Here is a 57671-nt window from a genome sequence, read left to right as displayed (position 1 = left end):
CGTGGCAATAGCAGGAAGCTATTTATTTGTTCTTTATGACTTATTTATCACTTGAGATAAAAATTATACGGGGCTTGGAACGTGAATCAAAAAATAATCATGGCCATGGCAGTACTACTCATCTTAATTGGTGGAATAGGTATTTTTATTTTTTCCGGCGGTAAAAATGATGAGCAGGTTAGCAACGTCAGTTCTCAAGTAGAAAAAAAACCAGCAATAGAGCAAGTTTCTGTCAACTTCGCGGTTGCTAAAATTGGACTGAAGGCAGGCTCTATTATTACCGAACAAGATATAAAGATAGAAACCGTCTTACTGGAGCCAGGGCATTGGTTGGTGGAAGAACAAGAGGCTGGTCAGCTGTTTATGGTCGGTTATGTCACGTTAGATAATATCAATGCGAATAGCCGCATACGTTCCAGTCAAGTTGCTATGCCAGGTTCTCCTGCCTATTTATCGCAAATGGTGACACCAGGGTATCGCGTTTATTCATTCAACTTGAGTGAACAACAAATCTCACAATTAGCGACAACTAAGGCAGGCGAATATGTCGATGTTTACTTTCGCTACAACATGATTATCTCGGGATATAAAACACAAATTTTACAGCGCGTTGAACCTGAAATCCGTCGTATCGGGAATTTTAATGGAACGAAAGTACTGCCGATATTAAGCGCCAAAAAATTATTGTATATGGACCAAACCGGCAGTAATGGCGTGGTATCTGATATTAATAAAATGATAAAGAAAGATACCAAGACAGAGAACAGTAACGTCGCTAAACCCAGACCTGAAAGCAGTGCAAAACTGTATGTGGAATTAAGTGATCATGATATTAAGCGATTATATACCCTTGATCCTTATGGTGATTTCATCATATTCCCGGCCAGTTTTGCTAAGAATAAAGCAAGCTCTACAGATGAAACGCTGCCGGAGAATATTCGTCAATTAAAAGGGAAAAAAGGTTAATTTATGGCAAATAACTTCCGGCGATATCTGAATCATTTCAGATATTTACCCACACGAATTCTGACCGTTTTGACGGTAATAATACTGATGACAGGGGCTGCTTTTGCCCAAGATATCTATATGGAGAAAGGCGAAGCCCGAACCCTAAAAGTGAATGCGGCTGTAGATACGGTTTTTATATCTAATCCTGATGTTGCCGACTATGAAGTCATTGATGAGAAGCAAGTCGTCATATTTGCCAGAGAAAATGGCCGAGCCAGTCTTGAGATATACGGTGGAGAGAACAATGCCACGCTCATGACAATGAATATTGTCGTCGATCCTCTGTTAGGCAACATTAAAAAAGAGATGGCGGAAGAATATCCCGGCAGTGATATTGATATCAAAAAGTACGGTGAAGGCTATGTGTTAACCGGCACCGTGCCGGATGAAGATGCCAGAGAAGGCATCTATATGACGATTGGTCAGGCTCTTGGACTCAAAAGGAAAGAAACTGATCTCAAAATAAAACCGGGTTCAGTCAGTTCAATCGGCGGGGACAGTGGCGGTGATACGTCGATCGATTTTATGCAAAAAGTTGTTTTTGAAGGCTTGGTCAACCGCCTGAAATTACCGGCAACAAATCAGGTCAACGTCAAATTAACTGTCGTCGAAGTGACAAAAACCTTTATGGATAATGTTGGCGTTGATTGGAGCAATGCCGGATTGGGGGCAGGTCAATTTAGCCTGACCAAATTCAGATTTGATGCCAATTCATTGAATAGCCTAATTTATGCCATTAAAAATGATTCTATTGCCCGCATCTTAGCAGAACCAAACTTATCGGTACTCTCGGGTGAGACCGCTGACTTTTTAGTCGGTGGTGAGATCCCTATTGTCACAACCTCAATGGCAGGTTCTACCATTACTTATAAAGAGTTTGGTGTGAAGCTAGTGATTGCCGCCAAGGTAGAAAGTAATAACAAAATAAAACTTAACCTCAGTGAAGAGATCAGTAGTTTGGATGGACAATATGCTTTAGGCGATCTCAACATCCCTAAATTACGCTCCCGTAAGGCCAGAACGACGGTTGAACTGGGGGATGGGGATAGCTTTGTGCTCGGAGGCTTATTAAATGAAAATGAAAAAGAATCGCTCTCTGGCATTCCATTTATTAGTGATATTCCGATTCTTGGCGCGCTATTCCGACGCACGGGTGCCGAACGCGAGCGCACTGAATTAGTCGTCGTAGCAACGGTTAATCTGGTTAAACCCATCTCTTTCAACAAAGTGGTTTTACCTAATTTTGTACGCAGTAATCTCGCAGAACGCTTCTTCAATATCAGCGCTATCCGCGAATCTAAATCCCGTAAGCAAGTGACAGAGTTCCTTGATAAGGGAGGGTTTGCACAATGACAACTAGCCGGCGGTTAACGACGAGCTTACTGCTTCTAGTATTAGGGATAACGAGTTTCTCAGCCCCGACGCTATCAGCAGAAAATCCATCGCAATTGATGAGCCGGGTGTCTGACCATACTCTTTATGCCAACACCGTGATAGACCGAGAAATCTTGGTCGGAGAAGTGCTGCAAAATTACCGGAAATTGAGCCATGCTGTGATATTGATTAGCGGGTATCAGCCTGCTTTTAATCAATTGGCTTATGATATAAGAGCTCAGCTCATATCAGCCAATATTCCGCCAACGTCTATTTATCTGCAACCGAGTTCGACGGGGTATGATATGCGGAATCGTGGACTAATAACGCTATCATTAGAACAATATCGCGTTGCGCAATATACCTGTAACTATCATAGACAAGATTATCAATACCGCGACAGAGACAAAGTAGGTTGTAGCGTCGATAACCTACGTAATTTAAGCATTATCAATAGAAAATGATTTTCTCTATTTGTCATCATTAACAGGTATCTTAGAATGCTATTATTCTCTAATAACGATAAATCAGAGACATCCACCGACAAAGAGGCTATCGTTCTTATTTCAGCACGAACTTCATGGATGGATGAAGTCAGTAGTCAATTAGTATTGAAGAACGTTATCCATATTCAAAGGATTACTGAAAATTTTCTTAAAATAGAGTCATTGGATTTATCTTCGACCATCCACACTGTGATTATTGATATTGAAAATGCCACAGACACACAAAAAATAATCAATAAAATCAATACAATTCTGGTAAACACCGCAAGTTGCCTAGTCGTCGGTGACAGTGACTCAATCATTTTATCGCAACAGTTTGTGCAATCTGGTGTGCATTATCTTCATTATCCATCGCAACTCACTGATATTGTTGCACAGGTCAAAAGTGCACGGTTAGAATTTAGCAATAAGCGCTCCGCGATAAAAATCAGTATTTTGGGATGTAAGGGGGGGATAGGAACATCGACGATCAGTTATCATCTTGCACAATATATTGCCATTAATAATCGTGTGCCTGTGCTACTCGTCCAAGGGCATGGTGGTTCTCAGGATATGGACATTATTTCGGATCATATCCTCGATCATGACGTCACCGAAGTGACAGATTATCTTTCAATTAAGAAAAATGGCGGTGAGATAACACCAAACCTCCATGACCCATTATTAGAACGCTACAATTTTTCTATTTTTGATTATCCAGTTTTTAATCTGGACAAAGAGAAAATTGAACATATTTTGAATTTCTCTGATTGCGTGATTTTTATTATCAGCCATGATTTAGCCTCCCTGCGTGTCGCTAAATTATCACAAGAAGTAAACCGCTTTTTACAAACGGTAGGAAATGGTGTTAAACGCGAATTTACCTGTTTGAATCAGACAAAATCCACTGGGGGGACTGCACTATCCCTGAGTGACTTAACGGCATTACTCAGTAATGAGATATCTACGCAAATCATTTATCAGCGACCGCCCAACGATCCCTCTAAGCCACTTAGATTACAGGGAAAATCGGCAGAATCCTTAAATGTTCTGGCGCAAAAAGTGTTAGGCCAAAATCCGATGTCACGTAAAAGTATCGGCAATTTGTCTGGTCTCATACAACATTATTTTAAAAAGTAGGTGGGATAAGGTCGTATGGAGCGCAGTGACGAACTGAAAGAGACACAACGTATTATCCGCCAACAAGTATTGGATACGATAGATGTCGACCGCATAGATACGCTGATCACTAATCGGATGGCATTGTTGCGTGAAATTATCGCCATTGTGCAAAGGATCAGTCAGGCGACGAACCGTTATCTATCAAAGGAAGATACTGAAAAACTCAGCCATGCTATCACAGATGAAATTCTTGGCTTTGGCCCTATGCGTGAACTATTAGAAGATGAAACCGTTAACGATATATTGGTCAATGGCCCAGACAATATCTTTGTAGAACGGCGAGGAAAGTTAGAGAAAACTAAATTAACTTTTCTAGACAATGAGCAGCTCACCGATATCGCGAAACGTTTAGTCGCCCGAGTCGGACGCCGTATTGATGAATCACAGCCATTAGTCGATGCTCGCTTGCATGATGGTAGCCGTTTGAATGTGGTGATCAACCCCATCGCATTAGATGGCACCTCAATTTCAATCCGTAAATTCAGCAAGATCTCTAAAACATTCAAAGACCTGATTAACTACGGCACCCTCGATGAAAAACTGGCCAATCTATTAATTGTGGCCGCGAAGTGCCGGATTAATATTGTTATCTCCGGCGGGACGGGGTCCGGTAAGACAACGTTAATGAATGCCTTATCCCAACATATTTCATTAGATGAACGCATTATTACTTTGGAGGATGCCGCTGAGTTACGGCTATTACAGCCCCATGTCGTTCGGTTGGAAACCAAAATGGCCAGTATCGAAAATACCGGCAAAGTGACAATGCGTAACTTGGTCATTAACGCCTTACGTATGCGTCCTGACCGGATAATCATTGGTGAGTGCCGGGGTGAAGAAACATTTGAAATGCTACAGGCAATGAATACGGGTCATGATGGTTCTATGACCACCTTGCACGCTAACACTCCTCGCGATGCCATTGCCCGTCTGGAAAACATGGTCATGATGGCAGGATTAAGTCTGCCGGTTGAGGTTATTCGCAGAAATATAGCCTCTGCCGTCAATATGATTATCCAAGTCTCACGGATGAATGATGGCAGTAGAAAAATCATGGCCGTTTCTGAAGTCATGGGTATCGAAGGTGAAATGGTGGTTATCCAAGACATCTTCCGTTTTGTGACAGAAAATGCCCGTGACCAGCAAGGTAATATCGTCGGCAAATTTGTCTGTTACGGCCTTTCTCAACGCTCCGTTTTATACACACATGCTCGTCTGATGAATCTGGAACATGTGCTTAAAATGATTTTTGAGGGGACATAATGACTAAGTTGTATGTGTTAATTATGTGCTTTGGCGTACTGATGCTTTATTTAATTGTCAAACGCTGGCAAGCCATGCAAAAAAGTACCTCAATCAATGACGCCAATAGCATGATTAAAGTTATGCTTAAAACGAACCCACAGCAGCAACGTCGGCGTCAATTTGTGCTGGGTGCTCGTGGTTTTATACTCAATTACGTCGATTTATTCCGTCATCGCCAAAGCCGAGTATTAGGCCGTAATATTTTGTTGATGCTAGCAACTGTCGCCATTTGCTTTGCTTTAAACCATTACGTTTTTCACCAAGCCATTTTGGTGGTCCTTCCTGTTAGCATGCTTATTGGGCTGCTTGTGGTCGATAAAGTTGAGAAGACTATTTTACGCAAATCTTTTCAACAAATATTCCCAGAAGCACTGACGGTGATTAATGGCGCGATCAGTTCAGGAAATAGTATCGTACAAGCATTAGCTGATTGTTCACTCATTATGCCAGAGCCATTGGGAGAAGAACTGGGGCGAGTGAGCCGCCGTCTTAATGTAGGGGAGTCTCCTGAAAGGATATTTAAATCCTCCTACCGCCGTTTGCCTTATAAAGAGTACTACTTTTTTACCATTGCTATTCTCGTCAATATGAAAAGTGGGGCAAAACTACGAGAGGTTTTATTACGTTTAGGCAAAACCGTCGCGAATGCCCGTGCTATGGAGAACAAAAAATTAGCCATGACCGCTGAAGCACGTATGTCTTCTAAAATAACAGCGATTATTCCTTTTATTTTTCTCTTTAGCTTGCAGTTTTTAAGCCCAATTAATTATGACTTTATTATGAATGATCCTGAGGGGATAAAAATCCTCTACTATTTTCTCGGTAGCGAGTTTATTGGCATGATGATTGTGCTCTTTTTGATGAGGAAGATATAGCCATGATGATGTCTTTTAGCCTCTTAATGTTATTCGGTATCTGCATCTTTATTTTTCAGCTCATGAAACGTCAACAGCTGACAAGAGCAAAAAATAAAATGGTGGTTTCCATACAAGAAGATAGCACTGACATCCCTGATAATTATCAGAAAATTAATACTAGGACAGAGTCAATCATTGCATCAGGAAATCGTTTTTTATTTTTAGTCCGTGTTTTTGATGAGAAAGGTTTAGGCAAAGTTCTTTTCTCCCTATTTTTAATTGTGCTTGCCATGATGGCTGACGAGTTCCTGAAATTAGAACTTACCAGCAAGGATTTGATGGTCACGTGCTTAATCATTATTATTGCTGTGATTATCATCCCTGGAATCGCACGAAAATATATTGTTAACAGTCGCATAGCCAAGATTGAACAGGATATGCCACTGTTTGTTGACCTCTTGGCTATCTGCGTACAATCCGGTTTAACCATCGAAAGTTCATTAAAATTCTTAGCTGAAAATGTCGGTGATATTAATGATAACTTCGTGCCATTTCTGGATCGTCTCGTCAAGAAAATTGAGGTCAATGGCCTTGAAGCCGGATTAATACACTTACAAAAAGAGTTACCGAGTCGAGAAGTCAGTATGTTGTGTGTCACTTTGCAGCAAAGTCTGCGCTATGGCTCATCAATATATGAATATTTAATGGAGCTTTCTTCCGAAATGCGGGAATTACAACTGCTTAAAACGGAAGAAATCATCGGTAAACTTTCTGCGAAAATGAGTATTCCACTCGTTCTCTTCTTTATGTTCCCGGTCGTTATTATTATTGCCGCGCCGGGAGTTATGCGTGTTATGTCTCAGGGGTAATTTATGTCTTTATTCACACGGATAGTTTTGCTTTCATCTATTGTCTTATTGGCCGCCTGTCAGTCACATTCACCTTCCTATAAATTTGCAGGCAATAGTGATTATCAAGCCAAAGATAGTGCTGAGAAAGAGTATGTTTTACAACAGTCTAAAAATTATAGTGGGCTAATCGAAGTCTACAAAACACGCCTTAAAAACAGCGAGGATAGAAACACACGATTTAGGCTCGCTGAATATTACTATCAAGTGAATGACTATAACTCTTCGGTGCATTACTTATCGCCACTGTTACAAAATGCTCCAGATGAACACGTTTACCTATTACAAGCTAAAAATCTGGCAGCCCAGCGTCAATATAAATCAGCCATTAATTTTATCAATATGGCTATCAATAAGAACCCGAAATCAGGAGAAAGCTATAATACAAAAGGTATTATTATGGCGGAAAATGGGCAGTTAGTCGAAGCAACTAGAGCCTTTGAATCTGCACGTAATCTCTATGTCAAAGATGAAATAATTAATAATAACCTCGCAATGGTTGAAATTTTCTCTCAACGATACGAGTCTGCCGTACGCTATTTACTTCCGCTCTATTTACGCGGTTATAAAGAACAAAATTTAACGCATAATTTAGTCTTTGCATTGCTTAAAAGTGGTGATTATCGCTACGCCAAAGAAATTATCGAGATGGAGAATATGGCTCCTTATCCAGATACCTTGGTCGAAGCACTGGCTGACGTCACCGTTCAGCCTTATTCGCCTAGCACCAGCAATGATAAAGTCGTTGCTATCAATAGCGCAAAAACGACTTCAGCTTCGTTTGTTCCGGCTACACCGACTTTAATGAATACTGGGTCAACGAGCAAAAAACAGTAATTCATTATTTGGCAGGCCCCCACCTGCCATCTCATTTTTGGCAAATTGGTATAATATTTCTCACAGGTAAGCAATGATATGACCTATTTTAAGCTATTTTTTTCATTCATTATCATGGGAATACCTATCCTCGGTTTCACGCAACCCAACCAGGTATTGCTGTTTATTGACTCAAAGAGCATTGGCCAGAACGAACTGGTTGAAAACATTAATCGAGAACTGCAATTTAGCCCGACGTTGAACACAGGTATAGATGTTCAAATCATTGATATTCAAGGTGGGATAGTGCCTCGCTTTAATGCGTTGCGCTACAGAGTTGATACCGATGGGGAATGGGTAGTGAGATACAAACCCCGTAGTTTGCCTTGGTTGATTTGTTCTGCACAAAAGAAATCGTCACAGGGGTTTTCAATATCAAGCCATGATGCTATTCGACGCTGTTTAACTTATTAATTCAAAACTCATAATTCATCATCCTTAACGTTAAAAAATACACGATTAATACTCAATGCGAGATGGTCATCTCTTATCACTAGGTCAGGGTATTGATATATTAATAATATGGCGACAAAATGGTACCTGCCTCACAAATTAGTAAAGTACATGCCTAACTTCTTTTATCTTTGCATCAGCAATGATATTGTCTTTCATGTGACATTATTAGGATTGTAACTGTTCATCAGGCAAAACCTAAGTTTCTGTTTATTAGGCATCAAGCTAAATAGGCGGGTACTTAGGTTTTTTTTTGTTTGTCATTTATGTCACAAGAATGATCGAATGGATATTAATAAGACAACACCGAGGATCTTTACCATGAAAAAAACAATCATTTCCACTATGTTACTGCTGTCCCTATCAGGGGGAGTTCTGGCTGCGGATGACCACTATTTAACCTATGAAAAAACACCGGATAGCTTAAAGTTATTACCGCCGCCACCCTCATTTCTAAGTGTCGATTTTTTGAGAGATAAGGCCTATTACGATGAAGGTAAATCGTTACGCAATACCGTAAGAGGGAAACAAGCTTATGACGATGCTGATGTGAGTAAAGACAGCTTACTGAATAACTTCTCTGAGGCTTTTGGTCTGAAAATTACCAAAGAAAAAACACCTCAAATATATACGTTGATCTCCACCATGAAAGAAGATGCTGGTGAATATGCGACCCGCTCGGCTAAAAAACATTATAACCGCGTTCGTCCATTTGCATTTTTCAATGAGGCAACTTGCCGACCAGAAGATGAGAAACAACTGTCAACAAATGGATCTTATCCCTCTGGGCATACTGCCATTGGCTGGTCCGTCGCACTAGTATTGGCCGAAATCAATCCCGCTCGTCAGGATGAAATTCTTAAGCGTGGTTATGAGCTAGGAGAGAGCCGCGTCATTTGTGGTTACCATTGGCAAAGCGATGTTGATGCCGCACGTATGGTCGCCAGCTCCGTTGTTGCCACCCTGCATACCAATGCTGATTTCGTCTCACAGTTGGCAAAAGCAAAAGAGGAAATGAAGTCAGTCAACCTACAGGCTAACAGTAAGAAATAAAGTGTTCTGTCGTTATTGACGATACTGAAACAAATAGCCGGCGGTGATAAACTTAATCCCACTTTCGTTACAGGCGTGGCATATAAAAACTTTTCATCGTCGGCCATTTTTAAGTCATATGACAAGTTGACTTAATGATCATCGGATTGAATATCAGGCCCAATAAACCAGCGTAGAGAGTTGTTAATACTGCTAAACGTACAATATACCTTCCCTTCTCTTTCCAACGTCAGCAACATAGTGCGTGTCGCATAAATACTTTCATTACATCTGTCTGCTAGTTCCCGTGTTTTCGGCCATGACTCAGGCGGAGGTAATTGTGTTAAGGTATATGCATCATTGCTTGCTGAACATAAGCTCTGCAATTGTGATAGCATCATTTCTTTTCTAGCACGATATTTCTTAGATTCATTTTTCATTTTATTTTAATAATAGAGGTTAATTAATCCAATAGCAGGAGTGATGAATCGTCGTTCAAACTAATCCTGCTCAATAGAGATTGGATCAATGGCGCATTGAATGGCTAATGTCGGTACCGAAGAAATCAAATTTCTTTATTGCTTGTTTCTTATCTCTCGTTCTCCCTGTCATTTTTTTAAACCTATAACATAATAGGTTTCGATCAATTATTCTGTCAAATTGATTTTTGAAAGTTCTAAACACCATCAAAAACAATAGCAACGGAATATTAGTCCAATTTATTTTTTCGAGCGATTCTATAGGTCGCTTACTTACCAATTAATAGTGTGATACTTCAGATTTTACCGATAAGGCAGTCTAACTCCCGCCATTATTTAAAATAAAACCCATTGAGAAAAATAGATTTGAGTCACATTAACTCACTGTGTGATAACCTGATATTAACAAAACAAAAAAACATAGCGGCAGATGACAATGTGCGATTTGTGGTCTCTTGATTTTCACGTAGACTATAATTCTCAAAATATTATATCCATCCAGTTGATATTCTCGTAATGGAATATCAACTGGATGGTGGTAAAAATAATGAGAAATATCTCATTAATTAAGCTCAGGTATATGGCTTAATCAATTTATGATGAATGATGATTTTATTTCATCGATATAGGGTCCCTCATCGGGGCCCTGTATCCATTTTACGCGCAGAATCATCAAGGTAAGACGGGGGTGAAAGTGACCCCAAGACTCCAATTAGCATTGTTATTCAGTGTGGCAACCACAGTCGACATCCCTGGGTTAGTACTGGTTAACGTTGCCGTCGCAATTCCATCCGTGCCCGTCGTGCCAATCACGGTGGTCACACTTGCACCGTTATTGGCACTGAATGTGACGCTCTGACCCGCCACTGGATTACCGCCAGCATCGGTGACGATAGCTTGCACACTATTCGTCGCCGTGTTGTTAGCTGGTGCATTATCGGCGGTGACTCTCAGATTCGCAGCGGTGATCGTTGCCGTATGACTATCAGCAATAAACTGGGTATTGACCGTTGTGCTGGTGCCATTGACCGTGGCGGTCACGGCAGTCGTTCCAACGGTGCTGTTGGTTAACGTTGCTGTCGCAATCCCATTCACGCCAGTCGTGCCAATCACGGTGGTCACACTTGCACCGTTATTGGCACTGAATGTGACGCTCTGACCCGCCACTGGATTACCGCTAGCATCGGTGACGATAGCTTGCACACTATTCGTCGCCGTGTTGTTAGCTGGTGCATTATCGGAAGTAACCGTTAAATTCGCTGCGGTGATCGTTGCCGTATGACTATCAGCAATAAACTGGGTATTGATCGTTGTGCTGGTACCATTGACCGTGGCGGTCACGGCAGTCGTTCCAACGGTGCTGTTGGTTAACGTTGCTGTCGCAATCCCATTCACGCCAGTCGTGCCAATCACGGTAGTCACACTTGCACCGTTATTGGCACTGAATGTGACGCTCTGACCCGCCACTGGATTACCGCCAGCATCGGTGACAATAGCTTGCACACTATTCGTCGCCGTGTTGTTAGCTGGTGCATTATCGGAAGTAACCGTTAAATTCGCCGCGGTGATACTCACCGAACCGGCTAAAACCGTCACTTGCATTGTCACAGGCCGCGACACATTGCCTTGTTTATCATAAGCCACCGCACTCAACACATAGGTATTACTGCCAGAGCTTGTTAACTGATACGGCGGTAATTTTATTTCCGCCGACTGCAAAGATGTCATGGAAAGGCCGCCGCCCACAGAGCTCAAAGCAGCATAGTCCCACTCGATACGATCAAGCGCATGCTTGCTAGAAACCTGTGCAATGACGGCGACACGTGTTCCTGCGTCACCACTTATTTGCTCTGGAAGCGACAGGCTAATTACGTCCTGTTTTTGGTAATCCAAGACAATATTATTGTTACGTTCAACCAAGTCATAACGGCTGCTCGCCAATTGACGAGTTGATGCGACCGCTGACGGATTTATCTGGGACTGCCATGATTCACCCAGACGATAGTTCAATTGCAGATTAAAGCTGCTGTCATTGTGACTGCCTTTGCCTGCGCGATGCTCCACGCCAACAGTGACTAATGGGATAGGGGTGTAATTTACACCGGCAGTAATCGCATCAGGATTTTTCTGGCGATCATCTTTGCCAAACAAAGCAACATCATCACCCCGATACTTTTCATACATCAGTTTACCGCCCAGCTGCGGGTGAGAGGGGAGATAAGCTTCCGCCCGAATATCATAACCGTTGGCTGGACGTTCATTGTCATCAGAAAAATCTCGTGACTGATGCCAATCAGTCAGCGCGAAATAGCTGTTAGCCGATAACTTCAAGTAATCAGTCCAAGCTTCAGCACCCAGCCCAACTCTGCGGTTCTTGCCTGTGATGTCATTATCAAGAAAAGTATTCATGCCATACATCCAGTTATTCTGGAAGGTACGAACACCAATACCGACATTGACCGTATTGCGGCTATTTTTATTCCGAGCACCTAATTGAGTAAAAAGTAATGATTTCTGTCCGTCAGCTAATGGCAACAACACATCGGCAGCGCTACCATCTAATTTAAAATCATTATTGACATTGATCTGCACCTTTGCGGTGCCGAATTGGCTCAACCATTGCTGAGCAGAACGATTAAGTTCATTGTTAGCCGTCGAACGAGCCATCTGCTGCACTGATTTTGCAGTATTCTCGTCCGATAAGAGAGTTGCGCTATCAGCAACATAACGCGCTATTTTTGTTTCTGCTGATTTCACCGAATTATTGTCTACCGAGAATGGCGAACGCTGGCGTGGGACATCAATTTCATCCCCAGCAGTTAATGCAGTAAAAGGTTTGGAGAAAGTACGGTGATGATTTATTTTTTTTAGTTCATCGACTGACAGACCGTATTTTTTTGATAGGGTATCGACATTTTCATTAGTCTTTAGAATATAAGTTTCTGTCGCAATGTTTACTTCAATAATGTTGCCTGTGGCAGCAGTTGAAATAGAAGCAGCAATAGCAGGTGAAAATGACAAGCTTAAAGGAAAAAGTAATTGTAATAAAAGCGTAACCCAACCCATGACTCTGAGTTTTTGTTGTGGTGAATAACAAGCCACAAGCTTGAGTTGAGGGGGCGTTTTGTGCGCTTTCATCCAGAATATGTGACGCATTTATCTATACCTCATGAATGCCTGGTGTATTTTACAGGTATTATTATGAGGTAATTCTTATTTTAACTATCTAGGCGCCCTCTTGAATTTTGTAGGAATTTTCTTGTTGTAATAATATTCCTTCATTAACGGGTGATTATATTAAGTAAGATAAAAATGCAGTTCAGATAAAATAACGAAAACTAAAAGTAATAAAAATAATTGCGTAACAATTACCTCCAACTCACACAAACAAAACAACAAATCAATAACAATTTATTCGATATAACGCCCTATTCCACCTGATCAAACGCCGCCTTATGGTCGCGTTTGATCAGGCGTCATGACTGTGGCATGAATCCTCAACCTCAAATTCAGACTCACACACCCGAATTACATCTGCTTAATGGCTTCTGTTCTTAGCGGTAGCGGGTCAACCGCTTGCTCAGCCTGAATTTCTTTCCTGACATTAAGAATACCGATTTTGAAGTGATGGTACCGGGTGGTACATTGCGGCCAAACAATGGCGGTATCATTGGCCCCAGTGCGGTCTCTTTTGTGGAAGGATTCCGTGCTGACTATCTGATCACCAGTATGGGGGCAATTGACCCCGACGGCAGTCTATTAGAATTTGATGTCAACGAAGCCAGAGTAGTGAAAGCGATGATGGCTCATGCTCGCCATATCTTGTTAGCCGCAGACCACACCAAGTTCCACGCGTCCGCAGCCGTTGAGATTGGTAATGTGGCACGCGCAACGGCCCTGTTTACCAATGCTCCCACCCACTCAATTAGCCGAGATACTGCAACAGCAGCAGGTAGAAGTGGTGATTGCGCCATTACCGAATACAAGTATTAGCCCCACGCTGAACAACGGCACGGGGGCGTCTTAGAGTCGCCGTTTAGGGTATCCGGCATCGCGATTGGCGCAATGCCGGAATGGCTATGGCTATGGCTGCGACATCCCCTCCGTCCCTGATGTGAGTTTCTGCCTGATTAGCAATTGCACTGATCTCTTTTCTGCTTATCTCGATTTAAGCACGAGTACAGGTATAGACCACTCATTTGCTAGATTAAAACCAGTATAAAACCCCAGAATAAATTAGGCTTGGACGATAAATAAGGATATTTATTGCAATACAAAATTTGTGGGTATTAAACGACTGGTAAAAACGAATAGAAACACTAGATTTAATATTGTAACGCGAGAGCACAAAAATCACGCAGGAAATAATTAGCAGACTATAAATAAAGTCAGACTGAATACATTAAATCACTCAGGTAATCTCAATGGATTAATCATAGTCCATCGAATACAGATTATTAATATTGCCCGACACTCAGCTTCAATTATTTATTGTCAAAACTACTCTGGCCGTAGACATAAAGCGGCACAACAATTTTAGGTAAATTAATGCTATAGCCATTTCAGGGTCGAGTTTAATGACTCGGAGGTTCTATCTCATCTATTACCACTGCATTGCTTAATAAAGAAAGATAATATTCTTTAATAATAACATCGAATTTCGTCATTAATATAAACCCGATAATTTTTATCGATAAATACAGCACTTAATATCTGATTCAATCTTGTTTGAGGAATTATGCTATGAATCTATTTCGCCCAGCATTAGGCCCTATTGTCGGCCACACAACTGATAGTTCCTGCCGTTTATGGATTGCCGCTTACGATACGCAAGATGAGAATGATACATCCGCCAATATCCGGAGCATCGGAGTCCTCGGTGTTGTGGGAAGTGATAACAAAGTGGCTAAAGAGAATATTTATTATTTTCGTCTACACCGAAAATACCATCGCACGGGTACATTTAATCTCGGCAAAGACATCACTTTGTGGGCCACAGAAGAAGAGAAGCTACAACTTAAATCATTCTCTCTTAAGCCTGATACCACCTATCAAGTTCGTATGGCTTATCTGGAAGTCAGCCTCAATACAGAAGAAGAAGAGGAAGATGATAGTGATACTAGTGAGCAAGTAGTCCAATATTTGCCACCCGTCAGTGTCTGGGCTGATCAACTCAATCGCGATGATATTGGCCCTGTCTATGTTGTTGCTGATTTTAAAACTCAACCGAAGAGTGGCAATAAGAGAGTTCCACTCAATTTTATATTCGGTTCATGCAGGAACAATTGGTTCAATGGCCTTCCATTTAAGAAAAAAGACTCTGATAAAATATTCAAATACATTTATCAGGATCACGCCAGTGCTAATTTTATCTTAATGGTGGGTGACCAAATCTATGCTGACTCACTGTGGAAAGCAGCGGTTTTCAAAGCAGATACCTACAAAGAGTTTGATGAGGCTTATCATGAGGCATACCGCACACCACATTTTAGAGCCTTGACCTCACACATCCCTGTTTACATGATCCTTGACGATCATGAAATAGAGGATAACTGGACACAGGACAATATAGACAGCCCACAAACACTCGCGAATTATTTGGGGTTTAAAAGCAATAGCCGATACCTATTTAACTGCGCCATCAGCGCCTACCGTAGTTATCAGTGGGTACACGGACCACACTTCGAAGACAGCTATATTAACAAAACCAGAGATGACTTAATCGGCAAAGATAGATTCCTTGCTCAATCGAAAGCACAAAATCTATTTTATGACTTTAATTGCTGTGGCTACCCCTTCTTTGTATTGGATACCCGTACTAGTCGGTTTAAAAACTCAGCTGCTAGCCCAGCAGAAGATGATAGAAATATTTTTAACAACCATTTACTCGGTCGCCCTTCACTCAGTGCCGCCGAGCCAAATCAATTAGATCGTTTGTGTGCTTGGTTAATACATATGCAGAAAGATTACGGTAATCGCCCCAAATTTATCGTTTCTTCCGGTGTTTTTGTGCCTAACGGTGTGGATACTGCGGGCACAACGACATATGCCATGCGCCAAAAAGATAAAAGTGACAGCTGGAGTGCCTTTCCTCAAACGCGCAATGAAGTTCTGAAGACCATTATTAAAAATAAAATCAAAAATGTTATTTTCCTCTCCGGTGATATCCACTGTACTAATATCGCGAACCTAGAAATCGTCGATACTTCAGGCAGCACAATACAGGCGTGGTCGGTGACCTCATCGCCTTTTTATTGGCCTTACGACATTATCGATGGCAACACCTTCGACTATATTCATGACTCACAGGATCCCAGAACCAAAGATGAATTCACTGTATACGAAACACTGACCAGTAACCCTCCTGCGGGTTCTGAATTAGGGACCATGAATTACACCAGTTGGGCCTATACACAGCAGAACAACTTCGCCAGTGTGAATATAGATCCCTTGAATGCCACATTAGTGATTCAGTTTTTTAATGAGGAGGGCAAGCCTTTCATACTGGAAAAACGTTCGAAGGATGTGAATACTAAGCCAGAAATCATTCAGTTAGAAAAGTGGTAATAATGAAACCCACCATGCGTAGCCTATGCCTTGTGGCTATCATTTTGTTGGGTGGGTGTCTATCTAAATCAGAGGTGGGTGCCCACCCTCTCTGGTCTGCTAAAAATGCCGACTTCGCATTATTGATGTCATTCAGTTTCCCCGAATCAATCGAGACGGCGGCTTATTGGCCGCCAACCGCATGGGTTTCATCGATCAAGGGCAGATAACTTTTTATGGTACAGAGGCAGTTAAAGTGCCGGGCAAATCTGTGCTATTGGTCATTTTACCCATAACAAAAGCCAGATTAGCCGCGGCGACCAAAGAAGCAGCATGGGCATCGGTGCTCATCTGCTGCGCATTCAGTAAGCCATTGGCCGCCTCATTGGCAACCGTAATCGTTCCGACCCCATTGCGATAGGATTCCAGCGCGGCGTCATAGGTGATAAAGGACGTTTTCACGAGATTAAGTGCCGCCTGATTCGACTCCAGCGCAGAGCGTAAGGTATCTGCCGCCACCACAATTTCCCGTACAGCCAGCTCCTGCGTTTTCTTAAATCCTTCAGCTGCCACCGCTGCGCGGGACTCGGCTTCTTTAACCCGCGCTGCACGTATCCCACCGTCGTAAAGCGGTACACTGACACCCAATAAAATGCTGGATGATGACGTCTGCGGGCTGATGCCCGGCAAGCCCTGAATATCAAAACGCCCATCCCCACCTGCAACCGCCCCCGCCAGATAAACTTTTGGCAGAAAATCAGCTTCGGCAGCTTTGATGCCCGCTTTTGCCGCTTCGGCTGCCGCATAGCTGGCTAAGACATCTGGCCGTTGGGAAAGCGCTAAACGAATCATTTTTTCCGTCGGTGGACTGGCTACATCCGGCAAAGCGCGGTCCTCGGCATAAGCGACGTTGATCGCCAATGTCGGGGACACCCCCATCGCACTCAGTAAGGCTTGATAGGCATCACGTTCAGTGCCTTTTGTCATGACGCGGCGCAATTCAGACTGTGCTACCTGTTGGCGGGCCAGCGCCACTTCGACGGTTGTCGCAATGCCATTTTTCCGGCGCTCCTCGGCAGCATCTTGGATTTTTAGGCTATTTTTCAGCGTTTCTTCGGCTATTTTCCGCTGATTTTGCGCTGCACCATATTGGAAGTAAGTACGGGTCACGTCATAAATCACTTTCTGATGCATGCCATTGAAGGTCACGTTGGAGGCATAAGAGATGTGTTTTGCCGCATCCAGCAATGCGCTGCGTTGCCCAAAATCAAAGATAAGCCATTGCAGTGCTAAGGCAGGTACAACAGCACTGCCGCTGGTTTTCAGATCCTTTTCATTGCCGATGGCATAAGGTAACGGCGTCGTCGTACTTTGGTAACCGCCAATCACACTGGCTGAAATGATCGGTAAAAAGATAGCCTCGCCCATTCCGACCGCCAATGCAGCTTGCCGTGCTTGCTGCCAAGCAATACGGGTATCAGGATTTTGGTTCTGGGCAATATCAATCAACTCAGGTAATGAATAACGATGTTCACTTTTGATTGAGAGGGGCTGCGCCAATTCTGCCACCAGCGGATTCGGTGGAACCGAAAAATTACCGCCCACCATCGATGCCCCCGTGTTCGCATTCGGTGCCCAAGGTTCAGCATAAGACGGGGGAGCGAGATCCAAGCGATCGGTGGCACAACCTGCGATCAGCATGCTCAACCCCAATACCGAACAAGTCAGGCTTATTTTGGCTATCCGAGCCTTCAATATCGCGTGCGTCATCATGTCCTCAAATTCCCAGAAGTTTCTCTAACCGCTTAATACGTTGTTGAAGAGTAAGATCATTCGGCGATAACGCATGCCGTTGAGATTCACTGTTCTGCTCTTGTTCGCCAGAAAATATCATCGCCTCGCTGCTTGCTGAAAGGCGACGTAACTGCTCAATATCAGAGGCTGATTTCGCCGTCGGTAGAAATAGCAAGGGGCACAATTTATTCATTTCTGACAGTATGGCCAGTAGCCGTGCACACTCTTCTCGCGAGGGACGTAATTGTGCTGGCTCAAAGGGAACCAGTGCCAACTCTTCTTGTGCGCGATTAATTTCGTCTTCAACGGCAGTGGCTTCTCTTAAGGCTGCGGGCCGTGCTGCGGGAGATAATGCCGCTAAATTTGTCAGTCTTTCCAAGGCATGACGAATATGTATCCGCACCGAATCAACAATCGCCACCGGCCACAATCGCGTAAAGATCAGATACACCACGAGGTTACCCAACAAAATACCGAGCACCCTATCGAGCGCAACGCCCATATCCGTGCTCGGACCAAAACCTTGCAACACCGTCAACAGGAAAGCCAAACCGACCTGTACACCGGCATAGGCAATACGTTCGTTACCGCATGACACCCAAGCCGCCAATAGAATGCAACCAAACACCAGTGCCATCAATTGCCCAATGTCATTGAGATGCGGAACGATGAAAATGATCGCCAGCACCCCCATCAGTGCACCGATTAAGCAGCCAATGATCCGTAAAACAAGTTTATGAACAGTCTCACCGGTCGTTCCCAGTGCCGCCACATAGCAGGTGATCATGGCGGTATGAATGTCCTGCCAATCCAAGGCGGTATAAACCAAGTAGCAAATCAGCGCAGCTGCCGTGGTTTTCAGTGCAAAACGCTGATGGACGGGGTTAGTCAGGGCATCAGCAGCAAAGAAGGTCGATTTTGGGGCATCCAAATCTTGCCCGACCTCTGCATTCGCCAGTGCGATCAGTGCATTTTTGATCTCATCGATATCATCGTTCGGTTCCTCAGTCACAAAGTGAGGGAGAACGGTCTGTTGGCCGTCAGCCACCGCTTGTGCAGCATCACGACAGTAAGCCGCTAACTCGAGGCGCGCCGCCTCTGGTGTGTTAGGGGTAAGCGCCGAGGTGGCTAACAATAACCGATAACTGTTTTTTACCGCACTCTCCAGCCAGTGTGCCTCGGCAGAGGGGCGTAAATGAAAAATACGCACAAAAAGCGCACGTTGCTGATGCTCATTTTGCCCTTCTTGTAGCAATTCACGCACACGGGCCAAATTCGCCGCGTCAGGATGCTGTAATGCTTCGGCAGCCGCGCAGAGCCGCTCAGATAAACTGGCGCGTAATAATGTTTGGGGCTTGCGGCCAAGGAAAAGGTTAAAACCAATGATCAATAGCATCGGGGCGACGGCCATTAACCAAGCATACAGCAGCCCTCGCGTGGCAACTTCGCCCATCGGAATATCGCTGATCAGCGTCATCACAAAGGCGATAACCAGCGCAATAATACTCCCTACGGGGCCAAGCTTGCTGGCAGAACCGAGGTAAAGAAACAAAAATGAGCTAATGATTAAGGCGGCCATGCGCAATGGCGCAGCCTCTAAGGTGAAATGAATCAGCAGAAACACCAGCCCAACGACCAGCGACACCAGAATGGTAATCGCTATTGCCATTACCATGCTCTCTACGCCATCGGGCTTCATCACGAAAATAATCAGATAGCAGCTAATCGCCGATTCTGGGATGCCATAAATCATGGCCACCATAGCCATTAATGCACAGAGCGCAGCCACCCGCCAAGCCATCGCCACTCGACCGGGAAAATAGGCTAAATCCGCTCTTGCCTGACGGAGGATACCGCCAAGCGTACCGTCAGCAACCGTCGTCATTTCGCACGATAACCACAGCAGTCGCCCCAACTCGCATCAGGTCCTCCGGCGGTTTTTCCAGACTAATTCTGACGGGGAAACGCTGAACGACACGCACCCAATTCAATGATTTTGGGACATAAGGCAAGCCGCGAGGGATATTGAGCATATCCTCTGAGCTCACTCCCCAGCCTATCCCCTCAACCCGCCCCTGAATCGGGCGTTGCCTGTCTGCCATCGCATACACGGTAGCGCAATCGCCCACTTTAATATTCTTCAATTCGGTTTCACGGAAGAATGCCGAAGCATGCCAATGTTCAGTGTTGATCAGTGTGAAAATAGCCTGATCAGGGGCCACAAACTCCCCAACGGAAACAGTCAGCCCCACGACCCGACCATCATGAGCCGCACGTATTTGTGTGTTCGCCAGTTCCCGCTCGGCTATCGCCAGCGCTGAGCGCCGTGCAGCCACCAGTGCTTCAGAAGCCGCGGTGCTACTGACCAAAGCTTCTGCCGCAAATGACTGTTTCAATGCTTGTTTTAGGCTAACTTCCGCATCGTGTTTCGCCGTGGCCGCATCATCGACTTGCTGTGCTGTCACATAGCCTTTCGGGAGCAGCGGTTGTAACCGCGCTAATGTCTGAGTCGCTAGCTTGAGATTGGCCTGCGCTCTGACAATCTGTTCATTGGTGATCGCGGCATTGGATTGCTCGGCAACCACGGTTCGTTGCTGAGTATCACGAGCAGCCTCCGCCATTTTCAACTCAGCTTGGGCCTGTTCGACTTGAAGGCGATAGAGATCCGGTTCAATGGAGAACAGCAGATCGCCGCGTCGAACCTTGCTGTTTTCTTCGACGTTAATCGAAACAATACGGCCAGGAACTGAACTGGAAACATGTACCACGCTGGCCCCTAACTCCGCATCCTCAGATAAAGGATTGAGTGTGGTCTGCCGCACTGACAGCCAACCCAATATCACTGCCGCAAAAATGATAATCCCAGCGACAATGAGCGCCAGTTGACGTTTACGCCCACTGCCTTGTTGTTTATTCATATTCATCATTCATCGCGCAAATAGTAATAGGGAACAGATAAATGCCACAGCAAGCGCTAGGCAAACATACACAAATAGCCGCCATGGCAGATGGTCATCAATACCTATGCGAATAAAGACAACACGCGCAATCACCGCCGTGATGATCCCGATAAAAGCGCAAGCCATCCAAGACGGGAAATAGGACCCCACCAACGAAAACAAAGGGGCTTCCACCCCCGAACATCCGCTCAGTGCAATCGCTAGCAACAGAACCCATGACCCACGCCATGGATTCCGTTTGACGAGACTTAAAAATGTGCAGAAAAAACCTTGTTGCTTCCTGAGGGAAGTCATATTACTCATTGAACGACCTCAATTAATACCTGACACCCCAACAGAAAATCAGGTTTGCCCCTTTTAGTCACGATTACAGCTCGCTTCCTAAGGTATTTTTGAAAATTTGCCCATCTTTCATAATGACCTTAAATGCTTTCTCAGGCTGGGCAATCAGTTGGATATCTTCCAATGGGTTGCCTTCCACCAAAATCAAATCAGCCAGCGCGCCTTTCTCCACCACCCCTAACTTACCGGGATAAGGATTTCTCGGGCCGGATAACGCACAAAGTTCAGCGTTAACACTGGTTGCCATTCTGAGAACGTCAATTGGTGCATACCAGCGAGTCAGTTTGGCTAATTGCGCCCCCTGCCGAGTGGCTAGCCGCGCATCAAACAGCGTGTCAGTTCCCCACGCGGTCTTGATATTATATTTTTTCGCTAAGCCGTAAGCCGTGTCAGTCCCGGCAACCATTTGGAGCTGCTTCGCGCGTGAAGCTGGCGTAGGAGTTGGCACGGCATCCTCATCATCGAGGAAGGGTTGCAGGCTCCACCAGATATTTTTATCTGCCATTAACTGAACGGTTTCTTCATCCACTAATTGGCCGTGCTCAATACACTTCACGCCACCTTTAATGGCCATGGTCACGGCACGCGCGGTATAGGCGTGGACGGTGACATAGGTCCCCCAGTTTTCAGCCGCTGTCACTGCCGCTTGTATCTCAGGCACGGAACCTTCAGTCACGTCGATGGAGTCATACATGGAGGACACACCACCGCCCGCCATATATTTGAGCTGCGATGCTCCGCGCATCAATTGTTCTCTGGCACGTAGCAACACCTGATCCACGCCATCAGCAATCGCAGTCATTCCCACCCGCTCGGCATAGCTCAGAGGATCGGAAGGGGTATGGGGCAATTCGCCAATTAAGCGAAAATCACCGTGCCCGCCGGTTTGGGTAATAAAAGCCCCCGAAGGGAAAATACGTGGCCCTTTGGCAATATGCTCATCAATCGCCCGCTTCAATCCAAAAACGGGCCCGCCCATGTCGCGTACTGTGGTGAACCCGCGCAGCAATGTGGCATCGGCTTCTGCAATGGCCAGTGCTTGAATGTAGTTAAAATCTGCCGTCATGGCGGTCATCATTGAGGGGCGAGCCATAATGGCGTGCCAGTGTGCATCAATCAGACCCGGCATCAACACACCGCCCTGACCGTCAATCACTTCCACATCCGCCGACAACGGCGCATCTGCCGGTTCGACCGATGAAATCTTATTACCTTCCACTAATACGCGTAGCCCATCTCGCAAATTGTCCGAAACACCATCAAAAACGCGGACATTAATAAATGCCTTCACGTGCACCGCATTGGCGGCAATATCTTTATTTTGTGATTTTGCGCTCGGGACGGCCGCCGCAACAGTCGCCGCAGTAATCGGGGCGGCTTTAGCTGCTTTCTGAGAAAATACCGTATTAATACGCCTAAACGCAGGACTTTGGCAGAGGCAAGCTTCGCTGTGTGTATGGGGATGCTTAATTAATGGCATGTGAGGCATAGAGCTCTCCTTTATGAACAGTTCCCCCCGGTTCAATAATCAGAGGGCCGCGAACGCAATCATAGAGCGAGTCATTATTATAGTTGCTACTGCAAAATGTAAATGAATTAAATTGGCTCTTGTGGTCAGTAATTATCGACAGAAAAATCAGCTATCGCCACTATTATTCGGCGTATAAACCTGTGTAATGCGTTTTGATTGAGGTGGTGACGATAACATTAATTTAACGTTTGTTATTCTTGAGCACTGACATAAGAAAAATTTTATAAAAGAAGAAATGGTGACAGAGGTTATTTCTCTGAAACAGCGGTTCCTGTCTCAAGAACAACATCAATTCGAGGAGATGGGTGAAGCTAGGAAGTTGAAAAATATAGATAAATGCATAGCATGATTATAGTAAACAGATATTACTATCACTTTATTTTACTTTCAGAACACAGAAGCTAAATAGCGCAATATCGGTTAAATCAAAGACTCACTCACTTTATTAACCCATTTCGTATAATTTGTTTTCGCGGCATCTAAAAATAGATAGTATCACTCAGCATTTTGCTCACTTTAACGACTGACTAAAACTGCGCTCAGGTATTTATATTAATTTTATTGACTAATGTATTATCTTATTAGGATGAATTTTTCACATGAACGGGATCATCAAACTTAGTATTGCTTCACTGCTATCACTCTCTCTTTTCCCTGCTTATGCACAAAATATCAATATTGATGTTCTGAGTGCGACAGTAAAAGACGAAAAAATTTCGGATGCCAATATTTTATTACAGCGCAATGGTGGGCAAACATTAACTGCCACCACGAATGTGAGCGGTAGTGCACAAGTCAATAGCCCCTCTGCGGACAATAGCGACAATTTACTGATTATAAAAAAAGAAGGTTATTCAACGTTGGTCGTTAAATGCCCTTGTGATGGCATGTCTTATGCTCTTAGCCCAATAATGAAAGGGTTAGATAGCATTCGTGTGGTATTGACTTGGGGAGCGACACCTAAGGATCTTGATTCACATATGGTCTACCCAAATAACCATATCTATTTCAGCCAAAAGACAGGGGAAGAAGGTAACCTCGACGTCGATGATACCGACAGCTTTGGCCCTGAAACCGTGACCTTAAATAAAAAGCTTAATGGTCAGGATTATGTTTATGCCGTTCATGATTTCAGTGACGGAGACAACCCTAATACCCCGAATCTTTCGGCTAGTCAGGCAAAGGTCTTTGTCTATGTAGGTGAGTCGTTAGTACGTACTTACTATGTCCCTACCGGCAAAATCGGCAACCTTTGGACTGTCTTCAAAATAAATAAAACCGGTGACATTGAAGATATTAACGAATTCACGGGTATGAATACTGAAGCATCGAGTGTCGCCAATAAATTGCAACCTTGGTTGGGCAATGCCGCGGTCGTTTCTCACGCCTCTCTTAACTCGGCCGATATTGAGCAGGTTAAGAACTTGAATTTACAGGGTGAAAAAGCCTATCAGGATAAGAATTTAGAATTAGCGATATCGCTCTTCACGCAAGCCATCAATATTGATGCTGAAAATGGCAAAGCCTACGGCAATCTTGGGTTGGTTTATCAAAAAGCGGGGAGAACTGCGGAGGCTATTTGGGCAAATCGTAAAGCTATCGCATTAGCCAGTGGGCCAAAAGCGGCCACTATTCGTGCAGGCGCTAACTATAATATTGCGCGCATCTATGAAGCCGCAGGCCAAAATGCAGATGCACTGCGTTATTACCAATTAGCAAAAACGGAAAAGAATAATCCTGTTTATGATACTGCCATTGAGCGTGTTAGCCATAAATAAGCGATTAGTCATCAATAAACAATTAGCCAGCCACCAATAAGTCACGACGAATAAAGGAAAGCTGGCGTTAATCATGACGATACTTCTATCCCCCACATATTATCAGTGGGGGATATTGGCTAACGCTGATATTCATTGTGTATTAGAGGTTGAAGTCAGCAACGCATATCGATTGAGTAACTGGGTAAACCGGCTGTCTATCTGTTGGCGCAATACCGAGGGCGGTGTTTTTCCTGCATCAGATTGTACCTGATACTGATGCAGTAATTCCTCTAGCGGCAATGCCTGTGTCAGCGGTTGCTGAATAGCAAAAACAACAGACTTAAGTTCAGAGACCGTCATATAACGCCCCTTTTTCTCATCCAATCCATTTAGGCGTTCAGCAAGTTGACGCAAACGTTCTTGTGCCAACGCATAATGTTTCAGTTCAGCTAAGGGCGCAGCGCCTGATTCTCTCTGCTGTTGCCATAGCGTACTGAGTTGCTTCACTTCCTGACTGGCTGGCCATACTTGTTGCGCTTGCGCTAACACCGCATCCCCTCGTGTCTGCGCCCACAGTGGGGGTAACACCGCCAATTGATCCAACTGCGAAGCGGTAGCTTGTAACACCGGTTCGGCCATGCGCGCCAATCGGGCATCGGAAGTCTGCTTTTTCAGCTCTTCGATGGTGTTTGCCGTCAGTGGCGCAGATAAAGGGCTGGCATTGGCCAGTAATGCTTCCTGCACCGGATTCGATGACATCGATTGCCAGACATAAAAACTGGCCGTTAGCCCAACTGCCATCACCACTAAACCAGCGACAAAACCTTGCCGAGCATTCCAACGCGGGGGCGGAGGTGGCGGCAGCGCCACTTGCACACGGGGGATGGCTGGCTCGCTAACAATATAAACGAGCGGTTCGTTGTTCACGATAGGTGGGAGTGTGGGTTCGGGCTGGGCGATTGGCTGTGTCGAGCTAATGACTTGCCGTGTCGGCAGGGTCAAGCGATCAGAGGTCTCAACTGCTGCCTCGGCGCTTTCCAAACGCAGTGCGGCGTTATGCAACATCAAGCGCACGCCGTCTAACTTACTCAGATGCTTCAGCTCCAACGTTTGCAACTGCGTACACAACTGTTCTAACGCCCGCTCAGCCCGGTAAACCTGCGCTAAATCACCGTAGCACAAGGTCATGGTACGCCAGACTTGCTGCAACCGGTCACTCAACCAAGCCAGTAGTTCGACCCGCGCATGCGTTTGTGGCGGCCACAAGGTGCTCCACTGATGTGAGAGCAAACCAGCCAGCAGTTCAACTCCCTCACACAACCCCGCAATACCGGCTATGTGCGTCCGCGCGAGTGTAAAATCAACGGTCGTTTGTAATTCAACGCCGTTTTGGCGAAACAGCGCCAGACAGAGCTGCTCAACCCGCCCCCAGTCAACATCAGGGCGAGCAGGATGATGTAACTTACCGATTTCGTTCCGTAAAGCGCTGAATTCAGCAAAATGACGCGGGTCGCCACCGGTTTTCAGCGTGCGTTCAGAGAGATGTGTCATGTCGATAACTCAAGAGTAAAAAATGAAGGCACCTAAGTGTGATTACACGGAGGCTCGGGGATCAAGGTACTGCTGCTGTTTCATATGCCTGATAAGTACTCGTCCTTCTGGCATAAACGCCGTGCCATATCGCACCAGCCCAACGCCTTTCAGCTCGGCATCAATGGCATATCGCAATTCACCGGGAATACCTTGTTCCAGAATCACGACATTGATGCTCTTGAGCCGCGGCTCATATTTCAGCAACACATTCGAAAGGGTATCGATCAGTTGATGCGCCGAACCGGGCATGCCTTGCAAGATTTTGGTCATATCAGGCAGGCCGAAATCGGGGAGGTGACTGAGCGTACCGGCGCGACAATTAAGAATACGTTGCATGTTGTCGAGCACCGAGAGGATCTCCTGATTGGCTTCGCTTAACTGATGAAGATCGAGACCACCCGCTAAGTTACCGAACAACATTTCATAAAGAGATGGCTGGGGCATATGACTAATCCTTCAAGGGCAAAAGAGTCATCCCATGGTGATTCAGCTCAATCTGACGAGCCTTATCGGGATCGAGGTCATCACGGCTCAACACCACTCGCCAAGTATTGTTAGCAATATCGGGTGCCAGAAACATGCCCGCGACCGCCACATACTCCGCTTTATCATCCAGCGGAACATCAATGGACACGGCAGCGCCTGGACGAATACGGATGTCTTTTTCGGCAATCAAATCGGCTTTGATGGCTTGGCTATCCTCGGCAAATAAAGAGGGATAATCGGTACCATCAAAAGTGCTACGATCTTTGAGTTGATAAATACGTACTACTGTCGCCAGCGGGATACCTGTCGCATTGTTGTTAACCGCGTCCCGCGCTTTGATATCCAGATGCAGTATTTTCACCTGCTTATAAAAAATGGATTTTGTCACGGCGACAGTACCGTCACTGACTTTCTGGGTCAGTCCACACCCGCTTAGGGTGGATATCATGACCAGCATCAGCAATGAAAAATGTGTTTTACCAGCGATAGTCGCCATGTTCATCGGTTTCCCTTCGGTGAAAATTTTCCTGAACTCGCTGATAGCGGCCCAGATTAATCGTGATTAATTCGGTGTTGGTTTGCGTCATTGACATAGCACGCGATGTTCGCATTACTGCCGTTCTACCTAATAGGATCCCCGTTTTTTTGGGTTGGCAGGAAAGTTGGGCATCAGGTAGAAGCGCACGTAACACCGTGAGTTGTAATCGCACATGCAGTCGAGACCCCAAATACACATGCAGTAGTGCCAATAAATCCGTGTGTAACTGCCCGTCGGGTTGCCACTCTCTGGCTTCATCGGGGTTATCCGTCTTTAATTTCAGCAAGACCTGACTGTTAACATCCACCGCATGACTGCCCATCACTGGGCTACTCCTCATGCTGACGGGGCGACGCGCACTCATCGTTAGAGGGTTACGTAAGGGTATACGGCAACGGTCATGGGCTATCACATGGGCCTCTGTTTCCGGCGCCAGTAATTGAACCAGTGCAATAATGCCTTCGCTCGTCCGTGTGGGCAGGCGCATCATGCCAGTCAGTGCCAGAAAGCGAGATACCGGCGTGGCGATATTCTGTGCACACCCCTCAATACCCAGACCACAAAGGCTTAGCAGGTACTGAGAGGTTTTATCCGTACCTCCGGGAGAAAAACTGGCTGGATAGGAGTACTTACGCCAAATGCGATAATACTGAGTCGTCAGTCGGTGATTGAAAATATCCAGAAAGTCACTGACTGCCTCATACCCTTCTCGGCGCTGGGTAATATCGTCGATATACGCCGTGGGCAGCGGCGACTCCACGCCATACAGCCCCAGGAAGGTGGTGCGAATGGTCGGTGGCAGATGTGCATGTTCGGGTATTTCCACCCGCTTAAACTCACTCGCCGGAAACCCCATGCCCGGATGAGGACGAAAACGAACGGGATCGTGTCTCACCTGCCAGTGGCTACCTAATAGAGGGGCATCCGGCTGGCTTTGCTCCAGTAACTGGCAGAAGCGATAAAACTGGGTATACGGCAGTTTATCCCACAGTTTTTCGATTAGCCGGGCAGACGCTGATTGTGGTTCTCTTTCCATCGGATACATTTCCCAACAGGCTGAACGATAAGGGTAAGCTGATTGAACAAATGGATGTCAGCGTAAAGCGCAAAGAAGCGATTGAGCATCTCTCCGAACAGATAAATGTCACCTTCGCCGGTAAAACCGTTACCATCAAGCGTCACTTCAATGTCGATACCCCGTAGCAGAAAGCCTTTTTCAAAGCGCTGAGTCTGGTGATGTTGCACGTGCTGAATAGCATCAAGACGGCGATTATTCAGTTCATCACCCTGCCAGTTGTACAGCTCCAGCGTTCCACGCAGCACTTGTGCACTGCTCATCAAATTGAGGTAGCTTGAACCCAGATGGCTCAGTACCCGCCACTGAAAGTGATCTTCCGCTGGAGGATAAGACGGTAGTGTAGGCTTGCAGAGATTGCGTACTTTCAGCGGTGTTTGTAATACCGCCTCGCAACGGTCTAACAATGTGCTTTGTAACGCTTTGCGCGGTAGTTGACCATTGGTACCGGTAATCTTAAGTGAGACTGCCTCGCGGGTGAACATTCTGTCCGCCTCCCACTGCTGGCCCCCAAGAATAAGCCAAGTATCGTGCAGCCCAGTGACGCCCCTTTTCACCCGAGTGTGGAAATAGCGTTCCGGTGCATGGCGTCTCTGCATCCCGCCGCGATGGCGGAAACTGGTAAAAGGAACATAGGTGGCATCAGATGTCCGTTGCGAACCGGTCACCGAGTCCACGGAGTAAATCTCGGTATGTCCATCCTGTAAACGGCGCGGGCGTAGCATATACTCACTTTCCAGCCCATTGATGGTCAGTGGGTCAGCTTCCAGAGAGAATAGGTTAACGACCGGCACGCAATGTAGCTGAAGTGCATCATCTCTTACCTGCAAATCACTTTGCCATTGGCAGTCAAACACAACTTCGATATCAAACCAGGTCATGCCCGCAGGCAACGTAACTGCTTCCAGTCCGTTCAGATGCACGAACATAAATTTTTCGCGGAAAGTGAAATATTCCAGCAACAATTGATAACCACTGAAGGCGCTATCGCCTTTTGGCCACAGCAGATCTTCATCTGCAAAGCCGCCGGGTGAAAACCAGCCATCCAGTTTTATTCGGTCAGTCTGATTGGGCAGGCGCAAATAAAGTGCTGCCTGACGTCGGGTCAGCGCCAGATGTAACGCACTACTGACCGGTGCGTCTCCCGCCAGATAAAAGCACAGACGACGTAAATCCACCTGCGACCAGTCCGTCTGTGAGCTGCATGCCAGTCGAAGACGCAACACCGAACGGCCATCCGGTTCCGTTGCCATCACCACGGTTGAGACGGAAAGTGGGTTGAGTACCATATCGCGGGTGGTTCGGTACTGGCAGACCGTATTTTTCGGCCCGATTGGGCGAGAGTAGACTTCCATTCCTGCAGGCACCGTTTCGGCTATTTTCATCGCCGGAACATCTGGGGTCAGCGAGACAATGGACAGCGAAGGAATAGTGCGAAGGTAATGCGGCCAGAGCATGCTCACCAACCCTTCGGTGAACTCCGGCAGGTCGTCATCGATTTTTTCACGCAGTCGCCCCATGGAGAAGGCAAAACCTTCAAACAGACGTTCCACATAAGGGTCCGGCGTACCGGGCTTATCCAGATCTAACATGGCCGCCCGATCAGGGTGAGTTTGGGCAAACTCTTTAGCGGCATCGCGCAGATAGCGCATTTCGACGTCGTAATAACGCAGGGTAAGGTCTTTCATCGTTTTCTTTTTTTCAGGAGAGGGTTATCGATTAACCACACAGCACCGCAGCTCGTGCTGGGTCGAGGGCCACTAATCCGGCGAGCAGGTTTTCCATCTCACTATGCAGGTGTGATTTGTTCGAATCTGTCCGACTGGCTTTCATTCTCAGTAGTTTCAGGCGACGGGCTTTCACTTCAAACAGCAGTTCTGGCTCCCATTGACTGAGCGTCATCTGGGTCGCATTCCCCTCCAGTTCACCCAGTAAATGCAGTGCCATATCATTTTTTCCGTACTGTTCAGCGACCCTCGCCATCAGCAGACGGATAAGCCACTGATGGCGAGACGTGCGGATACCGGGACGGTTTTGCAGCCAATTCAGCGCCGCCTCCACGCCTTCGCTGTCGGCCTGCGCCAATGCTTCAGGTTCCAATTGCAGAATATCGTCATCGCCCGCGGTACTGGCCGATGCTGCGGGTTCACCTCCCCAACTTTCTGAGGCCATGACATGCTGGTTTATCCAGTGCAGGGTCACTTCGTCGGCGAACGGGGTACCATCACTGAATGCCAGACCTTCAAGCCCCGGCAAGCGGGTCAGCAGACCGTTCAGATCTTGCTTAATAATGTCAGCCCAGCGCTCATGCGGTGCGCCCGTTTTCATCAGCGCCTGATGGGTATACCACTGGAGATCAAGCCATAGGTGATTCACGCCCTGTGCGAACAGGATGTCGGTTTGTTCCAGCAGTTCCAGCCAACTTTGTTGGAGGTAGAGACGTTTAAGCAGGGCGCGGTTCTCCGGCTTTGGCGGGGCTAGGCGAGTACATCCGTCTGCTGCCAACGGCGGAAGTTCATGCAGTGTATCTAGGCGAATACTTTTCATCAGATGATGACCCGACAGCCAGCCGTTTGGCTGGTCGCGCAAGTATTTTGCCAACAGTTTTGCCTGATCGAGCAAATCACGCCCAGAGGTGACCGCTTTCAGTGCAGGCGCATCAGGTGCCGCGTGGCGGGAAGGACTGCTGTTTTGTGGAATGACGGCGTCAGGACCGCCGGACTGCATCAGCCGGTTTTCTAATGCCGCATAAAGGCTAGAGAACTGAGGACGCGTGGACTCATCCCAGCCTCCCACGCTTTCCTCAATTAACGCCAGCGCGCCCACAATACGTTCAAAGTCAGCCTTTGCGACTTCTGGATAGAGCGACAGGCTGTCCAGCATCCGGCTACCGGCCAACCATTCCAGTGCTAATTTGCGGCTATTGCCACGTTGTGGATGCAGCGCATCACCAAAACGTTGGACCAATCCGGCCAGCAGAGCTAAACCGTCCGCCAGTCCACTTTCGCCATTAATGTGCAGTCGCGCCCAGATATAATAGGTCGCGACACGTGCATCCTTGCATGCACCGGTTAGCAGCTTCTCCGCCAGTGCACAAACCAAATCGATGTCTGCGCCGGACAGTTTGTTGACTTCTTCGCGCATCTGTTGGAAGTCATCGTCATAACCGGGGTCATCACCCACCGGTGCATCCGCTGAGATGGGAACGAGCCATTTTTCCCAGAGCGAAATCTGCGGCTGGGCCTGTTGCGAAAGTACCTGCTGTTCTGCATGGCAGGCGTTGAGTAAGCTGTGCAACGTCGCCATCAGTATGCTTCTCCTAATGTAGTATCCGATATGATGTTATCCGATAGGGTGGTATCCGACGTCTGAACGCGACTTACCGCATCTACACTGAATATTTGCGTCGGTAAAACAAAGTTACGCAGTTTCAGTAACGCCAACGGACCTTCTCCCGCTTCCGTCCGTAGGGTGTAGTTCAGAGGCCGGCCATCAGGGGCTTTCCAGGTAAGATTAAAACTGCTGTTCACGCCCTGATAAGGTGTGACCTGAGCTTTATCCAGTAACCGGATCCATCCCCAAGCGCCTGGGAGATCGGCAAACTGTCGGGTACCTGCTTGGGTGCTTATCCAACTCAAGCTGGCACCTGGCGCTTCAGTATCATGGGGCCAGACGAAACGTTTCCAGACAGGTAACTGGTTGTAATAGTTTAGTTTCTGACTATCAATGACCAGATCAGTTTGCATCACATCTTTGGCTGTTCCTGGGCGCAGTTCAAAACGCATACCCGCTTCACCGTCAGCAAACACCACATCAGACAAATAACTCAGTTGGTCTACGGCTGCCAAGAACGCAGGGTTAAATGTCAATCCTTGAGCATTAATGCTGTCCGGCACCCAATGGCTGCCCTCTTTGTGCAGCACACCGTTCAACCGAGTTTGCAGGAAGCGGGCGATACGGCCGCTGTCACTATTGAGGTAACGAGCCAACAGCGGGAGTGACACTTCACTACTGGTATCTTTTAACGGATAACGTCCGCCGAAAGTGCTGTTCCAATCATCCACAATAGACGCCTGCCACTGGGCATTCAGGCTCTGCGCTGCTGGCGTCAATACCTGCTGCCACGCCTGCTCCATAGGCTGAACAAATACCGTCTGGCCAAATCCACTCCACTCTTGCCCGAGACTGGCGGCAATCAGGCTGCCGTAATCCCGAGTTTCGGTCAGATCGACCGCTTTACCCTGAAATACCGTCTGGGCCAAGCTTTGAGTCATGGCCTGAGGGTCGGCAGCATTCACCACCTGTTGGAGTTTAAGGCGGACTTGGGTGACTCGAGTCAGGAAGGTCTGCAGACTGAGGTTGGTGTTGCCCTGCCCGCCAGCTTTGACGTCCATCAGCGCCAGTACTGGCCCGAAAGTCGCGTCCAGTGGCCCCTGAGCACCGGCTTGTTGGTCAATAGCTGGTTGTTCATCACGATTTAACAGATTTTTGGCTGATTTCACCAACGAGTCTGATAACGCCTCACCCGTTTGCCCCGTCTTCCCCTGCACGCTCAGGGTGTTCATTAGCGCCACCAAAGGAGATTGGCGCACGTCTGCCATCAGCGTGAGCTGGTCGATAGAGTCAGATAATGTTTGTGCCTGCTGCCAGTGCAAGCTGTTGAGAAAGTCTAGCCAACTACTGGAAAAATCAGCGAAATAGCGCGCTTTCAGACGCGCCTGAAGGGCTTCTGGAGAATCCTGCTGCATGACGGCATTTTTGATATCACTCAGCACCCAGTCCATCTCTTCCCGACGCTCAGTGACCACTTTTTCAATCGCCGGTTTGACTGCGTCCTCCCAAGCTTTACGAGTAAACATGCCCGGCACAACGGCGTCAGTGGAAAATATTCGTTCAGCATCGGTATCGCCCGTCATGTCAGACAGGCGCAGATCGGCATACTGATGCGCGACCTGAACCATCATCTTTTGGTAGAGCGAAGACTCACTGTTGCGGGCCCCCATCTGACTAATCAGCCGGGTACGTACCTGACTGACCAAGTTTTCATCCAGCTTCAAACGCCAAGATGGGTGCTGAGAAAGATTCTGGGCATAAAAGCTCAGTAGCGTGGGACCACTGCCCTGCCAGATGCTGTCCGGTACGCCACTGCGCTGTGGCCAGTTTTGGAGTAGCGTGGGGCTAAACCACGCCGCATCCATTTTCTCTGGACGCGCCAACATCAGATAGAGTTTTAATTGGTCGTAAGCGGGTTTTACCAGCGTGTCCCGTAGTGGAGAGTCAGGTGGAAGCTGCGCCATCGTGGTGAGTTGGTCTTCAAGGTGACGGGCGGCGGCATCACGCAGTAGAGGCATTGCGCTGGCCTGATAGTGCGGCCAGAGAGCGGTCAGCAGCGGATCATTTTGGCTCAAACTAAACCGGCTGTACCACGGTGCGCCTTGTTGCTGGCGATACTGCAATCTGTCTAACGTGTGTTGCATATCCAGTTGCGCTTGAAGACGCGCCGGAAGAGGTTGCTGCACGTTAGCCGCCAGTTTCACCTGAGACTCACTGGTTATTATAGCGTCTCGGTTTATCAGAAATGACATCACCATCCCTGCGCCCCACAACACCATGCCACCAGCCACAACGACCCCTAGCGTTTTACGCCAAGCGAACCCCAGTTTTTTCGCTGCCAGACCGGTGGGTAATGATGAGATTGAATCAATCAACACATCCCAGCGGTTATCCTTGGCCCAGTGATGTTTCACACTGCGTTTTGCATTGACGGATGCCGGACTGAAGATAACCCCCGCCAGCGGTGAAGGGCGATAAGGGTTCAGTAGCGTCGCAAGAGGACCCGCGACAGAGTCCGGCTGACGCGCTAGCTGATCGGCCAGTTGCAACAAAAACGGGTGCTGGGTGTTACTGCTAATCTGTTGCGTACCCTGTTCAATCAAGGATGGCAACAGCCCGTCAAGTTGTGTTCTCAGTTCGTCTGGTTGGCAACCTGCTGGCAGCAAACAGCCCACAGATTGCGTGATACGGTCAGCTCCATCATCAGCGTGCAGTGACCAGACATACAGCGGCAGCCGCCAGCCAAGCAGGTCAAAACGCGCAGCGAACGCCTGCGCCACGCTGTCCATCATATCGGCGGTGAGTGCTGTTTTAGCGTCTTTCTGACCCAGCATCGTGCGTTGAGCTAAGGCTGAGGTCACCCAAACGACACCATCGAGCGGACGTCCGCGTAATTTACGCAGAGCACCCAGCCACGCGCTATCCGCCTGTGCCCCAAGATCGCCTCCCCACAGCAGCACGGTGCCACTGTCTTCCTGCCAGTATTGCGATGTCAGGCCCGGAGTGAGTTGCTCGACATCCGCCGCACTGCCAGTGAGTAGAAGGATGCGTACTTTGCGGGGCCAAAAGCGGCCGTAGTGAGTGCGGAGAGTCTGCTGCAGTTCACGGATCCAGGCACTGCTAACAGCCAGATGTTTTAGCTGTACTTTCTGAACAGCCGCATTCTTTTGCTCATTATCTACTTTCCGAAAGAATCTCAGTCTAGAACCTACAGCAATTAATGAACGCCGACTGGCAAGCGCCAAGGAGAGGAAAAAGGAAACTGACAGGATGGTGCCGCCAACCAGTAACTTATCTTTCGCGGAGGTCCACCCCAACTCATCTCCCCAAAAATAAAAAAGCAAAAACAAAAAAGCCATGAAAACAATAACAAAAAACATACTAGAAAATTTAATAATAAAAGTTTTCATTTTATAGCCCACCCTTATTATCGGCGGCTAAAGTGAGAAAATAGGACACGATTAAAGAATTATGGTATTTATTTATAATCAAGTAACGCCCTGGTTCAAGAAACTCCTTCACGTACTTAATCTGTAAAACCTCAGTTGCCGGCCCACATAAACATAGGTAATCAGCAGTATTAATATAATTAAATGACATCAATGCACTCTCAGACATGAAATCAGACGTTTTTATCACAATGTCATTTTTTTCTTTTTCACTTAAACCAGAATATAAAACACCTGACAATTGATTATCGCAGGACACTTCACCCCAAATAATTGATTTATCTACACCATCCCACCCAATTTCAGGTCGATAGAGAGAGTCAAAGGATAACTCTTTATTTTCAAAACTCTCGCTATTTTTTCCAAATAATAAAACAATTGACTCGGATTGATTATCAACACTGTCATTGATCAGTTCATTTCCATGCAAATGAGCGGCAATGAGAATAATATATTCACTTTGTCCCTCATCTAACCATGAATCTAACGATTCATATACACTATTACCAAACAGAATATTTGAAAAAGGGAAAATGGGATTAAAGCGCTTACCCCACAATTTTTCCAACTGCAATTTCAGATCATCAGAAAAAACAGATATGATAGTCAACATAGCACCTGGCGGTAACAGAGTTATATGTGTATAGATATCTTCTAGCAACTCAGGCATCATTTTATTAAAAAGGGACTTCATCCTTTCTTCATACTGTTCTTTCTCATTAATGTTATGTACAGATGAAGAAAAGGCGAGATACCGTGACATATGCGTAAATTTAGGTGTATATCTAACAGGTAAGAGAGAGTTACTCATTGCATCAGTTACGTCCCCACTAATATCAGGAAACTTAACCTTTATATCAATAACTTTAAGATGAACTCTTCCTTTTTGCAGCAACGCTTGATAATAATCAGTACGTGTTGCATTCCAATACTCCGCCTCTAAGTTACTGCCATTCCATAGTAATAACCTGAAAGTAAAAATCCCGCCCCAAAGTAACAAAGGTATTAACAGCAGTTCCGGCCAAAAAATATAAGGATTTTTAGACAGATACTGTGAAAAGAAACCCAGAAAAATGCATAGATAAACTATGACAATCAATAATAAGATACTGCCCCATAGCCATAGAGATGGTGTTCTAGTAGTTGTTTTTATCTCAGCAGGTATATCGAGAATGTTTACTGGCATGCCCTTACTCCTTGAGTACAAGCGAACCAGAGGAGATAAGCGTAGCACCACAAGCACAATGATGCCCCTCTAACGCAACGGGGAGTCCATTATCGCAATGGTTTTCGTCACCTTCAATAATGCTATTTATGCCATGTTTGGGGCAAGAAACTCTATCTGATTTGCGAGTAACAAGCCTGCCATCAATAGAGACTTGAGCTGAGCCAGTTAACACCACACCACCATGAGATGTTTTATCTCCAACACAAATGGTTTTTCTCATAAAATAACACCTATTCCAAAAAATAATATACTAATTATTAACAACTACTTCCGGTAACCTTTTCAGCAGGTCAGGTTTAAACTGTTCAGGATCATCAACCATTACCCACTGACCACTAGAATTTCTTTCTTGTATTTTTTCAGGTTTTTTGTAGGTTCCAGTTTTAGGGTTTACCTCAATAACCTGATCTTTTCCTATAAATTTAAATGCAACTTCAATATTAAAGTCCATATAGTAATCTTTTATCTTTCTAAGGCCCTTAGAATAGTAATCAATATCTCCACCACTAGCTGAATAAGGAAAGCCATTCAATCTAATTAATGTATCGTAAGTTTTACTATAGAATAAAATATCATAATAGCCCTCATGCTGTTGCGAATCTAGTTGTAAACTTTCAAATGTACAAGCTGAGTAAAAAAGCAAATAATCTGGCGAGTCTTTTAAAATAGAGTCCGATTTCCCTATACAAAGCAGAGGATATTCGACTCCGTCTTGTGTTAAATTAGTTAGCAAAAATTGAGATATTCGATTATGTTGTTTAACTCGGATCACCTGCTGATACTGAGAGGTTTTCTCAAGGAGACCATCATAGATACCACCCGGCACCACCACCTGTTTACCATCAAAGAGGCCAAGCCATAGGTCCTGTTTTTTATTTACAAGCCAATACTGATTTTTAGACAACCTCTTTTCTCTTTTATCATCGGGTAATTTATTTTGCTCATCTTTATATTGAGTGTTTTTTTGCTCCTGCTCATTATCGAATATACTTTGCATAAGTTCACTTGAATTATTTTCCCAGGTTTCCTTGCTAATTACAGGAAATTTATCATTTGACCAACAAAGATGTGTTACTAATATAAAAAAAATAGCCATTAAGTATTTCATTATTAACCCTCAGGGATAATTGAAGCCATCAATAAAAGGAACGGGATCTATACGATCAAGCATACCAGCCCTTGAAGGATTACGTGTTCTCACCTCAAAATGCAGATGAGCGCCCCTAACAATGGTGGTCATCCTGCTAGCATTCCCAGTACTGCCAGTTTTACCAATGCAGTCACCGCAACTTATCGGACTGTGAAGCGATAGATTAAGGCTAATTTCAGAAAGATGTGCATAGAAGAAATAAATTTCCCTCAAGTTATGACAAAGGGATTTCTTTGATAGCGGCAAATCATCAACCTGAACAACAATACATAATTGTTGCCCATAATCACCCCTATTAGTAATAAAAGCTACACGCCCATCCGCTACGGCATAAATAGGTGTTCTAGGTTCCGCAGCAATATCGACTCCTTGATGAGCTCTAGGTGCCCCATTAGCACCAATCCTGACAGAACTGCCAAAACTTGCGCTTCTTGCACTACGTAATCCATGGGTTCTTATACGACATATAGCCAGCGGGTTACGCCATTGTATTGCAGCACTAGCAGGGGTATTAGATGTTGTTAACGTACTACTACTTGCACTTGTGTTTGCTGGAGTGCCAGTGTTTGCGGACTGGTTAACTCTAGCATTACTATCAGAAGTCTGCGTCCTTAGTGCTGGTAAATCAGTTTTAACATTAAAGTCCGGATTGAGTTTCTTTATAATATCTTTAATAGAATAAGTTTTACCTGTTGGTTTTAACCTAAAATGGTCTGGAACAACTATAGCATTATAAAAATCCACCATCCATGCAATAAAAGCTGTTCTATATGTTTCATCAATAGAAAGGTATCTCTTTTCCTTTTCTCGATTATTTAGATTACTCTGAAGCCGAGTTTGAAAAGAACTCTCAGAATAAATTTTATATTTCGTCCCCGTGACTTTTTTATTCATTATAATATCATATGCGCCACTCTCACCATTCATGTGGATCAAGTAAGCTAATTTTACTAGTTCGTCAGGACATAATGATGACACACTAGATAATTTCTTACCAAGATTATCAACCCCCTGCCGATCATATAAGCCTATCATGTCGATATTATACTCTTCATCGCTACGCAACCTTAATACCACTTCTTTATTTATTTCCTTTTCCTTTACCTCACCCGTAGGAGAAATCACAGTACCGTAGAGACCCTCGCTCTTATATATAATTGTCTGATAAGAATATTTTTTGGTCAAATATTGGTATACTTTAGATTGTGGGTTTGTACTCATAACTAACCAAGTAACTGGCTTAAACTGTCCTAAGCCAACTGCACCCGAACCTACTGTATTAGTCGCGTTGGCCTTCCACCTGGATTCAGCATAAATAAGTGCTGCTAGGCCTTCCGGTAGGAAATCATATTTTTTTGCTGTTTCAATAATATAACTACGATACCTCTCTGCCTGTGGAGGTAGGAGTAGCCCCTCACTGACATTACCTATATTATTGACACTGGTTGGTATCCCCCCTTCAGTGCGGGTAGTCTGATTGATCGGTAGCGCCTGATTCGCTTTAGGCTTATTTGTTACAGACTTTGGGGGATTAGCCGGTGTGGTTGAGAGGCTATTATTGTTTTTAGCTTTTTCTTTTTCCTGCTGCTTGGTAGATTGCTGAGTCCCTGTTTTCACTAAGGTACTTCCCTTGACCACCATCTCTCTTGAGTTTATTCTCAGGGTTTTATTACCTAATGGTGCTTTGGGATGATTGGCAATAACTATAAATTGCTTTTTATCTAGGTGCTGTAACTCGACCTTAATACCTTTGGTACTGTCCTCAATAAGGATTCCGGCCACCGAGCCGTTGCCATCGGTAATATAGTCGCGAGTCTTACCATCAAAAGTTAGTTTGAGCTTGGTATCTTTAAGTGGTCGCCACCTGAGATCACAAATATTTAAATTAAGCTGTGTATCATACGTTTTCTCCTTTGAAGGTAGCACCAACATCTGCCCTGGATGAATAATATGTTGTTTTGCCTTGGTGTTAAGACCGTTAATACTATTAAGATCATTAATTTCAACACCAAAGCGACGGCTAATCTTCCATAAGCTGTCACCCGGTTGAACAGTATATTGCTCCATGGTTACTCCTCCTTCAAAGTATTAAACTCTTCATCGTATTGCGGACCATGATCATCATCAAACGACTCATCAAACGATTCATCATCAGCTTCTTCATCGGGCATCTCGTCATCATCAGTGAAGAGACTGGTCCAGACATCATCACCAATAATGGCATGGAAACTTTTGTTATCCTGTAACTCGAAAATCCCAGTCTCACCATCACCGAAGGTGGATGACCACAGATTTTCTTTATTATCACTGTCAAATAGTCTGACATTCATGGCTGACGGTGCTGCATTACCCTGCGCATCTAATAACATAAACTTGATCGCCTGAGGGCCACTGCCTGGCAGCTCTGGTAATGTCGACTCTAGAGATGCCGGGCCACTGTATAAAAGTTTGCTTTGCTTCATCGTGATATCACCAGGGCAACCCAATTCAATATTGCCACCTGAAAGGCGAATATAAGCCCCACCGGCACAATTCAACGTTAGCGTTTTCGCTGCTGTCAAGGTGATATTATCAGTGGTACTGGTTAATGAAATATTATGCTTGGCAACGATATCAATGTTCCCTGCCTGGGCCTGAGAAATAAGATCGCCTTTTGCTGCAATCGTCTCGACGCCCTCACTTTCTGTAAAGAGAGATATCTTCTTAGCCGCCGCTAAAGAGATATTTTTCATTGCTCCCAGTTCTGCACTTTGACCTGACGTCATATAGATATTGTCACTGGCGGCCACTTGAAGATGGCCACCGCTCACCACGGCAACCCCTTCAGGGGCACTGGCAAGTAACACTGCCTGTTTAAGTTCAAGCAGTTTTTCCTCCATTAATTTCTGTTGCTGCTCGTAATGTAAGACCTGAGCCTTTGCTACCTGTGCCGATTGAGAAAGCGACTCCATTCGGCTAAGTGCTTGAGACAGCAATGCCTGCATAGCCGCCATATCCAGCATCTCCCCACCGGCAGACGGCTGTTTATCCGCACTGATAAATACCCCTTTGCCCCCCCGTACCGCTACCCAATCATCCGTTCGCAACTCGGCACCCTCACCACGAAGGACTCGCTGAGCATCCACGTTGTGCCCGAGGTTCAATTGGGTTTTACCGCCGTACTCGGTACTCAGCTTGATGTGCTCTTCGCCGCGCTTGTCTTCCATTCTGAGCTTGTTGAAAGCAGGCGTGCGGATCACGTTGCGGGTATTATTTTTCTCGGTGACATGGTCGGTATGACGCGAATCGTGCAGAGCATGGGCAATATACGGGCGGTCCGGGTCACCATCATGGAAGGCTATCGCTACCTCGGTGCCTTGTATCAGCGGAAAGTGGATACCGTACACATCGCCACCGTAAGGTTTGGCGAGTCGCACTGGCATGCTCTCCTGCCCCTGTGCCTTATCGTCCTGGTCTGCATCAAATTTCACCCGATATAGGCCGGAGGTATCCTGCCAGGCATAAATATCGTTCGATTTTGCACTGGTCACTCGTGCCATCATCGTGCCGCTGACTTTTGGACGTGGAAGCAATGCCGGACGCCAGCATAGGGTTTCGCTGTAGGGTACCGCGGCAATGGTCACTTTCAGTGCATCTCTACGGCTGGCGCTAAACCCTGTACGGACTACAACCATCGGTTGTGCCAGTAACTCTGGCAGCGTGGATGGGATTGATGTGTCGGTGACCGTCAGTACCTGAGCAGGATGCAAAGTTGGATCGGTGCTAAGACCGGTGATCAACGTTTGTGCTGATAGAAAACGTTCATGGTCAAGACGGGCGAGGAAGTTACCGGTTTCCGCTGTGGGATCAATTTTATCGCCGGTATCCAGATGGCGTGGTTTGTAGTGATACACTTCGCCATAAGTTACCCCTTCACCATCGCCGCGCGTCATATCTGCTTTGGTGGACTGCAGTATTTTCTGCGCTTCACGGTAGTTGTAATCTTTCGCAGTAACGCTGGCCTCGACGACATTATGATGCACACTCATCCCCCAAACCGACTGCACTCCACTATCACTCATGCCTGATGGACTATTCAGTGGCAGCGTCTTGCCAAACTCATAAGCACTCTGCTTATCGGCAAAATTGACCACTTCAGTCTGGGTGTCTGGTTGCAGAGTGAAGAAGTAAAATATCCCCATCTCTGAGAGTAACCGCTCAATAAATTTAAGGTCTGTCTCCTGATACTGGTTTATCTGCTCACGTTTTGGGTAGGTTTGTTTCAGCGTGAACTCATATTCCCAGTCTTTCAGGCCATGTTCCTGAAGTATCTGCTCGACAACTTCAGGTACCGATTTATTAACAAAGAAACGGTGTGTGCGGTACTGGTTATCCAACAATGCAATGAAAGGTTCCAGCGTGATCTGATAATTAACCTGGTCGGCTGAACCTGATATCCGGCGAAAATCTGTGATAACACCGTGTACTACCTTCTGTTGCATCAAACTCTGCAACAAGCCAGTTCCCATCATCAGCGTTGCTGGTTTGCGCAGTAATTGGTCCGCATCAATATTTTTGTCTGTACTCGTGAACAGAATATTGTAGTGATATGTATTGCTGAGTCCCTCATTGCCGCTGAAATCTTCGACATCCAATGGTGATGTGCAGGAAGGAATATCGAGGCGGTAGCGATTCAGAGTAGTTCCGGTAAGTTTTGATAATGTGTTCTGTAGCGTATTAGTAAGATTCATGGGTTCTACTCCGTGGTAATAACCTGCTTATTTCAAGTACAAAACAGGCAAAACCTATCTTTATCGTTAAATTTTGCTGGCGATGGATGGCTCATCATATTCGTGTTTAGTTAGTGGCACGTCATAAGCCCTTCTATTGAGCATTTCAAATCCCAATACAAAATGTCTTGGATGGTTACCCTTATCTTTGGACTCAATAACAAGTTGAACAATAAAAGGTCCAGTGGAGGTATCAGGAAGATGATAAAACGAAGGTGGAATACAAAGTTTCCCATCTATAATTGTTAGATTAGGTTCATCTGTGAATGTCCCTTCTTTAGGGGAGGTACTCCTGAGATTAATAGATATAAAAACAGGCTGATAATCTTGTGCATTAGGAATAAAGAAGCATACCGAATCACCATTCATGTAGGTGCTGGCCGTCTCAGAGGGATAATACTTCATTTGTCCCCATGGACATCCTGTTAACGTCAATAAGCAAAATGAAGACAACATCGTGAAAAATAGAAAACGTAGTTTGCTTCTTATCACCAAGGAAACCCTCGCAGTGCATTTCGGTATGATTTTCTTATTACGACTTCAGAAATATCGCCATCAAGAGTAATAATATTATTTCTTCTCAATCGCCTCCAGGCACTATAATCACGCGCCTGCAATGTAAAGTTATCCGCAATAATTTGCGCTTGTTGCTCCATGGGATATTCGCTTAACAGTCGCCCATCGAGTTTATATCTGTAACTGACCAGCCAACTAACCAACCCTCTCGCAATGACATTCATTCCTTTGGCGCGCTGCCATACATGACTCATTTCATGAATGAACAGATGTTGCAGATTATCTGTCGTCTGCGAGAAATCATCTCGGTATTCATTGCGGAAATAAATTTCACCATTCGGCGTCATCGCAGTATGTTCATCTTGCAGATTAAAAGGTAGATAGCTTTCCTTGTGGATCCAGACAGTGTTGTACTGAATAGTTGATCCGAAAACTGATTTCGCCAGTTCCGTTTCGCCGAGGGTCAGCAACCTGAGCCCCCCCTCTTTTAATGTGTCATTATTTTCCTCAGTCATCACCAAACTCCAGCACAATCCCTTCTTCTTCATCCCAGCCCAATGTCAGCGACTTGGTGCGTTGTTGTTCAGACAATCGGCTCAGCAGTTGTTGGCTCAGTACCGGTAAAATCTGTTGATTCAGCAGGCTGTCGATGTTGCGCGCGCCAGTGTCGGGTAGCAGGCAGGCGGCGACCAGCGTGTCATACAGGCTCTCTTCAATCGTGCAGTGCAAGCCGTAATGTTTGTTCAGACGTTTAGCGACCTGTGCCAGTTTCATTTCGACGATGGTGCGCAGTGCAGTCGCGTACAATGGACGATAGATCAGTGTCTGGAAGCGAGCGAGCAGCGCAGGTTGGAAGTGATCGCGCAGGATCGGGCGCAGTAGTTCATGCAAATCGCTGTGAGTGGCTTCTGGCCGTTCATCCAGCAACTGCATCAGATGATCGCTACCTAAATTAGCCGTCATCAAGATCACGGTGTTACGAAAATCGATTTCTCGCCCTTCGCCGTCGCGCATAAAGCCACGGTCAAACACCTGATAGAACAGATTGATAACATCGGGGTGCGCTTTCTCCACTTCATCGAGCAGCACCACGCTATACGGGCGTTTGCGCACCGCTTCGGTCAAAATGCCGCCCTGCCCGTAACCGACATAGCCTGGAGGCGAGCCTTTAAGCTGAGAAACGGTGTGCGCTTCCTGATATTCGGACATGTTGATGGTGACCAACGACTTCTCGCCGCCAAATAGCGTGTCAGCCAAGGCCAGTGCTGTCTCCGTTTTGCCCACACCACTTGGGCCAACGAGCAGAAATACTCCGAGTGGGCCATTTTCCGGCGTAAGGCCAGTTTTAGCGGCACGTAAACGCTGTGCCATCTCAACCAACGCAACATCCTGACCAACGACGCGCATCGCGAGGTGACTTTCTAGCTGCAATAAATCGGTCTGTTCATCTTTCAGCAGGCTACTCAGTGGGACGCCCGTCCAGTCAGCGATAACTGTCGCCACTGTGCGAACATCAACATCCAGCGATAGCAGCGGCGTATTCCCCTGAATCTGGCTTAATTCTTCCTGCAACGTGGCCAGATCCGCCACGTTAGCGATATCTTGACGCGCTTCGACGATGAGTGAAGTCAGTCGTTTCTCTTCCTGATATTGCTGCTCAAGCTGCTGTTGCTCAACCACCAGTTCTGCACGGCGCTGATCAATCTCATGTAAGCGTGTTGAACCGACGTTCGGCAACAAGAGCACGTCCTGTTCAATGGCCTGTTGTTCCATCTCTAGCGCGGCCAGTTCAGCGTTAATCTCCATCAGCGCAGCGGGCAGCGTATCAATGCTCATGCGCACTCGAGCACCGGCAGTATCGAGCAGGTCAACCGCTTTATCCGGCAGCTGACGACCGGTCAGGAAGCGTCGCGACAAAGTGACCGCAGCCGTAATGGCTGAATCAAGGATATGCACGCCGTGGTGCTCGGCATAACGGCCTTTTAAGCCTCGCAGCATCAAACTGGCTTTAGCATCATCCGGCTCGTCCACTTTCACCATCTGGAAGCGGCGCTCCAGTGCAGCATCACGTTCAAAATATTGTTTGTATTCTGACCAGGTGGTGGCCGCGATAGTACGCAGTTCGCCACGGGCCAGTGCCGGCTTCAATAGGTTAGCGGCATCTGCGCCACCGGCCTGATTACCGGCACCGATAATGGTGTGGGCTTCGTCGATAAAGAGCAGCACTGGCGTCGGCGATTGTTGTACCGCTTCGATAACATTTTTTAGGCGCTGTTCGAACTCACCTTTCACCCCAGCCCCTGCTTGCAACAACCCCAGATCCAGAGTGCGCAGGCTGACAGTTTTCAGGCTGTCGGGCACGTTGCCATCGGCAATACGCAGTGCCAGACCTTCCACCAGCGCGGTTTTACCAACGCCCGGTTCACCGACTAAAATCGGGTTATTTTTACGGCGACGCGACAAGATATCGACCATTTGGCGGATTTCCGTGTCACGGCCAAAAATCGGGTCAATCTGCCCTGCTTTCGCTTTGGCGGTCACATCTAGTGTGAATTTATCCAGCGCCGCTTGCAGAGCATCGTTCAATTTTGTCTGACCACTGGTGGAGGTGGAGGTGGTGGTCGGGGCTTCATCTGTCAGGTTAACCGGCGCGTCTGCCAGTGCCGCAGTTTGCTGAATTTCAGGACGCTCATCAGATTGGTTATCCAGCAACGGTAGTAAGCGCACTAGTTGCGTTGTGCTCAAGCTGAGTAATGGCCAAGCCGCATCGGCAACCAATAATGACGGTTTATTTATCAGAGCGGACAGGAGATGGGAGGAACGCACTGCATCTGCGTTTTCCTGCAACGAGGCATCCAACCAGGCACTTTTGATCAATTGCTGTAACGCAGCTGAAAGCTGAGGTTTGCCCTGTACCGTGCGCGGTAATGTCTCCAGATGGGCCAATAATCCCTGCCACAGACTGTCCATGTCCCACTCATAACGACGAGCAATAACGGTGATGTCACCTTCACCTTGTTCCAGCAATTTCAACAACCAGTGCTCGATGGTGATCTCGGCATGAGCGCGGGTCTGACACAGGGTTGCAGCACCGGCCAGTGCCTGAGCGCAATAAGGATTTAATCGGCGTAATAAGTGTGCTGAATGCGTGGTCATAAATTCTCTTCCTTGTGTGTCATTTACCCAGTCAGGCATGCTACCGCCCATAGCCATCAACCGAGGCCCATAAGGTCATCTGATAAATTGTCAGTGTATTTAGCGCAATACCGATAAACCGACACTCCGCTAAAAACACAAAAAAAGCAGACGGAAAACCGTCTGCTTCGGGTAACTATGCGGTAGTACGTTCGTTCCAAGAATCGGAATGAATGATATTGCCGTCTTTAAAGGTCCAGGTGACTTTTTCGTAGCGCAGTTCCACCAGTTCCAGGTGGTTGTGCTTCTCTTTCGCCGGATCTTTGATGTCGTGCATTTTCGGCGCGACTTTAACCACTTTGACGTTTTCCAGTTTGGTGTTGAAATACTCAACTTCCTGGCCAGCGTCATCAATGCGGTACCATTTGAACTCGGCGGTTTTCAGTGTTTGACCGGTAGTCACTGCCTTGTACAGATAAGGGGTAGACGCATCGATTTCTTTGGTGAAAATGAACGGGGTATGGATACGGGTGCCTGTCAGCTTGCCAGTATTGTTATCGGTTGGGATGTACAGGTTATGATCCTGAGCCACGATCTCAATGCTGCCTTCACGGCTTTGCACATCAACAGAACCCTTGATGTCCGCACCGCCGTCGTCTTTCAGCCACAGATAGACTGGAATTGCCATGTAAAACTCCTTATTACTTACTGAATGAGGTCGCTTGTTCCTGCGACCGGTTTACTGTTTCTGGCACCTGACAAGCATCAGCCTGCGGCACCAAACTAATTTCGACCCGACGGTTGGCTGCGCGGCCTTCCGACGTATCGTTAGATTTTAAAGGACGACTCTGACCATAACCCTGTACGGCAAAGCAGCTTTCCGGAATATCCCCAGTGTCACGCATCCAATTACGCACTGACTCCGCCCGCTTAAGTGACAAAATCTGATTGGCTTGACTATCACCCGTAATATCGGTGTGACCCGCTACCACGATCAGCCAGCTCGGTTTCGCCTTAATCCCAACCAGCGCATTTATAAGCACTTTGGTAGAGCCAGATTTAAGTTCTGATTGCCCCACGTCAAAGAGAGACAGACTGTCCAGACGGAGGTTTGTCGGCCCCTGAACAATTTGATTAATCACAGGTGGCGGTGGAGGGGGAGACGCCCAGCTATTGATAGCGATTTCAATCGGTGCCCTAAGCCGCAGCCCTTGATACAACCCGAGTGACAAACGCATGGGCGCACCGCTACGTAACCAGCCATCAAGCATGTGTGCATCTGCACGTAGTTGCTGCTGAGCCAGAGTCTTAGGGGCTGGAGGCGTGCCGGTAAGCCGGTTATACAACGAGAGATGATCGCTAACGCTTTGGACCAAACGTTGGTTATTAATGTATGAGGCCAACAGGGCAAACAGTAAAAACACACCGCACAGCACGCCGGCCATCTGCCAACTCTGCATCAGGCGGGAGACACCACGACGGCGCGGCAGGTAGGGCAGCAGCACTTCTGGCAACGGCAGACTATCTTGCACAGGGATAGCCACTGGGGTCAGTGTGGTTATCCCGTGAATATGTGACTGCCACAGATTGCCCTGGTTCGCCATCACTGGGGTAAAGCAGTAGCCCCATGCACACGGAGAAAGTGCTGGGACATCACCATGCCGCTTTGTCAGGACGCTAAGAACATGTTCATCAAGCCAAGATAAAAGACTCTCCATCCAGAATACCGAGCTCAACTTTTCCTGAACGTTCCGGTCTTGATGTTGACTCCATTCAACCAGTGGCATGACGCCAGCCCCTACTTCCTGAACTTGAATGCCTTTCTGCCCTGGCGTGACCGTATACCAACGTTCAGTCTGCGCTGATGGGAGCGTAGGGGGAGAAAGCCAGAGACTGACCCAGACCGGTGGTATGCCAGCAAGCCATCTTTTGCACTGCACGATGGCCCGTTGCCAAGCCAGCACAGATTGTGAAAAATCATCGCGAACCTGATGCTGCTCCGGCACAATAGCCAGTAACACCGATATCTGAGCAATCAGCGCCGGACGTTCAACGGCCAAATGTTGCGCGAGGATCGGTAATTGTTCTGGCATCTTCACCGCGAGATACCAACCTAGACGGGTTTCGCGAAAAGATGCAGATGCGGAAAACAGAGCATCGCTGTCACCGCAAACCAGGACCACCGCACCCTGAAAATCTTCAGGGGGTAATATTGAGTCGGCAATGAACTCGTGGGCTACTTTATAGCGGTTATATTTGCGCCATTGAAAATAACCGCCCCCCCCGCAGAGGATGACAACCAGCATGCTCAATGCAACACGGCTGCTCGTTCCCAATGGCCAGAAACCCAGGATAAGCCACAATGCCAAGCATGCCCCCAACAGCAACAGGAGTAACTGCGTCAATCCACGCATCCGCTAATGCATCCCTGTCAATTGAGACACCATATGCGTAAGCCGAGTGGACAACGTGAACCACAAAACAACCAAGATGACGACGCCCGCGACCCACGAGAACCAATAGGTTTTACGCCCAGAACGCAAACGCAATGAGCGCGAGACCACCGGTGTTTCCTGCGAAGAAGCAAATGGAGGCACCAGTAAACTTAGCTTACGCACCACATCTTCTCTGCGTTCGTCCCCCTGCTCACGGTAGCGGCCGACAAACCCCAAGGTCAACGCGCGGTAAAAACAGGTCAATACAGCCGTATCCGGTGCAGGCTCTTGCAATACCGTACGGATCCGCTCCCACAACTCTTCACCCGCATTCAGGGTATTGAAGTAGCGGGCCTGAAGCGGATCTTTTAGCCATTTGATATAGCCGCTGTCCTGCTTCTGGCGATTCAGTACACTTTCATCCAGTAACGCACACTGGGTGTACAGCATATGGTCACAGCTGATTTCGCTAAAACCCGCCCGCGACAGCGCCTCGCGAGCGCCATCAATCCACTCACAGGCACGACGGTACAAGGCTTCCCCGTCTTCAACTTCCTGGCCATTACGCAGTTGGCTGACCATCAGCCAACAGGGATAAAAGACCGAATCAACGACAGACGTATTTATTTTGCTCATGAGCGCAGTACCGCAAACAGTTCGAGTTTGATATCACCCAGCGAACCTGGAGTGTAGAAAGCGCAGTTACCAGCATCCAGCATGGCCTGCGCGGCTGCGCCTTTGAGGTCAAGCGCAAAGTACTGATTCTCCAGACGCAGTGGGATAGCAGCCGGAACATGGGACAATGGTTTCATCTCCACACCGTTGAGTGCCACGTTAACGACATCTGACACATCTTCTGCACTGCCTGCTTTACAAAGCAGCGGGAATTGAGTTTGCAATAGATGATTAGGGATAGACGAACGAACGGAAAGATAGAAATCGGCCCCTTCACGCAGGCGAGCATCATGCAATGAACCTGTCCAGAATTGCCCCTCGTGGGTCAGTTCAATCACCACCATACGTGACGGCAGACTGGCTTCGAGCAGGGTATCAAGTAAAGTAAATAATGGCGGAAAAACTCGCTCTGGCGCATCATGCTGATAAAGCGGGATATCCTCAGCTTTATGCTCAAGAGAAAACGTCAATAGGCTACCGGCTAGGCGGACAAGTTCACGATAGAACAATTCGGGATGGCGGGAAGGCGTCTGATACAGTTCCATCAGTACCGGCTCGGCACTGTTTAAGGCATTTAGTAACCAGAACAGTGACACGTCGGCTACCGCAAAATCTGCCATCCTCTCGTTACTTTCACGTCGCATAGCCATCAGACGACGTCGACGAGCCTGTAAGCGATGGATTAAATCACCCAGTTCAGTCAACACAGCCTGACTTGCCGCCAACGACAGCATCGGTGGAATAAAATGTTCATCCTCCATCCACTGCCCTTGCGTATTACGTATCAACCGCACGACAGGGCACGTCAGATAGGCACTGTTTTCCTGATGAGCAAAACGCAGCGTGACGGCATGGCGCATGATCGCCAACTCAGTACGTTCATGACCAGCCAGTTCCTGTACGGTGACCCACTCCTGCAGCCAGCGGCGTGGACGCGCGCTGTCATGGCCATCATCCAGATTACCCCCGTTGGCAGAAAGCAGCGGCAATGCCAGCACCACGTCTACAACGTCACGATCTGAAACCGTAGACAAATCGCAAGCGGGTGGCAGGTTATCCGCCCGTTCAGAATCAATCAGCGTGCCATCAGGAAAGCGAACAACCAGTCGCAGCGCATTCAGGCGGGAAAGGGCCAACGATCCACTGTCAAATGCTGCATCGATAACACCCCATGGGGCGGCCAGTGTCATATGCGCCACACAGTCGGCTACATAGGCATCCCAGCGGGACTGTTGCTGGAATTGTTGCGGGGCCAAAAAGGCCCCGTCGTTCCATAACGGACGATAAATTTTCATCGTATCTGCGTTTATGCCTTAGCCTTCGGCATCTGCGAGACCAATGACAGATTCACATCCATACCTTCAACCTGGAAGTGCGGCACGGCATAAAGCTTGACGCGGAAGAAGCCTGGGTTGTCTTCGATATCTTCGACAGTCACTTTCGCATCGCGCAATGGATGGGAAGCCTGCAAATCATCGCCCGGATCAGTCATTTCCGTGACCAACGTGCGGATCCAGTTGTTCAATTCCAGTTCCAGCAAACGGCGGTCTTTGGTGGTGCCGATGTTTTCGCGCTGGATCAACTTCAGATAATGCGCGATACGTGACAGCAGGAAGATATACGGCAAACGGGCGTTGATACGGCTGTTTGCGGTAGCATCTGCAGTGTCATACAGCGCCGGTTTCTGAGCTGAGTTAGCGGAGAAGAAGCAGGAGTAATCACGGTTTTTATAGTAAGACAGCGGGATAAAGCCCAAATTAGCGAATTCGAACTCGCGTGTTTCTGGGATCATCACTTCTGAAGGGATTTTGACCTGATTACCGGTACCTAAATCGTACAAGTGGATAGGCAAGTTAGTCACCGCGCCACCCGCCTGAGGACCACGAATCTGTACACACCAACCGTTTTTAATGAAGCTTTTCACCATATTGGCCGCAAAGGCAAATGAGGCATTGGTCCACAGATAACGGTCATGGTCCGGCCCTTTCACCTGCTCAACGTAGTTAAAGCTGCGCACCGGTACCGTATCTGGCCCGTAAGGCAAGCGCCCTAACACACGCGGCATGGTCAGGCCGATATAACGTGAATCATCTGAGTCGCGGAAAGCTTTCCACTTGATGTATTCGGCACGGTCAAAGTAGTTACCAATATCTTTAATAGCGGCCACTTCTTCCATGTTCTCTTTACCAAAGAACTCAGGGCCAACCGAACCGATAAATGGCATATGAGCAGCAGCTGCCACTTTGGCGATATTGCGCAACAAAGCGATATCTTGCGGGCCACGATTGAACTCGTAGTTAGAAATCGCAGCAGCAATCGGCTCGCCACCTGGCGTGTCATATTCCTGAATATAAGTCTGAGTGTAGAGACCACTTTGCACGATTTCAGGGGCATCTTCGAAGTCCTGAACCAAATGATCTTTACTGATATCCAGTAGCTCAATACGTACGTTTTGACGGAAATCGGTTTGATCGATCAGGGATTTCACGCCACGCCACGTCGACTCCACACGTTGGAAATCAGGATGATGCATGACCGCATCCAACTGACGACTGATTTGGTCATCCAGTGCCGCAATGTGACCATCAAGCAGGGTTTTATCCAGTTTTTCTACTTTTTTCGACGATTGCTTCAGCAAGTCTAAAAAGACACTGACGGCGGCCGTCACACGTTCATCCGTGGTCGCTTCTGCCAGTGCATCATTGTTCTGGAAAGCATCAAGTCCCGCTAATGAGGAGACCGGACTGAGATTGATTTTTTCAAATAAAGAGGCATAAACGCCTTGGGCGGCTGGGTTGTTCTTCTCTAAAACGGTCGTCGCACTACCCTGCGCAGTATTTTCCTGTACAGACATCAGCATATTCCTTTTCTTCTTTCTAATGACAAGCAGCCAATCTGGCGATTAACAGTCTTTTGGGGCCAACGCCGCCAGCTCAGCACGTAGTTCATCGCTAAGCGCTTCGTCTTTAAGGATATTTTCCAGTTCACGACGGAAAGTGGCGTTATCCAGCAGATTGGATTTGAGGTCACGCAGCAGATTGCGCATCGCCAGCAAAGCACGCAGTTGCGGGATCTGGCGAGCCACGCTTTCAGGTTCAAAGTCTTTCATGTCATTGAAGGTGAGGGCGACCGCAGTATCGGTGTTATCTCCTGCCAACGTATCAGGCACTGACAGCTTCAAACTAGGTTGAAATTCAGCCAATACACTGTTGAAATTATTTTTGTTGATATTGAGTTTTTCACGTTCAGACAACGGACGTTGCTCCTGACCGTTACTGTAATCACCCATCACTAACAATTTCAGCGGAAGCTCCATTTTCTTCTGAGCCCCACCGGTATGCAGATCTAATTTAATATTAATGCGAGCTTTGGGTATTTCGTTTTGAAAGCTTGAAGAGGACATCGACTTTCCTTGTTAGGGGAAGATAATTTAGGAAATCCATGCCTGAGAAGTTGCGTAAAAATGATCTACATTATTCAAAGCAATATCCATCGCACGCCGATTGATCGGGTGTATGAAATAAGAAAAATGATTGTTTGTAGATAACATTACCCATTCACAGGATGGCATAACACGGTATCTGACAGGTATTTTTCACACTTAAGCATAACGACTAAATACCCAGTGGCCGCAGTTTAAAAACATAAGCCAATTAACACCAATGGGTTATATGTAACAAAATGTAAAATTATATATTCAAAAAAAATATGATTATGGTGTTGATGAATAAGAGTTTTCTCATGACTGGAGAAAAAATCCTTTTAACATAGCGCGTTAAAAAACCATCGTAACTGATAAATTTAGATGTAGTGAAATTAATTGTAAGATTAGTCCTACAGATATTTTCTTCCAAAAATGTGAGGTGAAGCCATGATATTTTTTAGTAAAGAAGCCAATAAGCGCATTACCTATCATCTAAATGAATCAATTAAACTCTGATAATGTAAATATGATTCATCGGTGCTTAACATAGTTTTTCCTTGCAGTAAATCCCTCTCTGGGATTGAATGAATTTTTTCATTAAAAGTCATATTCAACCCATTTAGAAAATGGGCTTCTCTCGCTGATGAAATATTTTCATATTCGATATGCTCAATCATTTATGCTATGGATGCAAAGCTAGACATGAGAGATATTTAACTCGTCTACATCTCATATTCGACGACAATAATGCTCAAATAAACATTATTGTCGCCATAGCTATCATACTTATTTCGGTGACTTAATTTCCTGCACCTGCTGGCTTAATTGCCATGACAATAGAGGTGTTAATGCTTGCCAGCGGGTAAGTGTTTTTCTCTGCTCATCATCCATAGGTTGAGGGGTGCCCAGCATCAGCCCCGAGTTATCTGCCTATGGGCGGAACTCTCTTTTACCGGTTAAAGTGAAACTGCCTTGTTGAGTGATTAAAAGTTCAGGGTTATATCGCTGACGCCAAATAAGCGCTCTTCGATATAACGGAACATAAGCTCATCCGACACGCCCTAGGTGCCAGACTCTGCTTCTGGATAGCGTTTTTTCAACCCATTTTGTTCGACAAATTCGCTAATACTCAAGTGAGGTAAGAACTGGCTTAAATTACGCTTGGAGCCATTACCCGATGTCACGAAAATGACTTTGTATCCGTTAGCGAGAAAAAGTTTGAACATATTGCTAGAAAAATCAAAGCATTGAGCACTGGCTGGCTAATATTATTGTTTGGGCTACGAACAAAGCATCGACTTAGGCTATCAATGGTGCCATTTCCTTCAGATATAAAGCAGGCAAATCGCCAGTCGATTTGCCTGTGCTGTTTTAATGACTAAATAATATGAGGTTTACTTAGATGCATACCCGTGAATTAAGTCGCAATTAATACCAAATATAATTAAATATCATTTAAATACCATTAAATTAAATTAACAATGCAATGATTTACTAATAATATTTATCATACAGCAGTGTAAAGTTATTATTACGATAATTATAAATTTTAATTTTAATTACTTATATTGTTTTATGTCAATTAATTAACTACCTTTTAATAATTGATTAATAACTAACCACAGTTAAGGCCATGATAAAACAGCAAAATCCATCATATTTGAATAAATATCTTAGTTAAGTTAAAAATCACCTCGAAAAAACAATTAATTACTTCTGTAAACTATAGTAAGAGGCTATAATCAATGGAAAATTTATCTCTACTTAATAATATCAAAGAAGAATATCAAAAAAATAGATCTATTTTCATCCCTGGTCACATAATAAGAAAAATCATATTATCGCTAAAGGTAGACCCCGCTGACTTTACTAAATTGGAAAGTATCAGTAATCATTTGATCAGTGATCCCACCTTACCGTTTAGAAAAACCAAAACGGGTAGGTTCTGTTTCAACTTTAAAAATTCCACGATAGAGCGAATCGAATTTCAGCCCTTTGTGCTCTCCGCTGAAGAGGATTTTGTTCGCCATGACTCAGGGAAAACTCGCTGTTTTCGCGGTATTGGCGATGATTTACAACTCAATACAGTATTTCAAGCGCTTATGATGATCAAAGCTTATCTTGTAAGCGATGTAACCGTTGCACCACGACCCAAACTAAACCAAGACAGCCATCAATCCCTATGTACTGTTTTCAATTTGAGGACTGTCACTACGCCAATCCTATTAGGAGAGCCAAGTCTGGAAGGTGTTCACAGTGATGGAGCTGATCATACAATGACAATATTCCTTGGTAGTAAGAATATGAGTTCGAATAGCGCTAAAACTTTTGTTCATGATATGAAACAAAAGAATGGGTTGAATCATAATGAAATAGATCGAAGTTATGTTCTAAAAGAAATTCAACACAAGAAATTTCTTGATACATTGCTATTTGTTGACCATGAGAGAAAGCATAGCCTTACTCCAATTTTTGCCCAAGATAAGACAAAGGAGGCTACTCGAGATATGTTGATTATGTTGACGAGAAAACCAGTAGAAGATGGGCATATTTCATTTCAATATGATTCTTTCCTTCCTCATAGAGAAATACCGCTTACATTCAATATGATCAAACAATAATATTAATTACTACTCCACGCGAACACATTGCTATGGATGGCAATACTTTTCGTTAGAAAATGAAATTACCGCTAACATTTGAGTTGCGCAGCGCTGCCGAATACTCTGATCGCTATTTCTCTACCGATAATCTGATTGCCTCTTTCGTCAATCAGCCATATCCCATCTAGGTGATTTAATGACTTTATCGCTCAATAGCTGGTTCAAAGATTGCCTAATCACGTCTCGATTGGCGGCGATATTCAAGTTATGACCCGCCATGAGGCTGCTGCCCTGAAGGGTCACCTGGTGGCTTGCACGCCACCGAGCGTGGCTTTGACGCCTTTCAGCGCGGCCAGTCGGCCATTGCTTTCTTCGCTGGCATCTTTGGCGGCGGTCACTGCGGTATTTAGTGCACTGCCGACTGCACCAGACAGCGCCATAACCTTGGCGCAGATTGGAAGCCTGATAACAGAGAGTTGGTCATTGGTGGCGATTGCCTGACCGATGCCAGTATCTCTGTTCAGAAGCAATTGGTGTGATCCAGTTGCAACAACTAGAGCTAATAACCCCGGACAACTGACCGGGGTTATTTTACTTACTTATAGATATTGAAGGAGCAACGGAAGATAAAATATCTATAACATCGTCCACAGTTGAGAGCATATAATGAACAACATCATCATGTATGTTAATACTCTGTTCATTAAACCATTCTAAATACTTAGATTTTTCTACAGAATAAAGACCAGTAAGCATCTCCCCTTTTTGTTCTTCTTGCATTTTCAGTAAATCGCCCTCATCAGTCACTCTGAAGGAATAAACCCAGTCGAATAACACATTGATTTTACTAATACCTCCGCTATTTCCAGTAGATAGAACCAGTTCAAGCGAACCAGAAGAATATCGAAAATCATCTAGTTGAAAATCCTGAAGAGAGCTTTCAGTTAATTTAATTTTTACTAATTTTTCAGTCATATATGATTACTCGTCATATCTAAACTTAATCCTATTCTTCCATGATTGGATCTCTAATGTTGGTCAACCATTAGTGCTGCACTCACGAACAATAACCGTTCGCCTATCAGGCAGTTTACCAACCCTCCCACCCAGAATGTTTTTAATATCTGTAGGGGATAAGGCATCGAACTCTTTATTAGCAATACTGCTACCACCTGTCCTTTCAAAGAGTTTCGAACGTCCTGTAGTTTCGTTCCCTTTTGACGATGTAGAAGTTAAGTCTTCAACAGTAATACTCTGCTGTTCCTTATTCCTCGCACTTTCCTCATCCTGTGGCCCCCAGCCTCCCGGCGTTCCAGCCCCCGAACCACCCAGCTCTTTCTTCTGCTCATCCGTCAGATCCTTGCCGATATTAGGATTAGGGCCATTCTCGCCTTGTCCCATCATGGCTTGGATAGCCAATAGCGCAACTTGCACAGGCAATGGGCAATCGCCACCAGAGAGGCATTGTTTCACCGCCTCCCTGCCGAACTCTTTCACTGCATCATCCAGCTTCTGCGCGATAACTGTATTAGCGCCACTCTGTGGTACTTGTCCCGCTACCGATGGTGGTGGGGCCATGAGTAAGAGTAGCGCATTATTCTCAACCGCATTTTTCCCGGCCTGCGCGCCGGCTACGGTATCTGCGGTGCTACCACCCGCCAAGCCACCGGCTAATCCGGTTGCAGCGGCGGGAAGAGGATGTTTTTAAGGCATAAAAACAAAAATCCCGGCCAACTGGCCGAGATTTGCGCACTAAACTAGCTTTAATAACTTCATATCATAAAGGAGGTCTTTACGTTCTTCTTCGTCGATATCTGCCATCAAGTCATCAAGGCTATGCTTTGATAAAATTTCTGATATTTCTCTGCGATAAAAACTATCGAAAGTATCACCAAATCGACCGGCACCTAAAATTAGATTCAATACATTAAGCATTAAATTTTCAATAGGTAGCTCATAAGCATTTTCAAATTGGTAGTAAGCATAACCTATCTCATGTTCGCCTTCTGCCCAACCATCACCACCTCTACCAACGTTATCCAGAATATTTCGACAACAGTAGTAGTAACATTCTAAAAATGATGACCTTATCTCTTGGTAAAGAATACGCTCATAACTCATTATTTAGCTCCGGGTCTTAGCAAAATCCCATTATTATCCAATACATTAATTTTGATACTCGGGTATTTTTGTTGGAACTGCTCAACGACACCTAAGCAACTTCCACATGCTGGACGTTCAGTGAAGATGGTTACTGTTCCTTTGACAGAAGTGTTATTGCCTAACTGATCGGCTAAGTTATCAAGGATTTTATATTCGGAGTCCGTATTCCTTTTTATCTTTACTCCAGCACTGTTAACCAAAGTTTGG

46 protein-coding genes and 3 pseudogenes (2 of these 49 cut by a window edge) are annotated in these 57671 nt (G+C 46.1%); 15 read left to right on the top strand and 34 right to left on the bottom strand.

What is annotated here, in order from left to right:
- The 11 genes from DA391_RS03625 to DA391_RS03580 all read left to right on the top strand — a co-directional run.
- On the top strand, nt 1–55 hold the final stretch of the coding sequence (locus tag DA391_RS03625) for an A24 family peptidase (protein WP_172440377.1). Its footprint begins 335 nt before the window's first position; only the last 55 of its 390 coding nucleotides appear in the window; the start codon falls outside the window, past its left edge; it ends in the stop codon at nt 53–55.
- 26 nt (nt 56–81) lie between these two features.
- Nucleotides 82–966 carry a hypothetical protein gene (locus DA391_RS03620; RefSeq protein ID WP_057650780.1) on the top strand — a complete coding sequence of 295 codons (885 nt, stop codon included), beginning with the start codon at nt 82–84 and terminating at the stop codon, nt 964–966.
- Between the two features lie 3 nt (nt 967–969).
- The gene (locus DA391_RS03615) at nt 970–2361 is read left to right on the top strand and encodes a type II and III secretion system protein family protein (RefSeq protein WP_072084876.1); all 1392 of its coding nucleotides are present in this window, start codon (nt 970–972) and stop codon (nt 2359–2361) included.
- Nucleotides 2358–2846, top strand: a complete 489-nt coding sequence (locus DA391_RS24145; protein WP_138070067.1) for a hypothetical protein — start codon at nt 2358–2360, stop codon at nt 2844–2846. Before DA391_RS03615 ends, DA391_RS24145 begins: the two co-directional genes overlap by 4 nt.
- A 36-nt stretch (nt 2847–2882) precedes the next feature.
- A complete protein-coding gene (locus tag DA391_RS03610) occupies nt 2883–4007 on the top strand; it encodes a hypothetical protein (protein WP_050083730.1) in 1125 nt (374 codons plus the stop codon).
- A gap of 15 nt (nt 4008–4022) precedes the next feature.
- A complete protein-coding gene (locus DA391_RS03605; RefSeq protein WP_050083729.1) occupies nt 4023–5312 on the top strand; it encodes a CpaF family protein in 1290 nt (429 codons plus the stop codon).
- Nucleotides 5312–6229, top strand: a complete 918-nt coding sequence (locus tag DA391_RS03600; protein WP_050286758.1) for a type II secretion system F family protein — start codon at nt 5312–5314, stop codon at nt 6227–6229. The genes DA391_RS03605 and DA391_RS03600 overlap by 1 nt, the downstream gene beginning before the upstream one ends.
- A gap of 2 nt (nt 6230–6231) precedes the next feature.
- Nucleotides 6232–7080 carry a type II secretion system F family protein gene (locus DA391_RS03595; protein WP_050083727.1) on the top strand — a complete coding sequence of 283 codons (849 nt, stop codon included), beginning with the start codon at nt 6232–6234 and terminating at the stop codon, nt 7078–7080.
- A 3-nt stretch (nt 7081–7083) separates the two neighbouring features.
- On the top strand, nt 7084–7956 hold the full coding sequence (locus tag DA391_RS03590; RefSeq protein ID WP_050874013.1) for a tetratricopeptide repeat protein: 873 nt from the start codon (nt 7084–7086) through the stop codon (nt 7954–7956).
- Nucleotides 7957–8034: 78 nt separating this feature from the next.
- Complete coding sequence (locus tag DA391_RS03585; protein WP_050874015.1) at nt 8035–8409, top strand: hypothetical protein; 375 nt, start codon at nt 8035–8037, stop codon at nt 8407–8409.
- A 384-nt stretch (nt 8410–8793) separates the two neighbouring features.
- On the top strand, nt 8794–9501 hold the full coding sequence (locus DA391_RS03580; RefSeq protein WP_226720693.1) for an acid phosphatase: 708 nt from the start codon (nt 8794–8796) through the stop codon (nt 9499–9501).
- 131 nt (nt 9502–9632) lie between these two features.
- Here the strand turns inward: DA391_RS03580 and DA391_RS03575 are convergent, their stop codons facing one another.
- Entirely contained in the window at nt 9633–9878 is a 246-nt protein-coding gene (locus DA391_RS03575) for a FaeA/PapI family transcriptional regulator (protein ID WP_409945050.1), read from the bottom strand.
- Nucleotides 9879–10631: 753 nt separating this feature from the next.
- Nucleotides 10632–13025, bottom strand: a complete 2394-nt coding sequence (gene yrIlm / locus DA391_RS03570; protein ID WP_430980866.1) for a YrIlm family inverse autotransporter adhesin — start codon at nt 13023–13025, stop codon at nt 10632–10634.
- A 540-nt stretch (nt 13026–13565) separates the two neighbouring features.
- Between yrIlm and DA391_RS03565 the strand changes: the two are divergent.
- Together DA391_RS03565 and DA391_RS03560 are read left to right on the top strand one after the other, a co-directional pair.
- A pseudogene (locus DA391_RS03565) lies at nt 13566–13986 on the top strand (DeoR family transcriptional regulator); the annotation flags it as partial.
- A gap of 716 nt (nt 13987–14702) precedes the next feature.
- Nucleotides 14703–16526 carry an alkaline phosphatase D family protein gene (locus DA391_RS03560; RefSeq protein WP_050083656.1) on the top strand — a complete coding sequence of 608 codons (1824 nt, stop codon included), beginning with the start codon at nt 14703–14705 and terminating at the stop codon, nt 16524–16526.
- A 213-nt stretch (nt 16527–16739) separates the two neighbouring features.
- Here the strand turns inward: DA391_RS03560 and DA391_RS03550 are convergent, their stop codons facing one another.
- The 5 genes from DA391_RS03550 to DA391_RS03530 all read right to left on the bottom strand — a co-directional run bounded on the left by DA391_RS03550 (nt 16740) and on the right by DA391_RS03530 (nt 23090).
- The gene (locus DA391_RS03550) at nt 16740–18278 is read right to left on the bottom strand and encodes a TolC family protein (RefSeq protein WP_050083654.1); all 1539 of its coding nucleotides are present in this window, start codon (nt 18276–18278) and stop codon (nt 16740–16742) included.
- Between the two features lie 4 nt (nt 18279–18282).
- Nucleotides 18283–20184, bottom strand: coding sequence for an FUSC family protein (locus DA391_RS03545; RefSeq protein WP_167398159.1), 1902 nt, complete (start codon nt 20182–20184; stop codon nt 18283–18285).
- On the bottom strand, nt 20168–21217 hold the full coding sequence (gene mdtN / locus DA391_RS03540) for a multidrug transporter subunit MdtN (RefSeq protein ID WP_019211883.1): 1050 nt from the start codon (nt 21215–21217) through the stop codon (nt 20168–20170). Before mdtN ends, DA391_RS03545 begins: the two co-directional genes overlap by 17 nt.
- A 9-nt stretch (nt 21218–21226) precedes the next feature.
- Complete coding sequence (locus DA391_RS03535) at nt 21227–21562, bottom strand: YtcA family lipoprotein (RefSeq protein ID WP_050083652.1); 336 nt, start codon at nt 21560–21562, stop codon at nt 21227–21229.
- Between the two features lie 64 nt (nt 21563–21626).
- On the bottom strand, nt 21627–23090 hold the full coding sequence (locus DA391_RS03530; protein WP_049607755.1) for a metal-dependent hydrolase family protein: 1464 nt from the start codon (nt 23088–23090) through the stop codon (nt 21627–21629).
- Nucleotides 23091–23731: 641 nt separating this feature from the next.
- Here DA391_RS03530 and DA391_RS03525 point away from each other — a divergent pair.
- Nucleotides 23732–24910: a tetratricopeptide repeat protein gene (locus DA391_RS03525; protein ID WP_108087382.1), complete on the top strand. Its 1179-nt coding sequence runs from the start codon at nt 23732–23734 to the stop codon at nt 24908–24910.
- A 132-nt stretch (nt 24911–25042) separates the two neighbouring features.
- Here DA391_RS03525 and DA391_RS03520 read toward each other — a convergent pair whose 3' ends face one another.
- The 22 genes and pseudogenes from DA391_RS03520 to DA391_RS03415 all read right to left on the bottom strand — a co-directional run.
- Nucleotides 25043–26443, bottom strand: a complete 1401-nt coding sequence (locus DA391_RS03520) for a VasL domain-containing protein (protein ID WP_098904952.1) — start codon at nt 26441–26443, stop codon at nt 25043–25045.
- A 42-nt stretch (nt 26444–26485) separates the two neighbouring features.
- Nucleotides 26486–26929 (bottom strand): type VI secretion system baseplate subunit TssE, encoded by a 444-nt coding sequence (gene tssE, locus DA391_RS03515; protein ID WP_049607751.1) that lies wholly within the window; start codon nt 26927–26929, stop codon nt 26486–26488.
- Nucleotides 26930–26933: 4 nt separating this feature from the next.
- Nucleotides 26934–27467: a type VI secretion system lipoprotein TssJ gene (gene tssJ, locus DA391_RS03510; RefSeq protein WP_276308728.1), complete on the bottom strand. Its 534-nt coding sequence runs from the start codon at nt 27465–27467 to the stop codon at nt 26934–26936.
- Nucleotides 27448–28545, bottom strand: coding sequence for a type VI secretion system baseplate subunit TssG (tssG, locus tag DA391_RS03505; protein ID WP_172986889.1), 1098 nt, complete (start codon nt 28543–28545; stop codon nt 27448–27450). The genes tssJ and tssG overlap by 20 nt, the downstream gene beginning before the upstream one ends.
- A complete protein-coding gene (gene tssF / locus DA391_RS03500) occupies nt 28509–30272 on the bottom strand; it encodes a type VI secretion system baseplate subunit TssF (RefSeq protein WP_108087381.1) in 1764 nt (587 codons plus the stop codon). Before tssF ends, tssG begins: the two co-directional genes overlap by 37 nt.
- Before the next feature lie 31 nt (nt 30273–30303).
- Nucleotides 30304–31890 carry a type VI secretion system protein TssA gene (gene tssA, locus DA391_RS03495; RefSeq protein ID WP_108087380.1) on the bottom strand — a complete coding sequence of 529 codons (1587 nt, stop codon included), beginning with the start codon at nt 31888–31890 and terminating at the stop codon, nt 30304–30306.
- Nucleotides 31890–35327, bottom strand: a complete 3438-nt coding sequence (locus tag DA391_RS03490; protein ID WP_108087379.1) for an ImcF-related family protein — start codon at nt 35325–35327, stop codon at nt 31890–31892. The genes tssA and DA391_RS03490 overlap by 1 nt, the downstream gene beginning before the upstream one ends.
- Nucleotide 35328: 1 nt before the next feature.
- Nucleotides 35329–36552 carry a hypothetical protein gene (locus DA391_RS03485; RefSeq protein WP_240624787.1) on the bottom strand — a complete coding sequence of 408 codons (1224 nt, stop codon included), beginning with the start codon at nt 36550–36552 and terminating at the stop codon, nt 35329–35331.
- A 4-nt stretch (nt 36553–36556) separates the two neighbouring features.
- Nucleotides 36557–36814: a PAAR domain-containing protein gene (locus DA391_RS03480; RefSeq protein WP_072084731.1), complete on the bottom strand. Its 258-nt coding sequence runs from the start codon at nt 36812–36814 to the stop codon at nt 36557–36559.
- Between the two features lie 30 nt (nt 36815–36844).
- Nucleotides 36845–37702, bottom strand: a complete 858-nt coding sequence (locus DA391_RS03475; protein WP_226722734.1) for a hypothetical protein — start codon at nt 37700–37702, stop codon at nt 36845–36847.
- A gap of 9 nt (nt 37703–37711) precedes the next feature.
- Nucleotides 37712–39811 carry a peptidoglycan DD-metalloendopeptidase family protein gene (locus DA391_RS03470; RefSeq protein WP_108087377.1) on the bottom strand — a complete coding sequence of 700 codons (2100 nt, stop codon included), beginning with the start codon at nt 39809–39811 and terminating at the stop codon, nt 37712–37714.
- A 2-nt stretch (nt 39812–39813) separates the two neighbouring features.
- Complete coding sequence (locus DA391_RS03465; RefSeq protein ID WP_108087376.1) at nt 39814–42474, bottom strand: type VI secretion system Vgr family protein; 2661 nt, start codon at nt 42472–42474, stop codon at nt 39814–39816.
- A 66-nt stretch (nt 42475–42540) separates the two neighbouring features.
- Complete coding sequence (locus tag DA391_RS03460) at nt 42541–42918, bottom strand: putative T6SS immunity periplasmic lipoprotein (RefSeq protein WP_226722732.1); 378 nt, start codon at nt 42916–42918, stop codon at nt 42541–42543.
- An 83-nt stretch (nt 42919–43001) separates the two neighbouring features.
- A complete protein-coding gene (locus DA391_RS03455) occupies nt 43002–43544 on the bottom strand; it encodes a type IV secretion protein Rhs (RefSeq protein WP_108087375.1) in 543 nt (180 codons plus the stop codon).
- Entirely contained in the window at nt 43537–46185 is a 2649-nt protein-coding gene (gene tssH, locus DA391_RS03450) for a type VI secretion system ATPase TssH (protein WP_108087374.1), read from the bottom strand. The genes DA391_RS03455 and tssH overlap by 8 nt, the downstream gene beginning before the upstream one ends.
- 175 nt (nt 46186–46360) lie before the next feature.
- On the bottom strand, nt 46361–46852 hold the full coding sequence (locus DA391_RS03445) for an Hcp family type VI secretion system effector (RefSeq protein WP_019211904.1): 492 nt from the start codon (nt 46850–46852) through the stop codon (nt 46361–46363).
- A gap of 13 nt (nt 46853–46865) precedes the next feature.
- Nucleotides 46866–48578, bottom strand: coding sequence for an OmpA family protein (locus DA391_RS03440; RefSeq protein WP_108087373.1), 1713 nt, complete (start codon nt 48576–48578; stop codon nt 46866–46868).
- A gap of 3 nt (nt 48579–48581) precedes the next feature.
- On the bottom strand, nt 48582–49235 hold the full coding sequence (tssL, locus tag DA391_RS03435; protein ID WP_072187370.1) for a type VI secretion system protein TssL, short form: 654 nt from the start codon (nt 49233–49235) through the stop codon (nt 48582–48584).
- Nucleotides 49232–50569, bottom strand: coding sequence for a type VI secretion system baseplate subunit TssK (tssK, locus tag DA391_RS03430; protein ID WP_050083635.1), 1338 nt, complete (start codon nt 50567–50569; stop codon nt 49232–49234). Before tssK ends, tssL begins: the two co-directional genes overlap by 4 nt.
- Before the next feature lie 11 nt (nt 50570–50580).
- A complete protein-coding gene (gene tssC / locus DA391_RS03425; protein WP_098904961.1) occupies nt 50581–52134 on the bottom strand; it encodes a type VI secretion system contractile sheath large subunit in 1554 nt (517 codons plus the stop codon).
- Nucleotides 52135–52176: 42 nt separating this feature from the next.
- The gene (tssB, locus tag DA391_RS03420) at nt 52177–52677 is read right to left on the bottom strand and encodes a type VI secretion system contractile sheath small subunit (protein WP_019211909.1); all 501 of its coding nucleotides are present in this window, start codon (nt 52675–52677) and stop codon (nt 52177–52179) included.
- Between the two features lie 807 nt (nt 52678–53484).
- Nucleotides 53485–54076, bottom strand: a pseudogene (locus DA391_RS03415) (LTA synthase family protein); the annotation flags it as partial.
- Between the two features lie 367 nt (nt 54077–54443).
- Here DA391_RS03415 and DA391_RS03410 point away from each other — a divergent pair.
- Nucleotides 54444–55319: a 2OG-Fe dioxygenase family protein gene (locus DA391_RS03410; protein ID WP_057651250.1), complete on the top strand. Its 876-nt coding sequence runs from the start codon at nt 54444–54446 to the stop codon at nt 55317–55319.
- Between the two features lie 284 nt (nt 55320–55603).
- Here the strand turns inward: DA391_RS03410 and DA391_RS24680 are convergent.
- The 5 genes and pseudogenes from DA391_RS24680 to DA391_RS03385 all read right to left on the bottom strand — a co-directional run.
- Nucleotides 55604–55741 (bottom strand): annotated as a pseudogene (locus DA391_RS24680) (hemagglutinin repeat-containing protein); the annotation flags it as partial.
- 151 nt (nt 55742–55892) lie between these two features.
- The gene (locus DA391_RS03400; protein ID WP_108087371.1) at nt 55893–56276 is read right to left on the bottom strand and encodes a hypothetical protein; all 384 of its coding nucleotides are present in this window, start codon (nt 56274–56276) and stop codon (nt 55893–55895) included.
- A gap of 63 nt (nt 56277–56339) precedes the next feature.
- On the bottom strand, nt 56340–56963 hold the full coding sequence (locus DA391_RS03395; RefSeq protein ID WP_108087370.1) for a VENN motif pre-toxin domain-containing protein: 624 nt from the start codon (nt 56961–56963) through the stop codon (nt 56340–56342).
- Nucleotides 56964–57053: 90 nt separating this feature from the next.
- Nucleotides 57054–57422 (bottom strand): hypothetical protein, encoded by a 369-nt coding sequence (locus DA391_RS03390; RefSeq protein WP_057651257.1) that lies wholly within the window; start codon nt 57420–57422, stop codon nt 57054–57056.
- A protein-coding gene (locus DA391_RS03385) for a deaminase domain-containing protein (protein ID WP_240624786.1) crosses the window boundary here: on the bottom strand, nt 57422–57671 show its 3' portion. It continues 164 nt past the right edge of the window; 250 of the gene's 414 nt are visible here — the last part of the coding sequence; its start codon lies beyond the right edge, outside the window — the gene reads right to left on this strand; it ends in the stop codon at nt 57422–57424. Before DA391_RS03385 ends, DA391_RS03390 begins: the two co-directional genes overlap by 1 nt.

The sequence above is a fragment of the Yersinia massiliensis genome (assembly GCF_003048255.1).
GTDB lineage: Bacteria > Pseudomonadota > Gammaproteobacteria > Enterobacterales > Enterobacteriaceae > Yersinia > Yersinia massiliensis_A.
The sequence above is the reverse complement of the archived record's forward strand: the minus strand, read 5'-3'. Positions and strand labels throughout refer to the sequence as shown.

Excerpts from the sequence above, each read along its gene's own strand:
- DA391_RS03445 (WP_019211904.1), bottom strand. The coding sequence starts at position 46,852 with ATGGCAATTCCAGTCTATCTGTGGCTGAAAGACGACGGCGGTGCGGAC.
- DA391_RS03575 (WP_409945050.1), bottom strand. The coding sequence starts at position 9,878 with ATGCTATCACAATTGCAGAGCTTATGTTCAGCAAGCAATGATGCATAT.
- DA391_RS03480 (WP_072084731.1), bottom strand. The coding sequence starts at position 36,814 with ATGAGAAAAACCATTTGTGTTGGAGATAAAACATCTCATGGTGGTGTG.
- tssG (WP_172986889.1), bottom strand. The coding sequence starts at position 28,545 with ATGGAAAGAGAACCACAATCAGCGTCTGCCCGGCTAATCGAAAAACTG.
- yrIlm (WP_430980866.1), bottom strand. The coding sequence starts at position 13,025 with ATGGGTTGGGTTACGCTTTTATTACAATTACTTTTTCCTTTAAGCTTG.
- DA391_RS03400 (WP_108087371.1), bottom strand. The coding sequence starts at position 56,276 with ATGACTGAAAAATTAGTAAAAATTAAATTAACTGAAAGCTCTCTTCAG.
- DA391_RS03595 (WP_050083727.1), top strand. The coding sequence starts at position 6,232 with ATGATGATGTCTTTTAGCCTCTTAATGTTATTCGGTATCTGCATCTTT.
- tssB (WP_019211909.1), bottom strand. The coding sequence starts at position 52,677 with ATGTCCTCTTCAAGCTTTCAAAACGAAATACCCAAAGCTCGCATTAAT.
- DA391_RS03605 (WP_050083729.1), top strand. The coding sequence starts at position 4,023 with ATGGAGCGCAGTGACGAACTGAAAGAGACACAACGTATTATCCGCCAA.
- tssL (WP_072187370.1), bottom strand. The coding sequence starts at position 49,235 with ATGAGCAAAATAAATACGTCTGTCGTTGATTCGGTCTTTTATCCCTGT.
- tssJ (WP_276308728.1), bottom strand. The coding sequence starts at position 27,467 with ATGGCGACTATCGCTGGTAAAACACATTTTTCATTGCTGATGCTGGTC.
- DA391_RS03600 (WP_050286758.1), top strand. The coding sequence starts at position 5,312 with ATGACTAAGTTGTATGTGTTAATTATGTGCTTTGGCGTACTGATGCTT.
- DA391_RS03470 (WP_108087377.1), bottom strand. The coding sequence starts at position 39,811 with ATGGAGCAATATACTGTTCAACCGGGTGACAGCTTATGGAAGATTAGC.
- DA391_RS03520 (WP_098904952.1), bottom strand. The coding sequence starts at position 26,443 with ATGACACATCTCTCTGAACGCACGCTGAAAACCGGTGGCGACCCGCGT.
- tssK (WP_050083635.1), bottom strand. The coding sequence starts at position 50,569 with ATGAAAATTTATCGTCCGTTATGGAACGACGGGGCCTTTTTGGCCCCG.
- DA391_RS03525 (WP_108087382.1), top strand. The coding sequence starts at position 23,732 with ATGAACGGGATCATCAAACTTAGTATTGCTTCACTGCTATCACTCTCT.
- DA391_RS03610 (WP_050083730.1), top strand. The coding sequence starts at position 2,883 with ATGCTATTATTCTCTAATAACGATAAATCAGAGACATCCACCGACAAA.
- DA391_RS03455 (WP_108087375.1), bottom strand. The coding sequence starts at position 43,544 with ATGACTGAGGAAAATAATGACACATTAAAAGAGGGGGGGCTCAGGTTG.
- tssF (WP_108087381.1), bottom strand. The coding sequence starts at position 30,272 with ATGAAAGACCTTACCCTGCGTTATTACGACGTCGAAATGCGCTATCTG.
- DA391_RS03545 (WP_167398159.1), bottom strand. The coding sequence starts at position 20,184 with ATGACGACGGTTGCTGACGGTACGCTTGGCGGTATCCTCCGTCAGGCA.
- DA391_RS03410 (WP_057651250.1), top strand. The coding sequence starts at position 54,444 with ATGGAAAATTTATCTCTACTTAATAATATCAAAGAAGAATATCAAAAA.
- DA391_RS03530 (WP_049607755.1), bottom strand. The coding sequence starts at position 23,090 with ATGCCTCACATGCCATTAATTAAGCATCCCCATACACACAGCGAAGCT.
- tssC (WP_098904961.1), bottom strand. The coding sequence starts at position 52,134 with ATGCTGATGTCTGTACAGGAAAATACTGCGCAGGGTAGTGCGACGACC.
- DA391_RS03560 (WP_050083656.1), top strand. The coding sequence starts at position 14,703 with ATGAATCTATTTCGCCCAGCATTAGGCCCTATTGTCGGCCACACAACT.
- mdtN (WP_019211883.1), bottom strand. The coding sequence starts at position 21,217 with ATGAATAAACAACAAGGCAGTGGGCGTAAACGTCAACTGGCGCTCATT.
- DA391_RS03535 (WP_050083652.1), bottom strand. The coding sequence starts at position 21,562 with ATGAGTAATATGACTTCCCTCAGGAAGCAACAAGGTTTTTTCTGCACA.
- DA391_RS03550 (WP_050083654.1), bottom strand. The coding sequence starts at position 18,278 with ATGATGACGCACGCGATATTGAAGGCTCGGATAGCCAAAATAAGCCTG.
- DA391_RS03440 (WP_108087373.1), bottom strand. The coding sequence starts at position 48,578 with ATGCGTGGATTGACGCAGTTACTCCTGTTGCTGTTGGGGGCATGCTTG.
- DA391_RS03475 (WP_226722734.1), bottom strand. The coding sequence starts at position 37,702 with ATGAAATACTTAATGGCTATTTTTTTTATATTAGTAACACATCTTTGT.
- DA391_RS03490 (WP_108087379.1), bottom strand. The coding sequence starts at position 35,327 with ATGAAAACTTTTATTATTAAATTTTCTAGTATGTTTTTTGTTATTGTT.
- DA391_RS03390 (WP_057651257.1), bottom strand. The coding sequence starts at position 57,422 with ATGAGTTATGAGCGTATTCTTTACCAAGAGATAAGGTCATCATTTTTA.
- tssH (WP_108087374.1), bottom strand. The coding sequence starts at position 46,185 with ATGACCACGCATTCAGCACACTTATTACGCCGATTAAATCCTTATTGC.
- DA391_RS03585 (WP_050874015.1), top strand. The coding sequence starts at position 8,035 with ATGACCTATTTTAAGCTATTTTTTTCATTCATTATCATGGGAATACCT.
- DA391_RS03580 (WP_226720693.1), top strand. The coding sequence starts at position 8,794 with ATGTTACTGCTGTCCCTATCAGGGGGAGTTCTGGCTGCGGATGACCAC.
- tssE (WP_049607751.1), bottom strand. The coding sequence starts at position 26,929 with ATGCCCCAGCCATCTCTTTATGAAATGTTGTTCGGTAACTTAGCGGGT.
- DA391_RS03485 (WP_240624787.1), bottom strand. The coding sequence starts at position 36,552 with ATGCCAGTAAACATTCTCGATATACCTGCTGAGATAAAAACAACTACT.
- DA391_RS03590 (WP_050874013.1), top strand. The coding sequence starts at position 7,084 with ATGTCTTTATTCACACGGATAGTTTTGCTTTCATCTATTGTCTTATTG.
- DA391_RS03465 (WP_108087376.1), bottom strand. The coding sequence starts at position 42,474 with ATGAATCTTACTAATACGCTACAGAACACATTATCAAAACTTACCGGA.
- DA391_RS24145 (WP_138070067.1), top strand. The coding sequence starts at position 2,358 with ATGACAACTAGCCGGCGGTTAACGACGAGCTTACTGCTTCTAGTATTA.
- DA391_RS03615 (WP_072084876.1), top strand. The coding sequence starts at position 970 with ATGGCAAATAACTTCCGGCGATATCTGAATCATTTCAGATATTTACCC.
- DA391_RS03460 (WP_226722732.1), bottom strand. The coding sequence starts at position 42,918 with ATGAAGTATTATCCCTCTGAGACGGCCAGCACCTACATGAATGGTGAT.
- tssA (WP_108087380.1), bottom strand. The coding sequence starts at position 31,890 with ATGGCGACGTTGCACAGCTTACTCAACGCCTGCCATGCAGAACAGCAG.